The sequence below is a fragment of the Microcoleus sp. Pol14D4 genome (assembly GCF_036701245.1).
Taxonomy (GTDB): Bacteria; Cyanobacteriota; Cyanobacteriia; order Cyanobacteriales; family Microcoleaceae; genus Microcoleus.
Map to the genome: position 1 here is coordinate 1 of NZ_JAUBQM010000009.1, position 57,671 is coordinate 57,671.

Annotated in this window: 43 protein-coding genes, 1 tRNA gene and 1 pseudogene (1 of these 45 running past the window's edge); 21 read left to right on the top strand and 24 right to left on the bottom strand. The window is 47.0% G+C overall.

From position 1 onward, the window contains the following. Window positions 1–319: 319 nt before the first annotated feature. The 4 genes and pseudogenes from QUA33_RS28185 to QUA33_RS06180 form a co-directional block, all read right to left on the bottom strand. A pseudogene (locus QUA33_RS28185) lies at window positions 320–466 on the bottom strand (winged helix-turn-helix domain-containing protein); the annotation flags it as partial. 68 nt (window positions 467–534) lie between these two features. Next, window positions 535–717 carry a hypothetical protein gene (locus QUA33_RS06170; RefSeq protein WP_333147339.1) on the bottom strand — a complete coding sequence of 61 codons (183 nt, stop codon included), beginning with the start codon at window positions 715–717 and terminating at the stop codon, window positions 535–537. Between the two features lie 415 nt (window positions 718–1,132). After that, on the bottom strand, window positions 1,133–2,851 hold the full coding sequence (locus QUA33_RS06175; RefSeq protein ID WP_333147341.1) for an ATP-binding protein: 1,719 nt from the start codon (window positions 2,849–2,851) through the stop codon (window positions 1,133–1,135). Window positions 2,852–2,868: 17 nt separating this feature from the next. Beyond that, window positions 2,869–3,285, bottom strand: a complete 417-nt coding sequence (locus QUA33_RS06180; RefSeq protein WP_333147343.1) for a hypothetical protein — start codon at window positions 3,283–3,285, stop codon at window positions 2,869–2,871. Window positions 3,286–3,458: 173 nt separating this feature from the next. Between QUA33_RS06180 and QUA33_RS06185 the strand changes: the two genes are divergently transcribed. The 3 genes from QUA33_RS06185 to QUA33_RS06195 all read left to right on the top strand — a co-directional run bounded on the left by QUA33_RS06185 (window position 3,459) and on the right by QUA33_RS06195 (window position 5,967). Beyond that, on the top strand, window positions 3,459–4,505 hold the full coding sequence (locus QUA33_RS06185; protein WP_333147344.1) for a M42 family peptidase: 1,047 nt from the start codon (window positions 3,459–3,461) through the stop codon (window positions 4,503–4,505). Between the two features lie 87 nt (window positions 4,506–4,592). Further along, window positions 4,593–4,665, top strand: a tRNA-Glu gene (locus QUA33_RS06190). Between the two features lie 270 nt (window positions 4,666–4,935). Then, entirely contained in the window at window positions 4,936–5,967 is a 1,032-nt protein-coding gene (locus QUA33_RS06195) for a hypothetical protein (RefSeq protein WP_333147346.1), read from the top strand. 156 nt (window positions 5,968–6,123) lie between these two features. On the opposite strand, the gene QUA33_RS06200 is transcribed toward QUA33_RS06195, so the two are convergent. From QUA33_RS06200 to QUA33_RS06225, 6 genes are all read right to left on the bottom strand, one after another. Beyond that, window positions 6,124–7,272 carry a beta-glucosidase gene (locus QUA33_RS06200; protein WP_333147348.1) on the bottom strand — a complete coding sequence of 383 codons (1,149 nt, stop codon included), beginning with the start codon at window positions 7,270–7,272 and terminating at the stop codon, window positions 6,124–6,126. A 158-nt stretch (window positions 7,273–7,430) separates the two neighbouring features. Then, window positions 7,431–9,314 (bottom strand): glycoside hydrolase family 2 TIM barrel-domain containing protein, encoded by a 1,884-nt coding sequence (locus QUA33_RS06205; protein ID WP_333147350.1) that lies wholly within the window; start codon window positions 9,312–9,314, stop codon window positions 7,431–7,433. Window positions 9,315–9,527: 213 nt separating this feature from the next. After that, window positions 9,528–9,884, bottom strand: coding sequence for an STAS domain-containing protein (locus QUA33_RS06210; RefSeq protein WP_333147352.1), 357 nt, complete (start codon window positions 9,882–9,884; stop codon window positions 9,528–9,530). A gap of 104 nt (window positions 9,885–9,988) precedes the next feature. Beyond that, the gene (gene glf / locus QUA33_RS06215) at window positions 9,989–11,239 is read right to left on the bottom strand and encodes a UDP-galactopyranose mutase (RefSeq protein WP_333097045.1); all 1,251 of its coding nucleotides are present in this window, start codon (window positions 11,237–11,239) and stop codon (window positions 9,989–9,991) included. Window positions 11,240–11,368: 129 nt separating this feature from the next. Next, a complete protein-coding gene (locus QUA33_RS06220; RefSeq protein ID WP_333147354.1) occupies window positions 11,369–12,670 on the bottom strand; it encodes a glycosyltransferase family 1 protein in 1,302 nt (433 codons plus the stop codon). A gap of 858 nt (window positions 12,671–13,528) precedes the next feature. Beyond that, on the bottom strand, window positions 13,529–14,566 hold the full coding sequence (locus QUA33_RS06225; protein WP_333147356.1) for an aldo/keto reductase: 1,038 nt from the start codon (window positions 14,564–14,566) through the stop codon (window positions 13,529–13,531). 420 nt (window positions 14,567–14,986) lie between these two features. Between QUA33_RS06225 and QUA33_RS06230 the strand changes: the two genes are divergently transcribed. Beyond that, the gene (locus QUA33_RS06230; RefSeq protein WP_333035415.1) at window positions 14,987–15,388 is read left to right on the top strand and encodes a fasciclin domain-containing protein; all 402 of its coding nucleotides are present in this window, start codon (window positions 14,987–14,989) and stop codon (window positions 15,386–15,388) included. 575 nt (window positions 15,389–15,963) lie between these two features. Here QUA33_RS06230 and QUA33_RS06235 read toward each other — a convergent pair. Beyond that, a complete protein-coding gene (locus tag QUA33_RS06235) occupies window positions 15,964–16,587 on the bottom strand; it encodes a Uma2 family endonuclease (protein ID WP_333147358.1) in 624 nt (207 codons plus the stop codon). A 144-nt stretch (window positions 16,588–16,731) separates the two neighbouring features. Here QUA33_RS06235 and QUA33_RS06240 point away from each other — a divergent pair, with 144 nt between their 5' ends. From QUA33_RS06240 to QUA33_RS06250, 3 genes are all read left to right on the top strand, one after another. Further along, window positions 16,732–17,307 carry an HD domain-containing protein gene (locus tag QUA33_RS06240; RefSeq protein ID WP_333147360.1) on the top strand — a complete coding sequence of 192 codons (576 nt, stop codon included), beginning with the start codon at window positions 16,732–16,734 and terminating at the stop codon, window positions 17,305–17,307. Between the two features lie 48 nt (window positions 17,308–17,355). Further along, complete coding sequence (locus QUA33_RS06245; RefSeq protein ID WP_333147362.1) at window positions 17,356–18,489, top strand: ABC transporter ATP-binding protein; 1,134 nt, start codon at window positions 17,356–17,358, stop codon at window positions 18,487–18,489. Between the two features lie 345 nt (window positions 18,490–18,834). After that, window positions 18,835–19,239 carry a hypothetical protein gene (locus tag QUA33_RS06250; protein ID WP_333097036.1) on the top strand — a complete coding sequence of 135 codons (405 nt, stop codon included), beginning with the start codon at window positions 18,835–18,837 and terminating at the stop codon, window positions 19,237–19,239. A gap of 63 nt (window positions 19,240–19,302) precedes the next feature. Here QUA33_RS06250 and QUA33_RS06255 read toward each other — a convergent pair whose 3' ends face one another. The 3 genes from QUA33_RS06255 to rbfA form a co-directional block, all read right to left on the bottom strand. Continuing rightward, window positions 19,303–19,536 carry a DUF4327 family protein gene (locus QUA33_RS06255; protein ID WP_333035426.1) on the bottom strand — a complete coding sequence of 78 codons (234 nt, stop codon included), beginning with the start codon at window positions 19,534–19,536 and terminating at the stop codon, window positions 19,303–19,305. Window positions 19,537–19,898: 362 nt separating this feature from the next. Then, complete coding sequence (locus tag QUA33_RS06260) at window positions 19,899–21,542, bottom strand: glycoside hydrolase family 3 N-terminal domain-containing protein (RefSeq protein ID WP_333147364.1); 1,644 nt, start codon at window positions 21,540–21,542, stop codon at window positions 19,899–19,901. Between the two features lie 82 nt (window positions 21,543–21,624). Further along, a complete protein-coding gene (gene rbfA / locus QUA33_RS06265) occupies window positions 21,625–22,065 on the bottom strand; it encodes a 30S ribosome-binding factor RbfA (protein ID WP_333147366.1) in 441 nt (146 codons plus the stop codon). Between the two features lie 133 nt (window positions 22,066–22,198). On the opposite strand from rbfA, the gene QUA33_RS06270 reads away from it, so the two are divergent. Continuing rightward, a complete protein-coding gene (locus tag QUA33_RS06270; protein WP_333147368.1) occupies window positions 22,199–22,468 on the top strand; it encodes a hypothetical protein in 270 nt (89 codons plus the stop codon). A gap of 117 nt (window positions 22,469–22,585) precedes the next feature. Then, window positions 22,586–22,825, top strand: a complete 240-nt coding sequence (sipA, locus tag QUA33_RS06275; RefSeq protein ID WP_333058291.1) for a regulatory protein SipA — start codon at window positions 22,586–22,588, stop codon at window positions 22,823–22,825. Window positions 22,826–23,032: 207 nt separating this feature from the next. Here the strand turns inward: sipA and QUA33_RS06280 are convergent, their stop codons facing one another. Continuing rightward, a complete protein-coding gene (locus QUA33_RS06280; RefSeq protein WP_333147370.1) occupies window positions 23,033–26,395 on the bottom strand; it encodes an EAL domain-containing protein in 3,363 nt (1,120 codons plus the stop codon). Between the two features lie 531 nt (window positions 26,396–26,926). On the opposite strand from QUA33_RS06280, the gene QUA33_RS06285 reads away from it, so the two are divergent. Beyond that, the gene (locus tag QUA33_RS06285; protein WP_333147372.1) at window positions 26,927–27,367 is read left to right on the top strand and encodes a pentapeptide repeat-containing protein; all 441 of its coding nucleotides are present in this window, start codon (window positions 26,927–26,929) and stop codon (window positions 27,365–27,367) included. Between the two features lie 254 nt (window positions 27,368–27,621). Here QUA33_RS06285 and crtH read toward each other — a convergent pair whose 3' ends face one another. Together crtH and QUA33_RS06295 are read right to left on the bottom strand one after the other, a co-directional pair. Next, complete coding sequence (gene crtH, locus QUA33_RS06290; RefSeq protein WP_333147374.1) at window positions 27,622–29,166, bottom strand: carotenoid isomerase; 1,545 nt, start codon at window positions 29,164–29,166, stop codon at window positions 27,622–27,624. A 259-nt stretch (window positions 29,167–29,425) separates the two neighbouring features. Next, window positions 29,426–29,611: a hypothetical protein gene (locus QUA33_RS06295; protein WP_333147376.1), complete on the bottom strand. Its 186-nt coding sequence runs from the start codon at window positions 29,609–29,611 to the stop codon at window positions 29,426–29,428. A gap of 25 nt (window positions 29,612–29,636) precedes the next feature. Here QUA33_RS06295 and upp point away from each other — a divergent pair, with 25 nt between their 5' ends. The 3 genes from upp (at window position 29,637) to QUA33_RS06310 (ending at window position 31,390) form a co-directional block, all read left to right on the top strand. Beyond that, entirely contained in the window at window positions 29,637–30,287 is a 651-nt protein-coding gene (gene upp / locus QUA33_RS06300) for a uracil phosphoribosyltransferase (RefSeq protein ID WP_333097023.1), read from the top strand. 282 nt (window positions 30,288–30,569) lie between these two features. Continuing rightward, the gene (locus tag QUA33_RS06305; protein ID WP_333067921.1) at window positions 30,570–31,037 is read left to right on the top strand and encodes a TMEM165/GDT1 family protein; all 468 of its coding nucleotides are present in this window, start codon (window positions 30,570–30,572) and stop codon (window positions 31,035–31,037) included. 59 nt (window positions 31,038–31,096) lie between these two features. After that, on the top strand, window positions 31,097–31,390 hold the full coding sequence (locus tag QUA33_RS06310) for a TMEM165/GDT1 family protein (protein ID WP_333147378.1): 294 nt from the start codon (window positions 31,097–31,099) through the stop codon (window positions 31,388–31,390). Between the two features lie 436 nt (window positions 31,391–31,826). On the opposite strand, the gene QUA33_RS06315 is transcribed toward QUA33_RS06310, so the two are convergent. Beyond that, window positions 31,827–32,333 carry a hypothetical protein gene (locus QUA33_RS06315; RefSeq protein WP_333147380.1) on the bottom strand — a complete coding sequence of 169 codons (507 nt, stop codon included), beginning with the start codon at window positions 32,331–32,333 and terminating at the stop codon, window positions 31,827–31,829. Window positions 32,334–32,653: 320 nt separating this feature from the next. Between QUA33_RS06315 and QUA33_RS06320 the strand changes: the two genes are divergently transcribed. Both QUA33_RS06320 and QUA33_RS06325 read left to right on the top strand, forming a co-directional pair. Then, window positions 32,654–33,907, top strand: coding sequence for an MFS transporter (locus tag QUA33_RS06320; protein ID WP_333147383.1), 1,254 nt, complete (start codon window positions 32,654–32,656; stop codon window positions 33,905–33,907). A 224-nt stretch (window positions 33,908–34,131) separates the two neighbouring features. Next, window positions 34,132–36,255, top strand: a complete 2,124-nt coding sequence (locus tag QUA33_RS06325) for an iron uptake porin (RefSeq protein ID WP_333147385.1) — start codon at window positions 34,132–34,134, stop codon at window positions 36,253–36,255. A gap of 126 nt (window positions 36,256–36,381) precedes the next feature. Here QUA33_RS06325 and hisIE read toward each other — a convergent pair whose 3' ends face one another. Continuing rightward, on the bottom strand, window positions 36,382–37,032 hold the full coding sequence (hisIE, locus tag QUA33_RS06330) for a bifunctional phosphoribosyl-AMP cyclohydrolase/phosphoribosyl-ATP diphosphatase HisIE (protein WP_333147387.1): 651 nt from the start codon (window positions 37,030–37,032) through the stop codon (window positions 36,382–36,384). Between the two features lie 354 nt (window positions 37,033–37,386). Between hisIE and hemL the strand changes: the two genes are divergently transcribed. Next, a complete protein-coding gene (gene hemL, locus QUA33_RS06335) occupies window positions 37,387–38,685 on the top strand; it encodes a glutamate-1-semialdehyde 2,1-aminomutase (protein WP_333147389.1) in 1,299 nt (432 codons plus the stop codon). Between the two features lie 236 nt (window positions 38,686–38,921). Here hemL and QUA33_RS06340 read toward each other — a convergent pair whose 3' ends face one another. Together QUA33_RS06340 and QUA33_RS06345 are read right to left on the bottom strand one after the other, a co-directional pair. Then, window positions 38,922–39,323 carry a biopolymer transporter ExbD gene (locus QUA33_RS06340; RefSeq protein ID WP_333097014.1) on the bottom strand — a complete coding sequence of 134 codons (402 nt, stop codon included), beginning with the start codon at window positions 39,321–39,323 and terminating at the stop codon, window positions 38,922–38,924. Further along, window positions 39,307–39,966, bottom strand: coding sequence for a MotA/TolQ/ExbB proton channel family protein (locus QUA33_RS06345; RefSeq protein WP_333097012.1), 660 nt, complete (start codon window positions 39,964–39,966; stop codon window positions 39,307–39,309). Before QUA33_RS06345 ends, QUA33_RS06340 begins: the two co-directional genes overlap by 17 nt. A gap of 754 nt (window positions 39,967–40,720) precedes the next feature. Here QUA33_RS06345 and QUA33_RS06350 point away from each other — a divergent pair. The 3 genes from QUA33_RS06350 to QUA33_RS06360 all read left to right on the top strand — a co-directional run bounded on the left by QUA33_RS06350 (window position 40,721) and on the right by QUA33_RS06360 (window position 45,825). Then, on the top strand, window positions 40,721–42,205 hold the full coding sequence (locus QUA33_RS06350) for a TonB family protein (RefSeq protein WP_333147391.1): 1,485 nt from the start codon (window positions 40,721–40,723) through the stop codon (window positions 42,203–42,205). 102 nt (window positions 42,206–42,307) lie between these two features. Further along, window positions 42,308–43,381 (top strand): hypothetical protein, encoded by a 1,074-nt coding sequence (locus QUA33_RS06355; RefSeq protein WP_333147392.1) that lies wholly within the window; start codon window positions 42,308–42,310, stop codon window positions 43,379–43,381. Window positions 43,382–43,785: 404 nt separating this feature from the next. After that, complete coding sequence (locus QUA33_RS06360) at window positions 43,786–45,825, top strand: acylase (RefSeq protein ID WP_333147394.1); 2,040 nt, start codon at window positions 43,786–43,788, stop codon at window positions 45,823–45,825. Window positions 45,826–45,975: 150 nt separating this feature from the next. On the opposite strand, the gene QUA33_RS06365 is transcribed toward QUA33_RS06360, so the two are convergent. The 3 genes from QUA33_RS06365 to QUA33_RS06375 form a co-directional block, all read right to left on the bottom strand. Continuing rightward, window positions 45,976–47,262: an MFS transporter gene (locus tag QUA33_RS06365; RefSeq protein ID WP_333147396.1), complete on the bottom strand. Its 1,287-nt coding sequence runs from the start codon at window positions 47,260–47,262 to the stop codon at window positions 45,976–45,978. Between the two features lie 233 nt (window positions 47,263–47,495). Beyond that, window positions 47,496–48,641 carry a PepSY-associated TM helix domain-containing protein gene (locus tag QUA33_RS06370; protein ID WP_333147398.1) on the bottom strand — a complete coding sequence of 382 codons (1,146 nt, stop codon included), beginning with the start codon at window positions 48,639–48,641 and terminating at the stop codon, window positions 47,496–47,498. A 204-nt stretch (window positions 48,642–48,845) separates the two neighbouring features. Next, on the bottom strand, window positions 48,846–51,635 hold the full coding sequence (locus QUA33_RS06375; protein ID WP_333147399.1) for a TonB-dependent receptor domain-containing protein: 2,790 nt from the start codon (window positions 51,633–51,635) through the stop codon (window positions 48,846–48,848). A 126-nt stretch (window positions 51,636–51,761) separates the two neighbouring features. On the opposite strand from QUA33_RS06375, the gene QUA33_RS06380 reads away from it, so the two are divergent. Together QUA33_RS06380 and QUA33_RS06385 are read left to right on the top strand one after the other, a co-directional pair. Then, on the top strand, window positions 51,762–51,941 hold the full coding sequence (locus tag QUA33_RS06380; RefSeq protein ID WP_333147400.1) for a hypothetical protein: 180 nt from the start codon (window positions 51,762–51,764) through the stop codon (window positions 51,939–51,941). 497 nt (window positions 51,942–52,438) lie between these two features. Continuing rightward, window positions 52,439–57,671: the 5' portion of an amino acid adenylation domain-containing protein gene (locus QUA33_RS06385; protein ID WP_333147402.1), read on the top strand. Its footprint extends 3,353 nt past the window's final position; 5,233 of the gene's 8,586 nt are visible here — the first part of the coding sequence; its start codon is at window positions 52,439–52,441; the stop codon falls past the right edge of the window.

Here is a 57,671-nt window from a genome sequence, read left to right on the forward strand (position 1 = left end):
CTGCCTATCTTTTTTTACCACAAGTTGGCTCAATCCTTACTAACTATGGGTTTGGGGCGGGTTGTCACCCCCCCAGATTTATTTTTACCAACTCCCAATTCTCTAGCAAAATCTTCTAAAACTAAGTTGAAAAGCTTGATGTTAACTTTTGGCAGAATCCAAAAGTAGGTTTCTCCCGTTGACGGGTATACAAAACCATATAACCATAGCCATTGATAGCGCCAATTTACCTTGGCTATGGGTCGCTCCCCATACCCTACCCAGACTCGCCGAATTATTGGCTTTAATCCCAGACGATGCTCATCCATTCCCCACACTTTTACTGCTGCCAATGGATGCTAATGTTGAATTCGTTTAGCTTGCCCTCGCAGTTTTTTTTCCAAGCTTCTTGGACTTCAAGGTCAGCAAGGTCGTGTTTCGATCTGGGTATCCGTAAGCGAAACTCCAACGAACGTAGATAGTCCCAACCCCTTTGTACGCGCTCCTGGACGCTAAGCGTAAATTACTCATCCACTCAGCAACTTTACGACTGTTTCATAATCCTGCATCAGCAGTGGGAGTTCGTAAAGTTTGCTTCATTTGTGCTTGTTCCACCACAGAGAGTAAAGGTTGAGTACCCGGATGTTGATGACGTTTGTCTTTCAACCCATTAGCACCTAATTGATTGTAGCGGCGAACGTTCGCGATATATAGAGTTACGGCAGTAACCCGCGACATCCGCGACATCTTCGGTAACTCGTCGAGTTGCTAAGAGCCAAATTATTTGGTAGCGTGTCCGTTCAATTGGGTCTGACGCTTGACGATAAAGTTTAGACAACGGGCGAGGAGGTTTGATGAGGCTCTAACTTGAGGCGTTTAGGCCTGACTTGTCCTCGTAGCACTCTTGATGCTCTTTGAATATATCATTCCGGTGCAACCGGAATTGATATTAGAGAATATAGCACTCATGCAGGCTCTACTCGACAACTACTCACAGTGCTTCCTATCCTAAATACACTAGACCTGCTACCTGAATCAAGTTAACAGAGGTTTGTGCTAGAGACAACACCCACAAGCTTGATTTGCCTTGTCCCCTAGCAGACAAGAAGCCCATTATTCTCAAACGCAACATTTGTTCTTGAACACCTGGGTTTTAGCACCTGCTTGTACGTCCGGTGAGGCTGGCCACCACCGCCACTAACTCAGCAGCATCTACGGGTTTGGTCAAATGCATCTGAAAACCTGCTAATAGTGCCTGCTGACGATCGTCATTCCGGGCATAAGCCGTCAGGGCGATCGCGGGTAGCCTACCGCCCCGCTGCGCTTCAAGCTGACGCAACTTGCGGATCAGGGAGTAGCCATCCTCATCCGGCATCCCAATATCGCTCACTAAAACATCGGGCTTGCGATCGGTTGCGGTTTCGATAATGGTCAAGGCCTCCTTGACCGAAGCCACGGCCATGACCTCAGCACCATACTTTCCGAGAATTGTGCTCAGCAACTCTAGCGCGTCAGCCTCGTCCTCTACCACTAAGATTTGTAAGCCTTCAAGGGTCGGCGAGGTCTGAAACCTCCCATTCGCTTCGACGAGCGAGTTTAATGGCTCTGGAGCGGTGGGTGGTAGATGGATAATCATCACAGGCAGTTTGACTGTAAAGGTCGTCCCCTGTCCTATCCCTGGACTTACTACCGTTACAGTCCCGCCGTGTAATTCAACTAATTGACGCACAATGGCTAACCCTAAACCTAACCCCCCATAACTCCGAGTAGTCGTGCTGTCGTGCTGGCTGAAGCGATCGAAGACCAACGGTAGAAAGTCGGAGCTGATGCCTGCTCCAGTGTCGCTGACAGTAATTTCAACATGGGAATTAACTCGCTGCAAAAGAATCTGGACTCGCCCGTCTTTAGGAGTAAATTTGACGGCGTTAGAAAGTAGATTCCACACAACTTGCTGCAACCTATCGGCATCACCCAAGAGCGGACCAGCTTCAGAATCGAGTACGCTTTGCAGGCGAATTGACTTTGCCTCAGCCGCCAATTGTACAGACTCAATAGCCGATTCAATCACCGGCACGAGGTTGACAGGACGGACTCGGAGGCGCAGTTTACCTGTGATGATGCGAGAAACATCGAGGATGTCTTCGATGAGCTGGGCTTGAGACTTCGCGTTTCGCTCGATCGTCTCCAAAGCCCGCGCCACCTTATCCTCACTCAGATTTTTCTGCCTTAACATCGTTGACCACCCTAAGATCGCGTTGAGAGGGGTTCTGAGTTCATGAGAAAGAATCGAGAGAAACTCATCCTTGGCACGGTTAGCTGCCTCTGCCTCTGCCCGAATTATTTGTTCACGCCTCAATAATTCGTCTTTGGTGCGATTAGACGCTTCGAGTTGGGAAGTGCGTTCCTGCACCCGTTGCTCTAGCTCCACATTAATCGCCTGGATACGGCGGCGACTCTCTTCTAGTTCCTGGTTTGTAAGGGCAAGTTGAGCTGGACTCGGCGTATCGAGTGCCACTGGAATTAAGGGAATAAGTAAAAAGGTGAAGGTATACAAAGACCAAGCACCAGTGACAGCTTTGATCAGTCCTGAAACCCAATAAATGGGGTGCCAAAGTGTCACTATTTCCATCAGGTGGGTCGTGCCACATAAGGCAAAGATAAAAAAGAAACCCACCAGCAGTATCACCGTGTGGGCAGGCAGATCCTTACGCTCATTCGTAAAATAAACAATGGCAACCGCCACCGAGAAATAAGCGAGGGTAGTCAAGGCATCTGACATTAAGTGCAGCCAGACTAACCCCGGTTTCCAGAGGTAACAATGCCCGTGAGGAATGAAATTATTAGAAAAGAAGGTGCTCAAGAGGTCAGGCATATTAGTTTACGGCACTGTCAAGTTAATTTAGGGGGTGTCATCAATTCAACCAAATGACCGCAGCAGCCAGAAGAATCGCACGCCGGAAAGTTCACCGCCCTAGGGTGACAGCGCGTCGCGATTGCCTGATACTGCTTGAGCTTGGGGAAAAAGTTCTCAATCAAATGACGGGCTTTGTACAATTGAGCATCGTAAGTTTCTAGGGTCTTGCAATTGCGGCGAGGTGAAATCACGGTGGTCTTCCCCTCGGCCTTGAGGCGGTCAATCACACGCTGATCTGGATCATAGCCCTTGTTAGCCAGCAGTGTATCCGCTACCAGTAACGGCTGCCGTTGGTCGCCTCCTGCTGGCGTCACCAGTTTGTCGGGGCGTGAGGTGAAACCCCAACGGATTGCCCAACGCATCCACGCGATCGCATGATTTTTGTTACTCAATCGCCCTTTGCTGCCTCCAATTGCTTCATTCCTACACTCCTCAAAAAGCTCAGCAGAAAGATGTTTCTTTCAAGTGGGAAAATGCCTGAATTAAAACTAAGTGTACCGCCGGGAAATAGTGGGTAAATGTGCTTTAATATGTCAAAATTCGCTCCTAAAAACGAAAATAAAAAATGTTAGAGTTCGATCGCCTGTTCCAAACAATCGAAGAATTAGTAATGCTGCACTCACCCAGCGGTGCGGAATCGGAAATTAACCAGCGGTTGATGGAAAAATTCGCCGCCCTGGGAGTGAATGCTTGGGTCGATCGCGCGGACAATGCGATCGCCCTAATTAAGGGCCGCAATCCCGAAAAGTCGATCGCCATTACCGCCCACAAAGACGAAATTGGCGCCCTAGTTAAAACAATAGGCGAGGGGGGCCGCGTGGAAGTCCGCAGATTGGGCGGCTCGTTTCCTTGGATTTACGGCGAAGGCGTGGTGGATTTGCTCGGAGACAAGCAAACAATTAGCGGCATTCTCAGCTTCGGTTCCCGCCATGTTTCTCACGAATCTCCTCAGAAAGCTCAGCAGGAAGATGTTTCTTTAAAGTGGGAAAATGCCTGGATCGAAACTAAGTGTACTGCTGAGGAATTAGCCGAGGCCGGAATTCGACCGGGCACGCGGATGGTGGTGGGAAAGCACCGCAAGCGCCCGCTGCGGTTGAAGGATTGGATCGCCAGCTACACTCTGGACAACAAGGCTTCAGTGGCGATTTTGCTGGCTCTGGCGGAATGTTTGAAAGAGCCTGCGGTGAATGTTTATTTGGTAGCGTCGGCGAAGGAGGAGGTTGGGGCGATCGGAGCTTTGTATTTCACGCAGCGCCAGCCGTTGGACGCGCTGATCGCTTTGGAAATTTGCCCTCTGGCACCGGAATACCCGATTCTTGACAGCGAAAACCCGGTTTTGCTGGTTCAGGACGGCTACGGAGTCTACGATGAAGGATTGAACGCCCAATTGCGCGCAGCAGCCGCAGCAGCCGATGTAGAGGTGCAGTTGGCGGTAATTAGCGGTTTTGGGAGCGATGCTTCGATCGCGATGAAGTTCGGCCACGTAGCCCGCGCCGCTTGTTTGGCTTTCCCCACCCAGAACACCCACGGCTTTGAAATTGCTCATCTCGGGGCGATCGGCAATTGCGCCGCCATCCTCAAAGCCTACTGTGACGTGCTTTGGGACGAGTAGAAAAAAAAGTTTCGCAAAGTAGTTGACAGATTGGGAAAGATTAGTTAAGGTAATAAAGGTGCGGAACACAAGCAAACGCAACGACGCGCCCCCATCGTCTAGAGGCCTAGGACACATCCCTTTCACGGATGCGACGGGGATTCGAATTCCCCTGGGGGTATTGAAAATTTAAGTCTGATATCAAAGTGATATCTAGTATGTGGGGTGGGCATCTTGCCCGCCCTTATTGCTATTAGGACTTACGCACGGATAGCCAGAAACCGGGTTTTTGCCCAGAAGAGGCGTGACAGCCCCCAGCAACAGAAAAAACAGGCTTTATTTAGTTTGGTTTCTGGTGCATCGTTGAGCGATTTACCCCGGATTATTGAGCGGATACATAGGCTCAATATAGTTGAACACTTAGACAGCTAATAGCAGCAAAGGGAGTGCGATGTACATACCTGTTACTTTCGACCACAGCGGCATCCAGAGGAACGAAGCAATAGAAATAAAAGTTAGAAACTTTAAAGACTTAAACTTACAGGAAAGACATATTGAAGAGTTCTTACGCAAAAACATTAATTTGCTCTTTGGGGATGACCAAACTCTTCTAATTGTAGGCCAACAAGTTCGTAATGCGAGTAACGGGATTAGCGACCTGACTGCCATTGATGCAGATGGCAATATTGTTCTAATCGAGATTAAACGCGACGTACAAGACATCAAAGCCAGAAAAGAACCTTTTGAATCTCAAGCTATCAGGTATGCCGCGAGTTATGCCAAAATTTCTACACCTGAATCCCTTGTAGAGTTGGTCTATAGTTCGTATATCGATATCCACAAAGATGAGTATGAATTAGGTGATTTGACTCCTAGTGAAAAAGCGAGACGAGAGTTAAATAAATTCTTGTCAAGCAATGACGCACTCAAAACCTTTAACAAAAAACAACGAATAATACTTATAGCCTCATCCTTTGATGAGCAAACCCTTTCTGCTGTTGCTTGGTTGATTGCAAATGGGGTAGACGCGAGCTGTCTTAAGATCACTCCTGTTTTTATAGGAGAGCAAGGTTTTTTGAGGATTGAGAAACTTTTGCCTCCGCCACAACTGGATGATTTTTACGTGGGTTTAGCCGGAGAATGTTCTACAATCAAGGAAGAAATTATATCCACTGATTCGGGCTTTAATAGAACTTGGCTACCTCGAATGGACCAGTTGTTTGAGTGGGAATTAATCAAAGCTGGGGATAGCATTGAAATTAAAGAGTTTGAAAGCTCGGAAGCTATAATAATTGATGATACATTCGTCAGATTTAATGGGGAAGAAATCTCCTATAATAATTGGGGAAAGAAAGTTACTGGTTGGTCTTCTATAAGTATTTATGAATGGGCAGTGCTTAGTTCGACTAATAGAACCTTACATGAACTAAGGAAGGAAAAAATGGCAGAGTTGGAAGCCAAAGGCAGTCCATGGGAAGAATGAGAGCAGCGGTTGTAGAGCTATTTGCTTTCTTAAAGCAGCTCAAGGCTTTTTTCGGATATTGCAGTCGATAGAACGGACACGAGATCAGACTATTAATTAGATTAACAGCTTAAGGTGCGCCGCAGCGCACCCTAAAGAATTAGATCGCCCCGATTGTCAATCCTGCAACTTCAGCAACGGTTCAATCTGCTGCCTTTGAAACTGCAATTCATCCGCCAAAGGCTGATAAATTTCTCGATCGCCCGATTCATTGCAATAATCCCACAAACCATTGTAACAGTGCCTGTCGTCGTCCCAACCCGGATGGTTGACAATCGGATACAAGCAGATTCCCTCTATCGGAACTCCTGCTTTCATCGCCGCCACTACCTCAGTACACACATAATTAAACCAGACCGGTCTAAACTCGTCTTCAGTGCCTGTTTCTGCTATAAATAAGGGCCGACGGTAGCGCTCAAACACTTCTTGCAGCAGTTCGCGAAACGGCCGATACAGCGGATCGGTGTATTTCATCGGGTCTTCATTGTGAATCCACTGATTGCGATCGTAATAATTCACCCCAATAATATCGAGATATTTTTCCTTGCCGCCGAGTTCCGGTCGAAAACGTCCAGCCAACATATCCCAAGCTTGATATTGAGATAAGCGATAACCTTCCGCCGCGTCCCGATCCTCCGGTTTGTCAGGGTCAGCAATAATGTTAATTGTGGGATCGATTTGAACGATGCGAGTGCGGGGATTGACTTCCCAAACTGATTCTATCGCTGCGATCGCAGCTTTGACTAACTGGATTTTGAGCTCGTCTCCCCGCCCTTTTGCAAACGGATTGATGTAGGCGACATCGCCGCCGGCCCAAGCAATAAATGAAATCTCATTGACAGGTGTTACAAAAGGTGTTTGGTCTGTTTCCTCAGTTAGCACTTCCATAAAAGCGCGCACCATGCTTGCAAACCTGGACACAAATTCGGGACTGAAAATATCAATATCATCAGGCCAGCCGTAGTGAAACAAATCCCAAATTACCTGCATTTTCATGTCGCGGGCGGCGCGGATGATTGGGAGGGAACTGGAAAAATCGTATTTTCCGGGCGACTGTTCAATTAAGTGCCAGCGGAGGCCTTCGCGGACTGTGTAAATGCCTTGTTCCTGCAAGCGTTGGTAGTCGGCTGCTGCAAATTTATCGTGACCGGTGGCGGCTGTGACATCGAGGCGTTTTCCAGATTGCACTCTGTGGGTGGAACATTCAAATCCGCCCATGAAAAAACTTTGAAACATCAATCGAATGGGTAATGGGTCATTGGGCATTGGGCATTGGGCATTAGGCATTGGGCATGGGCCATGGGGCATTGGGCATTAGGAATTTAGAAATTGGTAATTGTTAACTAATAACTAATAACTAATAACTAATAACTAATAACCGATCCCCCATGCCCCATGCCCCATGGCCCATGCCCCATGCCCGATTAGCACTGAGTAATAGCTTGCGGCTGTGAACTTTCTTCGGGTATATCCCAGCCGAGAGTTGCCGCCGCGATCGCCTCTAGGGGAAACTTGGGAGTGCGATCGGCATACAGCAAACCGTTAGCTTCTTGGAAAGTATCGGTTAACTGCGTGTAACAAAATCCGCTGAACATTTCCACTCGGTTTACCACCTTCAACAGCGCGCTGTAGCGCCTTTGCAGTTCCTGCGTGTCGGACGCGCGCACGTAGCCCCAAACCCTGAAAAAATCGGGGTTTTCGCGACCGGCGCAGGCGATGCCACCGAATTCGGTCAGCATCATCGGCTGTCCTTGGTGCGGGTGGCCGTCGAGGGTGAGGACTCGCCCGCCGGGACGCCCGCGATCGAACAAATCGGCTAGCTGGACTTCTGGCCCGTAGCGCTTGGCTAGGGTTTGCGGATTGTTGTCGTAGTCGTGAATCGCCAGGATGTCGGTATCGATGCTTTCCCAACCATCGTTACCGATGACGGGGCGAGTCGAATCGAGGGTTTTTGTCAAGAAATACAGCGCTTGCACGTAGTTGCGGTGGGCTGCAGCTTCGACTAAATTTGGAACTCCCCAAGATTCGTTGAACGGCACCCAGACTACAATACAGGGGTGGCTGCCGTCGCGCTCGATGACTTCCGTCCACTCCCGCGTCAGCCTTTGTACGGCTTTGGGTGTGAAGCGGTAGGCGCTGGGCATTTCTTCCCAAACTAAGAGCCCCAGCACGTCAGCCCAGTACAAAAATCGCGGGTCTTCGATTTTTTGGTGCTTGCGGACGCCGTTGAAACCCATTGCTTTGACTAATTCGACATCGTGTCGCAAAGCTTCGTCGGAAGGGGCAGTCATCATGGTGTCTGGCCAGTAACCTTGGTCGAGCACCAGTCGCAAATAGTAGGGGCGGCCGTTGAGCATGAAGCGATCGCGCTGGATGCTGACAGTCCGCATGGCGGTGTAGGATTTAATCTCGTCGAGTAGTTTGCCGTCGGCCCACAACTGCACTTGAGCGTTAATTAGCGTCGGCTTTTCGGGACTCCACAGCAGTTCGTTGCGGTAGTCGTCGATACCAGGGTCTGAGAGGGCGATGCGGCGGTGGATTTCGCCGTTGATAACTTCGTAGGTGTCGTTGACTAGCAGCAAACAGCCGATCGACAGTTTAACTTTAATCTGGATTCCCGACTGGCGATCGCCCGCGACAAAGGCTTCAAAACCAATTTCCCAGCGTTCAAACTGCGGAGTCCAGCGGATGCGCTCGATATAAGTGTGAGGCACCAATTCTACCCAAACTGTCTGCCAAATACCGGTCGTGCGCGGATACCAAATACTGTGAGGCTCTATTTGCCAGTCTTGCTTGCCGCGCGGTTGCTCCAAATCTTGCGGGTCGTCGTGGGCCCAGACTGTCACCCGCTGCGGCCCGTTGAGATTCACAACTGCTGTAATGTCTGCGGTGAAAGGAGTGTGTCCGCCTTCGTGTTCGATGACAAACTGACCGTTTACCCAGACGCGGGCGCGGTAGTCTACGGCCCCAAAGTGGAGGAGAACTCTGCCTTCTGTGTGGGGTATGTCAAATTCGCGTTCATACCAGCAGTTGGCGTGAAAATTCGTGTCGCCGATCCCGCTTTTTGCCGATTCTGGAGCAAACGGCACTTCTATAGTGTGAGTCCACTCAGAAATATCGATCGGCTGCACGCAGTGGCCCGCGTCATCATAAGCAAATCTCCACTGACCATTGAGACAAATCCAGTTGCTCCGGCGCAGTTGGGGGCGCGGATAACCTGTTTTCCGTCCTTGAACAGTCACCTTACTATCAAGAGTTGCAGACTCTTCTATTTCGCAATTTTCTAGTTCTCTACCTAACCAACTCATCGGCACATCTACCCAAAGTTATATTTATAGGTTAGCTACAATTACCCTCACTTTGACAAGTTTTTTGCTGATTAATTTGCAAAAGTTCTGCCCATTAAAACAGCCTCATCTGAAGACTCTCTTGTGCTGAAGTCATTAGTCAGGAGAAGGAACAATAAACCAGGAATAAAAAACCAGGAAGATTTTTCCTATCTCCCCTCTGTCCCTCTGCCTCTAGCTAGCAACACTTTGCAAACCTCCTAACGGTTCAGTTTGCTCACTTGTGAGATAAAATTCTTCCGCAAACGGCAAACAATGAAATATTTGCTGTAATCCCGTGAGTTCAAATAGAATTCTAACTTGTTCGCTCATGGCAGATATCAAAAGGATACATTCGCTGTCTCTAACTAATTTCACGATCGCGACTACAGCCATTAACTCGGAATTTTTCAGGAAATTTATTTGTGAGAAATCCAGCATAAGAATTTTACCACCGCTTTCTATTAGACGCTGTATTTCTTTTTGAAACTGAGCAAATTGAGAATTCTCCAAAACCTCATGAGACAAAACAATTTTAACTAGAACGTTCATTTTTACCTCAATTCTTGTTTGAATTATTAAATAACTTTTGATGAAAACCGAGTAAGGTGCTCCGGAGGCACCTTACCTTTTTACCAGTAACTCGCAACTTCCAGCTACTTGGTAGAAGATTTGCCGTTGCCGTTGCCGGTGCCATTGCCGTTGTTGACAACAGCGACTTCTAGAGAAGCTGCGGCGGCTGGGCGAGGGGCAACTCCATTGGAGGAGCTGACATTAGAGGCAGAAGCGTTAACATTTTCTACCAATTCAATCACCGGCTTGGTAGTAATTTGTGTGTAGGTTGTCAAAGCTTGAGCGACCACTTGATCCATGTTGTAATACCTGTAAGTCGCCAGCCTTCCCACGAAAGAAACTCCCGGAGTTGCATCAGCCAAAGCCTTATATTTCTTGTAAATTTCGGCATTTTCTGGACGTGGAACCGGGTAGTAAGGGTCTCCCTCAGCTTGGGGATATTCGTAGACAATGCTAGTTTTTAGATGCTCTTGTCCGGTCAGATATTTAAACTCGGTGCAGCGAGTATATAAATGCTCGTTCGGGTAATTTACCACCGGTGCTTCTTGGTGTACAGGTACGTTCAGCGTTTCGTGCTTAAATTCCAAGGAACGGTAAGGCAGTTTGCCGTAGCAATAATTGAAATAGGAATCGACAGGCCCGGTGTAAATCATTTCTCCGTAAGGAATAAAACCCTCAATCTCCCGGTAGTCGGTATTCAGCATCACTTTGATGTTTGGGTGAGAAAGCATCTTTTCAAACATCCGAGTGTAGCCGTGCAGGGGCATTGCTTGATAGGTATCGGTAAAATAGCGATCGTCCCGGTTAATCCGAGTGGGAACGCGGGCAATCACTGACTTGTCGAGTTCCGAGGGGTCCATTCCCCACTGTTTGCGGGTGTAGTTGCGGAAGAATTTCTCGTAAAGTTCGCGACCGACTTTGCTGACAACGACATCTTCGGAAGTGCGAATGTAATCTTTTGGTTCTGCTACTTTCGCGAAGAAATCTTCTACTTCAAATGAAGTGAGATTCAGTCCGTAAAGTTTGTTTACGGTGTTGAGATTGATGGGAATTGGCAGCAGTTGACCGTCAACGCTGGCGAGGACGCGGTGTTCGTAGGGCCGCCACTCAGTGAACCGCGAAAGATACTCGAAAACTTGGCGCGAATTGGTGTGAAAAATGTGGGGGCCGTATTTGTGTACGAGGATGCCGTGATTGTCGTAGTGATCGTATGCGTTGCCGCCGATGTGGTTGCGGGTATCAATTATCAGGACAGTTTTTCCGGCCTCATTTGCTAGTCTTTCGGCAATGACGCTACCTGCAAATCCGGCTCCGACGATTAAATAGTCAAACATTGAAATACCTCTGATTGTGGGTAAGGGTAAGGGTAAGGAATAATTGGTAATTGGACATAAAGCGAGGAGAGTTGAGTGTTAATTTTTGAATCCGTAAAGTCTAACTGTTTAACTTCAACCTCAACATTCCTAACTTACAACTTTCATCCTGCCTTCAGCTTTCTGCCTTTTATCATCGATCGCACTTTCTATCAACCCCAGCATTTCACCCCAGGTGTTGTCCCAAGAATTGTCTGCTAAAAAGGCGTCTACTTCGTTCAGCCACTTGGTGCGAACATCTGAACTTTCGCTGAGGATTTCTTCAGCACAAGCAACGAATTCTGAAGAATTGCTAGCAATCCGAACCAAGCCGTTTTCTCCGTAGGGCCGCACCACGTCGCGGATAGGAGTAGAAATCACCGGTTTGCCAGCAGCGAGGTATTCTGGAGTTTTCGTGGGACTAATAAACTTAGTCGATTCGTTAATCGCAAAAGGCAGCATGGCGATATCCCATCCGCCAAGATACGCTGGCAATTCTTGATAAGATTTGCCACCAAGATAGTGGATATTTGGGTGAGTTGGCAGAGTTGCCGGATCGATTTTCACCACCGGGCCAATGATGACTAAATGCCAGTCCGGCCTTGCTTGGGCCATGCCCGCTAGGAGTTCGAGATCCATTCGTTCGTCTATGACGCCATAAAATCCCAAACGCGGGTGAGGAATGTCTTTTTGATCCGCCGGTTCTTCTGAAAGATTCCTGGCTGTCGCAAAGTGTTCTTTTTCGATGCTGCTGGGGAAGGGGTGAATGTTTGGGTGCTGGTGCTGTTTGGCTTCGTAAAGGTTGTGTCCCCCGGTAAATACTACGCTGGCGCGCTTTAATAGTTGGTTTTCGTTGGCTTTTAAATCGGGGTGTGCGCCTTTGAATGCTGACAGTTCATCCATGCAATCGTAGACTACAGCTAGCGGCTGTAAGTGGCTTGTGAAACTGACAGCCATTGGTGTGTAATACCAGAGGATGTACTGGCTAATTTCCGCCGATCGAAACAAATCATCTAGCATGGCTTGCTGAGCAGTTTGTGCTGTTGCTTCGCTGATTCCTTCGCTCAGGTGCGGTACTATTACCCAGACTCCGCTTTCGTGGATGCTGACATCAAGCCACCAATCTGTAGCCGCGCTAAACACCGGTTCTTCTACAAAAAATACGCGACGAGTTTTGGCACAGCGACTCAAGAGATGTTGCGGACGCTGATAGACAAAATTCCACCGCAGATGAGAGAGGCAAACTAAATCTGGTGTATCTACAGCCTCAGTTGTTGATAAGTTGGCGCGCAATGCGGGCGACGCAGCGAATTGAGAGGGCGATTTGGCTGGATCTATAGAGGTAAATCGGATCTCCCATGCTCGCTCTTTATTGCTATAATTATTGTTTACTGAGTTTTGTGGGGGCGACATATTAGCCTCTGGAATTTGTCAAGGAAAATTTGTCCGTTAAAAGTTGTCAAAAAGTTGTCAATAGGATATATTTCTCAGCAGTGCCTTACTGAAAGTCGCAAGCATAAATCTGAGAAGTTTTATTGACGAGCAAGCGCCGCATTTAGTGAGCCAAACAAAGAAACTGTTTAGCTGCGGAAAAAACAGGCTTATCTGCTTTTTTCAAAATTGAAACAAAATTGAAACTTAGAGATAAGTTAATATTGTTAGACTTGCCATTGTTGTTAAATGTAACCCAGTTTTTCGGTCTTAACTTCTATCTGAAGGATGACTTTTATCTCAGGAGACACCTAGCTTGCACGCTGGGTTCAAAAGCCGTTAAAATGCCGATCGACCTTGTAAAATGACTCTTAACTGGCAGCTACGGGGTGAAAAAAGAGCGAGTTTTATTGCTTTATTTGGAGATGATAGAAAATTTGCCATCAAGTCTATGTTGCTTTTTGATTTGACAAACCTTGCTTTTTTTTAACTCATCCGATAGCTAATTTGGTAAATTTGTATCCTAATATACCAAAGGACGCCAGAGATTTCTAACTTCCGATAGATTAACAATTAACACTTTATGCAGTGGGGTTAAACTGACACAATATCACCTATCTCAACAATATCAAAGAAAACAGGTAATCGCAAGGATAAACCTAAGATTTTACGCGAGTCTGTGGCAAGAAACCAAGGTGACGACATTTACGCTGTGGGTGTCAGTTTAACCTCGCCCCCACAGCACAAATGCCAATCATCCCTCTAAGGGCGGGTTCGCCGGTATCTGCCATCAAACGCAAAATATCAACGTAAACCCGCGACTAGAAAATGGCAGCAACTTTACAGTCGGCGGCTGTCAATCTTGGCGATTCCACCTCCAAAGGCAAAATCTTGCACCGTCGAACTCTTTAAGAAATCGTGAGGAAAACCCAATTCAATTGCACTTACTTTGTCTAACTGCTGCATTTGTTCGGGAGTTAATTTAAACTCCAAACAAGCGAGATTTTCCTGAAGTTGTGAGAGTTTACGCGAACCTACAATCGGAATAACTTCGACTGGCTGTTGGATCAGCCAATTTAGGGCTACTTGAGAAGCAGGTTTGCCAATTTCGGCTGCTATTTTGCTAACTTCGTCAGCAATTTTTAGGTCTCGTTCGTTAATTTTTCCCGATTCAGGTGAATTCAGCCGTTTAGCTTCGCTGGCTGTTTCTGAAGTGTTGTATTTTCCTGTCAGCAAACCGGCTGCTAAAGGGCTCCAAGCGGTGACGCCAATATCAAAGGCTTTTGCCATAGGGATCAAGTCCCGTTCTGGAGTTCGCTCTTTTAAAGAATACTCGATTTGCAAACCGATAAATGGTGTCCAGCCGCGCAGATTGGCGATCGTATTTGCTTGAGAAATAATCCAAGCCGGCGTATCCGAAATTCCGATATAAAGAACTTTGCCGGCGCGTATCAAATCGTCAAAAGCGCGCATCACTTCTTCGACTGGTGTAGTAAAATCCCAAGCGTGCAGCCACAGCAAATCTATGTATTCAACTTGCAATCGCTTCAAACTTGCTTCTACTGCTTGCACCATATTTTTGCGGTGGTTGCCAAAACCGTTGATTTCGCCATTCTTCATGTTGAGGCTATACTTAGTGGCAATTACCCATTTTTCGCGATCGCCTGCGATCAACTCACCGACATATTTTTCGCTAGTACCGTTGGTGTAGAGATTCGCGGTATCAATGAAATTGCCGCCCGCTTCTGCAAAGGCGTCGAACATTTTCCGGCTTTCGTCGTAGGAGCTCCCCCAACCCCACTCTTCCCCAAAAGTCATGGTTCCTAGGCAGATTTCGGAAACGCGAAGTCCGCTGTGACCTAGTAGTTTGTATCTCATGTCACCCTTCCGCTAGTTAATGGTTGTTAACAGTTTAGATCGGGATTTCACAAACTGTTGCGATCTGTCTGGGTGTTGGGTTTTACGGGGCCTTATCGCTGTGCTGAAGGTTGAATGTTTTGCCAAGTTAATCAAAATGTCGTAGCAGGGGCGATGCAGTCTCCCCCCTGCGTTTAGTTTAAAAAGCGTGCAGGGGCGATCGTCTTACTAATGTATTTAGGATTACATGAATAAATTAAAATACACTAAAACGGAAAAACAAATATCTATCTTTAGATAGGTATTCAGGAAAAGAGTTGAATAAAAAATGCTATATTCAATAATCAGAAAACCAGACAGAACCAGAGAAAAAATTAATGTAGCTAAATTAACTTTTTAGCGTTATAGTGATTTATAGATTACAAAAACTAGGTGACTCACTTGGCTGATATCGTTGATACCGCCGTTTCGGCTGGATCTTTTACAACCCTAGTTGCTGCTGTCAAAGCTGCGGGTTTAGTAGATACTCTCAAAGGCGCTGGCCCCTTCACAGTTTTTGCGCCTACTGACGAAGCTTTTGCTAAGCTTCCCGCAGGTACTGTAGAAGCACTGCTTAAGGACATTCCTAAGCTCACAAAAATCTTGACTTATCATGTCGTTTCTGGCAAAGTTATGGCCGCTGATGTGGTCAAGCTGAAATCTGCCAAGACAGTGGAAGGTTCAGAAGTTAAAATTGATGCTTCCAATGGCGTCAAAATCAATGATTCTACCGTTACAGCAGCCGATGTTGCTGCTGATAATGGCGTCATCCACATTATTGATTCAGTCTTGCTTCCTGCGTAAGCAAAGATTTAGATAGCACAATACTATCTTGAGGGCGGTGGCTGTTGTTAGCCACCGCCCTTTTTTAATTGATAGTTGAGATTTAAATATTTTACGCAGCTCGATAATTAAAACTATCGCTCTTTTGTCTGTCCAGGCGGAGGAAAAGTGCAAATCAGGATCGTCTTCAATTACAGGAATGACTCCCAGAAACCGATTCATAAAAGGAATTAAGCGATTGAAGCCCACATAAAGCTCACGAAGAAGAAATACTTTGAGCCAAAATTGCATTAGTTTAGAAGCCCCTCTCCTGTTGTACAATTAAACGTAGATTGTTTAGCAAATTTTTCCACCCCCTCTTTAAAATCCCGAAAAAAGTCTTTGACGTTGATTGGAAAAAGCGGAACTTTATATATCGAGCGCGTTCCAATGTATCAATACTTATTTCGTTACCTGTAGTTTGAGCTATTTTAAACTCGATTTAAACCCTGCCACATACTCATTAAACCAAGTCTTAACATACAAAAAATTACCTTGAATTTAAGTTTTAAATTTGAATTTAATGGTTTTAATAATAAATTAGGTGAACACATTACTCAAGCCAACAATTCACTGACGGCTACGCTAAAACCTGCAAGCACACTTTGAGTGTTAACCACTTCATCCGCATTAAACAACCGCCAGCGTTGCCCTGCATTCACAAATACTAATCTCGCTTCAGGAAATAGCAACCAAACTTCTAAACATCCCGATTCCAAATATTCCTGAGCTTTGGCAAATAACTCTTCGCCGCTATCTTCGGGGGAAGCAACTTCCGCTATCAAAGGAAAACTTTGGGAAAATGCTGTAAAATTGCCTGATTCTGGCAGCAGTTCAGGAGTAATATAAGCAACATCGGGACGGCGGCCCCGCTTGCTAGTGCGGCAAAGGATTTCTGTAAGCACTTCTCCTCCCTGGCCGCTGGAGTCTTTATAATTTCCCCAGAAACGGGCTAATTTAGATTGAGCTAGACTGTGCTTGAATGTCATTCCTGTTTTCTCCACTAAGTTGCCGTCAACCCATTCCATTCTATAAGCAGGTCTGACTAAAAAATCTTCAAGAGATATGACTTTTTTAGGCTCAGATTCGTGGGAAATTTCTGGTGTATTTTCTAATTTAGGATGTGATTCTAACTCTGAGTTTTTGTCTGCATTTTCGGGTATAATTATAGTAGCTGTCATGCTCGCAACCTCTGTTTAACTATTATAAGTTTACAAGCGATCGCTCTCGATCGCATTCGATGACATGATTGAAATTGGTAGATTTTGTTTTTTCAACTTAGCCCGACAATTTATATATCATAGCAATTCAGAAAGGTGACTTTCATGATTCTCTCAAACCGTTTTTCTGAAGCCCTCACCTATGCAGCAGAATTGCACGCTACCCAACTTCGCAAAGGTTCGGGCGTTCCCTACATTGCCCATTTGTTGGGCACTGCTAGTATAGCTTTAGAATATGGGGCAAATGAAGATGAGGCGATCGCGGCTTTGCTTCACGATGCGATCGAAGATCGAGGCGGCGCCACCACCCGCGAAGCCATCCGCCGCCGCTTTGGGGATACTGTCACAGCGATTGTAGACGGCTGTACCGAAAGTGACGAGACGCCGAAACCCCCTTGGCGTCAGCGAAAACAAGCCTATATCGATCGCATTTCTACAGCTTCTGGCTCAGTGAGATTAGTCTCGGCTGCTGATAAACTTTATAATGTCCGATCGATCCTGAAAGATTCCCGTCAATTAGGAGATACTGTTTGGGAACCCTTCAAAGGCGGCAAAGACGGTTCTCTCTGGTATTATAATTCTTTAGTAAAAGCGTTTTGCCAAGCTGAATCAACCCCCATCGTTGAAGAATTAGCCCGCACAGTTTTAGAATTAAACAAACTTTCCGAAGACAAAAGGTAAAAATCACTAACAAATAACTAACAACCAATAACTACTAACAAATAACCAATGGCAAATGTTCGCTTAGAAAATATTACCCGACGCTACCAAAACGTCACCGCGATCGAAAACATCAGCTTCAAAATCCCGGACGGGGAATTTTGGGTATTAGTCGGGCCATCCGGCTGCGGGAAATCCACAATTATGCGGACAATTGCAGGTTTAGAAACCGCAACTTCCGGAAATCTTTACATCGGAGATAATTTAGTTAACAACATTCCGGCGAGACAGCGGGATGTAGCAATGGTGTTTCAAAATTACGCGCTTTATCCGCACATGACTGTCGCAGAAAACTTGGCATTTGGATTGCGGATGCGGAATGTTGACCCGAATAAAATTCAAGAACGAGTCGAAACAGTAGCCCGATCGCTCTCGATCGACCACCTTCTCAAGCGTAAGCCCAAACAGCTATCAGGCGGGCAGCAGCAGCGTGTAGCACTCGGAAGGGCGATCGCCCGCGAACCGAAAGTATTTCTTTTAGATGAACCGCTTTCTAACCTTGATGCTCAACTGCGAGATGACACTAGAGCAGAACTCAAACAACTGCATCAACGGCTGGGAATTACCACAATTTACGTCACCCACGACCAAGTGGAAGCGATGACTTTAGCTGATAAGATTGTGGTCTTAAATGGGGGAAAGATTCAACAAATTGGAGACCCGCAAAGCATTTATGCCAAACCAGCTAACCGCATGGTGGCAACATTTTTAGGCAATCCCCCCATGAACATTTTGCCTGTAATATATACTAACGAATCTTTTCAAATAGGAAATCAACATTTAGCCTGTCCGCCCTCGATTCAGAAAAAATTGCACGCGAGAGAAGGACAAGGGTTTGATTTGGGCATCCGTCCAGAAAATATAGAAATATTTACCCCACAAACCGCAGAAGAAGATGATTTGAAAACAGATGTTTGGGCATTAGAAAAAGTCCCTCTTGATGTAGAAGTAAAAGTAGTGGAACCTCTGGGGCGAGAAACTTTAATTCGGGCGAGTTTGCCGTTGTTGAGCGCTGAAACTACTGTACAGTTACAAATACCTGCGAGTGTTCGCTTGCGATCGGGCGATCGACTGACGGTACAGCTTGACTTCGATCGACTATTTATATTTGACCCATCCACAGGTGAGGCGCTGTATCCTTAACTGGATGGAACAGGACTTACCCACGGGGGCCGAGCAACCAGCTTTTTTTAGTCACACTGCCTAAGTCCTGTTTAATCTGAAATATCAAATAGACTGAGCCTTCCAGTCGGAAAGTCTGGATTGGCAGTTACAAAAGTTTACACTTGACATTTATTAATTTCCGAAGTAATGATACGATTAGTATTGGCACAATGGCAAAACGTCCCCAAAAGCTGATATTTCCTGAATCGGGGCGATCGCTACCCTGAAGGCAAGTATCTTCTCCCTAAGAAGCGGCTTTACGCCCCGACTTGGGAGCAACTAGCGAAGCAAAAACTCAGAAAAACGTTCTAGCGGCATTTTTAGATGAATCCCGACAACCTGCCTCAAATGCTGCAAACAGGATTTCACCTAACTTTAGGTGCAACTTCCTTTTTAATTGAGACATTGCAAGATCCTCTGAAGCGGGAAGAAAATCTTGACAAACTGAAGTCAGATTTTGGCCAGCTAGCCGATGAGCTGCTGGAAAAAGGAGAAGCGACTGAGCGAGAAGCCCGGAATTTTGTAGATACTATTTTCTCTCAACCGGGCGATCGGGAGAATGCAGACAGTGAGCCTGTCTCGTCCAAGCAATCAGATGCAGCGACTGATGCTCCTCCCGATTCGGTTGTACAGCCTAACGTAAAGCTAGAGATTCAAGAATTAACTGCACACATGGCAGCGCTGAGGGCCGAGTTGGAAAATTTGCGCGCCGAAAATTCCCAGTATTAAAGAATCAAGAGTCTTTAACACAGCCGAAGTTTACTTGCCAACTTAATTTAAGAGAACCCAACTTTAGTCATTGTCCCATTTTTCAGAACCGATCAGGTCGGCGATGCGATCGCGCAGCAAGAAGTCGCATTTTTCTAATTCGCACTCTACACAAGCCCATTCCCGAGGAGGAATGAATTGGCACAGGGTGTAGATCGGCTGTTGGCGGCTGAGAACACCCTCATGCACGAGCTGACGCGCTTCATCTTGGATCACATCTAAAGAGTATTGGATTTGGGGAATAGTGGAGTGAATCATAATGCGCCCTCAATGTTTTACTAAAAAATTTTATGGCCCTGGTAATAATATAGTCCAAACTTACGAATATGGAAGTTAAATTTTGTCCGTATCCAGCTATACAATTCACTGCTGTAAATAAAAATAAATTATACGAATCATCAGTAAGTGATGGGATCTGTCTTAGGATATTGATAAAAAGCGCATTTTCCTGACTAGCAAGCGGATCTGCTGGAAAGCTCAATTCAGAACTTAGGAACCCGCATCGGATTCCCGGTTTCTGGATGCTTTGCCACCAACGGCAACATTTCTTGCGAGAAACCGGGTTGATGAATTTAAGTCTTGACGGAAACAGCAAAGGAAAGATTTAGGAGTCCGGCAACTCAAACATTAGCAGTTCCGTCAATGCCGAAGAGCACTTCTAGAACGAGAGATTGCGCTGCCGGCATTTGCCCAAAACAAAATACATAAGGAATACTCGGAGGCAAGTGTGGCAAAAATTGCTCTAAAACGTAGGGACTGCCGTAAATTAACACAGCTTGCAGTTCTCCCGTTTTTAATAATTTCTTAAACCAATCTTGAGCAGCTTCGGTCAAACCAGCACTGCCTCGGAAGCAATTGCCGCGAATGAAAATTTGCAGCAGTGTCGGAGAAACATACTCTGCACTTGTATTTTCAGCGATCGCAACTGTGCGATCGTCAATTAGTTGCAATTCGTAACCAAACTGTTCGGGAATGGCGATGGCCGGAGTGTGGTTGCCCAAAAACTCGCACCCCAAAACATCATCTACAACAATCAAATTCCGCAAAAGCTGGTTTTCTGGGGCTTTTGGAACCTGTAAAGGTAGATTGCCACCAAATTTCAAAGAATCTCGCAAAATATCGACAGCAGTTGCCCTTGCCTGGGGATTTGCCAGCAAACTTAAGTCGATCGACTCCATGGATTGTAAATTCTTGCTCCCCCCCTTAGCAAGAGGAGGTTGGAGGGGGTCAGAAATCAACATACCCACCTTTATTTTCGCTTTCCAAATACGCTTGACAGACTCCTTGATTTGTGATATAGAAAGCCGCCCTTGAGTGACAGCTTCGCAGACAGCGAGAATCGCCCCTTCCGGGTCAAGCGGCATCAGCAAAACATCCGCACCAGCCTCAGCAGCCAAAACAGCAGCTTCATTAGCGCCGTATTTATTGGCGATCGCACCCATCACCAAAGCATCCGTCACAATCAAACCTTCAAATCCCAACTCTTCTCGCAGCTTTCCGATCAAAATTTTGCGAGAAAGAGTAGCAGGAAAATCCGCATCCCAAGCCGGAATCAGCAAGTGAGCACTCATCACAGCATCGACCCCAGCAGCCATCGCCTCGACAAAAGAAGGTAACTCAACCTGGGCTAATCTCGCTGGCGAATGTGGCAAAACTGGCAATTCCAAGTGAGAATCAACCGCCGTGTCGCCGTGGCCGGGAAAATGCTTAGCTGTGGTCAAAACCGGGTGATCACCTGCGCCTCGAATAAAAGCAGCGGCTAATTTGCCGACAATTTCCGGTGTCTCGCCAAAAGCGCGGACATTAATCACAGGATTGTCGGGATTGTTGTTAACATCAACCACCGGTGCGAGAATCCAATTTAGACCGATCGCCCTAGCTTCGATCGCAGTGACAGCGCCCATTTGTTCAGCATATCGATCGGCTTTACCTGCATCGTGTCGCGCCACTTCAGCAATCGCCATCGGCGGCCCGAACCAAGTCGCCCCCGCGAACCGCTGGCCGACACCTTCCTCAATATCAGCCGCCAGCAGTAGCGGAAACTTGGCCCAAGACTGCAATTGGTGCGATCGAACTGCCAACTCCGCAGCACTTCCCCCGACCAAAATCACCCCGCCGACGCCCAACTTTTCCAGATAATAGCGGAGTTTGCTAGCAGTTGGTTCCCATTCGGGATAGCGAATTTGGTGGTCGAACAAGCAGCCAGAAGCGCGCACCACGAACATCTGGGCCACCAGTTCTGGTAAGGAAAGATTGTCAATCATGGGAAATTAGGAATTGTGGACTGTTGACTGTGGACTGTTGACTGTGGACTGTTGACTGTGGACTGTTGACTACCTTCAGACACTAATCGTCGTCTGCTTCTAAATCATCATCATCATCATCATTTTCATTGCCTTCGGCCAATTCTTCGTCATCAAACATACCTGGTTTGCGATCGGCAGAAAGCTGATTCAGCAGTATCAACATTTTATCGCCCCGTTCCAAAGAACGGTCTTCGAGAAAAATCACTTCCGGCGTCCGGCGCAGTTGCAATCGTTGGCCCAACTGACTGCGGACGTAGCTAGTAGCAGATTTCAAACCCTCCATAGTCTCGGCCTTCGCCTCATCAGTACCGTAGATGCTGACAAAAATTTTTGTATGCTGAAGGTCTCCCGAAACAATTACATCGGTAACGCTAACCATACCGGCACCTACCCGGTCGTCCTTGATTCCATTCAGCAACATCAGGCTGACTTCCCGTTTAATCATTGAAGCTACACGCTCAATGCGACGACTTGTAGCCATAACACCTACTCCTCTAGTTTCCTAATCAGCCATTTTCATCCCGATTGACAATTGTAGCGCGATCGGTCAGGGGTGTTACGGGCGATCGTCCGAGTTAGGGATGAGATACAGCTTAGAGGAAAAAAATGTTTGATTGCCTATAGGTGAATATATAGCTAATATAGAGAGGTACAGTGAAAGACAGCTTATAGGACAAAAAATGTTTGATTGGATTGTCAAAACCGTAGCCGATGCTTCAGGGGTAACTAACCAGCTAAAGATAGCTGAATGGGCAAGATTGAACAGAACCAACCCTTTCGATATGGGAGCCAAAAACTACCAACGATGTCTTCATGACTTAGGGTTAGGTGGAAAATATTATGAACTTGAATATAACGAAGATGGAACCCTAAAATATCAATAATTTTGCCGATAATTCCCTTAATTACGCTTCATAGTTCTCCATTTTATTATCATCCCTAATTAATCAATCAAACAGAAACATTCCTTTATCGCTGTGTTTCTTTAGAAAATAAAACTCATGGAAAAAGAATTTACAATCGGTCAAAAAGTCCGAGTTGTGGCGATGCCGCCTTACGTCAAAACTGCCGAACCGATGCCGATGCTGCGGCCTGCGAATTTAATTGCTATCGGCGCTGAAGGCGTTGTGATCGATCGGCGTCCCGGCAATTATTGGGGAATTCGTTTTGAAAAAGGTGCTTTTCTGTTAGACAGCCAGTACATTGAAGCAGCGGAAACAATTGTAGAAGGTAATGGGTAATAGAAAAGGGGGAATGGGGAAGTGAGATCGCAACTTAACATCTCCTTTTTCCTTGTTCCCTCAACATCCCTTCCTTAAATCCGTTAAATCTCATATGTTGCACCATTCTCCATTACGCCTTTTATGAACAGGCAAGATGCCTGTTGCTGACAATGGTGCACGATATCGGTTACATCCCATTGTTTGCTCGTTGCCGAACTTCCTTCTTCAACAAGCTAGCTTAGCCTCAAAAGCCAAAGAATTAACAGGAAACTCCCCCAAAAATTCCTCTAAAATAGGAGAGGTGAAGTTACAAGGTTGAGGCTTGCCCAAATGATAACCTTGAGCGTAATCTACCCCAAGTTCATTGAGTTTATCCATAATTGTTTGATTTTCAACATACTCGGCAATAGTTTTAATTCCCATGACGTGAGCGATTTTGGTAATAGCTTCCACCATTGCGACATCAATAGGATTATCGACAATATGCTTAATAAAATTGCCGTCTATTTTGAGATAATCAACTGGCAAACTTTTCAGGTAAGCAAAGGAAGACATCCCGCTGCCGAAGTCGTCCAAGGCAAACTGGCAGCCTAGTTCCTTAAGTTGCCAAATCAAGCTGGCGGCCTTACTGAGATTACCAATGGCAACGGTTTCGGTAATTTCAAAACAAATTATTTGCGGCGGTATTTGATGGATAGAAAACTGTTCTTGAATAAACTCGATAAACTTTTCTTCGTTGAGGCTGTCCCCAGAAAGGTTGATTGAATAAAGGTTGGGATATTTGCCAAATGACGATTGCAGCTCAGAAAGAGAGCAAGCAGGGAAGGTAACTATTTTATCGCTGCCTACCCCAGGGTTTTGGACTAACAAATTTGCCGTGAAAATTTTAGATAAATTGCTAAATAAAGTGCGAATTACCCAACGGTCGATCGCGTGCATCAAGTTGTAGCGTTCGGCCGCCGGAATAAACGCCATCGGCGACACCAACTCACCAGTTTCCAACTGGAGGCGCAAGAGGATTTCGCAGTGGGTGCCGGTGGTTGGAGAGTTGAGCAAAGGCACGATCGGCTGAGAGTACAAGCAAAAGCGATTCTCTTCTAAAGCTTGATGAATTTGCACCACCCACTCGGTTTCGCCGTGCTGTTTGATTAATTCTCGATCGCCGGCTTGATAAACCTGTACCCGGTTGCGACCTTTATTTTTAGCAGCGTAGCAGGCCATATCGACCGCGCTCAAAATCGCAGATGTCGAGGCTGTTTTGGGATTGATTGCTACCAAACCGATACTGACGCCGATCGAAAAAGTTTTGTCCTGCCACGCAAAGCGGAATGCCTGAATGCTTCGCAGCAGCGTTTCAGCAACGTTCAATCCTCGTTCGACGGGACAGTTGTACAGGAGTACGGCAAATTCATCGCCACCCAGACGTGCCAAAATATCTGTTTTGCGGATATTGCTTTTAAATAGCTGGCTGACTTGGCGCAGCAGTTCGTCCCCAGCAGCATGACCGCAGGTGTCGTTAACTATTTTGAAGCGATCGAGATCCAGGTAAAGCATCACGTGTTCTTGCCCGTAACCTTGAGCGCCGTGTAGGGCGTGCTCTAGCTGGTACTCAAATTCCCGGCGGTTGACTAATTGCGTCAGGGGGTCATGAGTTGCCTGCCAGGTGAGTTGCCGCGCTTGAGTTCGCACTTGCGTGACATCTCGAAACACAACGACGGCCCCGACAATTTCGCCGCTGCTAGCGTGGATGGGGGCGACGCAGTGGTCGATCGCAAATTCGGTGTTGTTGCGGTCAATCAGCAAGCTGTTGTGTCCTTGGTCAACAATCCGACCTTCGCACAAAGCGATTTCGGCGATATTTTCGGTCGGCCGCCTGGTAGTTTCGTCAACTATTCTCAGCACGCTGGCGAGGGGCAAACCCTTAGCTTCCGAGGTAGACCAACCCGTGAGTTGTTCGGCAACTGGATTAAGTGTGGAAATGCAGCCGTCGGCGTCAGTAGTGATTACGCCATCGCCGATCGATTGTAGTGTTACCTGAGCGAGTTCTTTTTCTTCAAAAAATGCTTGTTCCATGCGCTTGCGATCGGTAATATCTCGCTGCACCGACACCCAGTGGGTAACGTTCCCGGAGGTGTCGGCAATGGGTACGCTGTTGAGTTCCACCCAATATGTTGAACCGTCTTTGCGGTAGTTAATCAATTCTAGGCGTAGGGGTTCTTGGCGAGAGAAAGTACGGCGAATTTTATCGACTTGGGTGGGGTCGCTTTCTGGGCCGCGCAAGCAACTGGGGGTTTGTCCGATGATTTCTTCGGGTAGGTAGCCCGTCATTTGGGTAAAAGCTTCGTTGGCATAGATGATGGTGGGGTCGGAGATATCGCTGTCTCCCGCATCCATAATCACGATTGCGTCGTTAGCGTTCACTACAGCAGATTCTAAAAGGTGGAGTCTGGCCTCTGCCCGCACGCGGGTAGCAATTTCGCTTTCTAGTCTGGCATTAGTCAAGCTGAGGGATGCGATCGCTTTTTCCAATTCCTTAGTTCTTTCTGCCACTGAATCGTGCAGAACATCAATCGCCCCGGACATTTCCATCGGGTCAAGTACGCGCAGTATGTTGGTTTGAGTAACTATTCCCAGGAGTTCTCCCTGTTCCCCCGTTACTACCAACCTGCGGACTAAACGCTCGTGCATTTCCTGATGAGCTACCCACAGCGAGTCTTCTTGCTTGAGGCTAAATAAGGGGGTACTCATCACAGTTTGGGCGATCGTTTTCGACAAATCTATATCTAAAGCTTGAAATTCCACAATATCCCGTTCTGTGACGATACCTACTGGAATGGGGAACGGTAAATTAATCGATAATTCTGTTGATTCGGTAATTACTACGCAGCTAACGCGGTGCTCGGCCATCAACTCAGCTAAACTCCTAACTGACGCGGAGCGAGGTGCTTGAATGACTTGTGCGGTCATTACTTCTTTCACGCGGCGCATTTTTAAGATATTTGCCGGTTTCAGCATGGCTTGGCGAATGCTTTCCGGGGTAATTACTCCTAAGAGTTGACCTTCGCTATCCAATACTGGCAAATGCTTAATTCTTCTTTGCCCCAGCAGAATTAGGGCGCTGAAAATATCTTGAGTCTCGGATTTTGTCAGAGTTGCTGCAGGCTGCTTCATCACTTCTGCGATAGTGACACCTTTTAAGTTTTGGCCCGAGGCAATCAAATCGACAAGATCCCTTTCGGTGAAAATTCCTTGCAATTGAGAATGTGAACCAGAGTGCGAGGATAATTTTTCTAGGGATTTTTCCACGACAAAGACGCAGATACCTGTCGCGTCTCTGAATGCACTTGAGGTGGGGGAATTTGCGATGTCTGTTAGTGGCTGATAGATATCGGTTGGTGGAATGGCTGCGTTTAGAGAGCAACTTCCGCGCCGTTGGCCCATCAGGGTAATTACTTCTGCTAGTGGGGTATCGGGGGCAACGGTCAAGGGGTAGGGGTCTATTACTTGAGCTAACGTTGGCAGATACTTGGAGGAATCGTTTTTGAGCATATTTAATTGAGTTTTGCGATCGCGTGGACTCTGCGACATTCCAAAAAAGTGCTGGTTTCCAAGCACTAGGTGGATTTTTACGGGGCTGCTGAGACCTAATTAAAATTTATTGTTAAAAATGCAGCCGAGCTTGGGCTGGGGATCAAGCCAGTGACTGCTTTTCCTCTACCTATAAAGTTATAAGCTTATCTTTATTTTAAATTAATTTTTCAGTCTCGTGACACTTTTATTAAAAACAAGGTATTTTATGTGAACTTTTTGCGATAAGATCATCCCTAAAATCCTCCCTCGTATTGCGAATCATCTCCATCTTCAGAAAGACGCATCGGTTGGCTATATTAACTAACCTAGAAGAGGTTACTACAAAAGTGCACTGTATGAAGTTCGGCAGTGTTAAGTTTTGCGAAATTATGTTTTGCTAGCTGGTCGAAACCATCTAGGTGTTGTTGAGGGCAATCGATATCACAGCCCATCTGTGAATTAGATCGCAACTTGCGAAAACAACCGTGGTAAGATTGTAGATATCAACACAAGAAGTTAAATACAGAGTCTGGTGAGGAAAAAAGGATTATGAAACGCAATCTATTAGCCGCTACTTTTTTAATTACTCCCCTACTGTTGGCTGGGCCTGCTCGCGCTGAAAATCCCGTTCACGTCAAACAGTTACTGTCAACTGGGCAATGTTTTAAGTGCGACTTGTCAGGAGCAGATTTAACGGGAGCCCATTTAATTGGTGCTGATTTGAGAGAAGCAAATTTACGAGGAGCAAACCTATATAAGGCCAACCTCGAAGGTGCTGACCTAACGGGTGCTAACTTGACGGCTGCTAACTTAACCGCAGTTTTCCTGACTAATGCCAGTTTAAATGACGCAGACCTCGATCGGGCGAATCTGACTGCAGCCATCATTAACACCGCTGACGTATCCGGCGCATCAATGGAAGATATGACCATAACTGATGCCAAAATCTACAATACCCAAATCGGCGTCGGCGGTAGCTACGACCAGTGAACTCAGTAAAAGAATGAAAACTGCCAATTTTCAGTTTAAAACCCGGTTTTTCCCCAAAAACCGGGTTTTTAGTTTTTGTGTAGGGTGGCCAGGAACCTCGCATTTTCTCTCGTCTTTCAAACGAACCGTCTGACGCACCCTACTAAGAAGTACGACACAATTAATTACACAAAACTATGGGCTACAAGCCTTGTCTAGTAAAAAACTAGCCAAAAATCAGTGTGTAATTAATTCTGTCTAACCACTTACTAGCCCTAAAAACCCAAATCAACCGCAATGCGGTGCGCGCAAGCAAACCCAGAAAACGCCACCGCATTTAAACCCTGTCCGGGAAACGTACTGTCACCCACACAATACAAACCAGGCATAGAAGTTCGATTAAACGGCATTCCCAGCAAACCCATTAACTTTTGTCGCGGAATCGGCCCGTAAGTTCCGTCTTCGCGCCCCAAAAAGCGTCGGTGAGAACGCGCTGTCCCCACTTCCATATAATCCAAACCGGCATCTAAACCGGGAAAAATCTTTTCTAATCTTTCAATAATTCTCCCTGCAGCCTCTTCTTTTTTATCCTCATATTCCTGCTGCGAAAGTCCTTCCCACTGTTCTATCCAACTCGAAGTAAAAGCGTGAACTATGTGATATCCTGCAGGAGCTAAATCTGCGTCAAGCACGGTTGGAATTGACACCAAAACAGTTCCCTCTGGCGCTTCCATTTTATCCCACTCTTCTAACAAAATGTGGTGGCAGGCGCTACCAGCAGGGATTACGCTTGCTTCTACTCCCAAATGCAAACTCAAAAAACTGGGGGCTTTTTGATAGCGCTGCTGCCATTTCTTCTCGCTAGCGGGCATCTCTTCTGCGGGCAGCAATTTCTCAAAAGTATCCCAGCGCGTGGCGTTAGAAACAATCCGCTTGGCCCGGTAAACTTCGCCGGTGGCTAACTCGACTCCGACAGCGCGGCCGTTTTCTGTAATAATTTTTTTTGCTTTAGCTTTGTATTGAATTTGCCCGCCGCATTTTTCTAATCCTTCTACTAATTTTTGGGCGATTTGACCGACTCCGCCTTTGGGATAATTGATGCCACCGTAATGTCTGTCGGAAAATACCATTCCGGCGTTAATCATTGGCGTCAAGTCTGCAGGTACTACAGACCAGTAGTAGCATTCCATGTCGATAAATTTCAGCAAAGTAGGGTCTTTTATGTAGCGCCGCGCAATGTCGCCAGTATTTTGAGGCAGATATTTTACTAATCCCAAACAGGCTAAAGGATTCTGAAAAAAGACTCGGACGAGATATCCGGGTTCTTCTAGAGATAGCAATTCCATCCCGTTGAGGCAGTTGAAGACGTTCCAGCATTCACCGTAAAATTTGTGGATTCCTTCGCGTTCGTGAGGGAACCTGTCTGTTAATTCTTGCAAGTATTTATCATAAGCCTGGGGAACTTCAAGTTCTAAGCCGCTGGGTAAGTGATAGTGAAGCTGTACGGGGTCGGGAATCGTTTCTAGAGTGACGTTGACTGCTTTCAGGGCGCGGGTGAGGAGGTTGGTGGTGCCGCGCTGTCCGAAACCAAAAATCATGGAGGCCCCGACATCAAATCTGTAGCCTTCTCGATCGAAATATCCAGCGCTACCCCCCGGAATTGTATAGCTTTCGAGCACTAAAACTTTGGCTTTCTTAGCGGCTAGCTGGGTGGCGGTCACGAGTCCGCCAATGCCGGAACCGATGACAATTACATCAAACTCTTGCTGTGTAGGGCGGGAGTTGGGAGAAAATAACTGGGATTGGGTAGGAGCTGACATTCGGTTAAAAATCTTAATATTTCTATGATTTTACAGTCGATCGCTCCCGAAGCAAGAAGTTCGGCAACGGATTATGTAGCGGATGTAAGGGATGCCAGGGAGACCGAAGTTCGGCAATGCCCCATGCCCAATATCCAATGCCTGATGCCCGATGCCCCTGCTTTCCAAAAAAAAATGCGGGAACAGTCTACCATTGCCGACTGCCCCCGTCTGCCGATCCTTTGAGAGGAGAACACTAAAAATCACTATAAGCTTATTGCTAATTTATGTCAATACTATTAGAAAAATATTTCAATAAGCTGATGGAGGTCGATCGGCGAATGGGTTCTAACTCAATCTCTGGCTTGTATGCGCCCTCAAGGATGTGATAAGTTGCACAGAGCGATCGATCGCCCGTTAGGGAAGCCCTTGAAGAAGATCGACCGCACCGCATAAAATCCTTCAAACCTAGCAATCTCCCCAATTTCCTAATGTCCCTGCAACTGCGCGTTTACGTTCCTCCACATCCATTAATTAAACACTGGCTGGCTGTTGCCCGCGACGCCGCCACCCCATCGGTACTTTTTCGTTCTGCGATGACAGAATTGGGAAGGTGGCTGGCTTACGAGGCGATTAGAGAATGGCTCCCGACAGTGGAAACCACAGTGCAGACACCTTTGGCAGAATGTCCGGCGGCTTTTATCAACCCGGAAGCTCCGTTAGTTGTGGTACCGATTTTGCGGGCGGGTTTGGCTCTGCTCGAAGGAATTCAGACGGTTGTACCGCTGGCTTCGGTTTACCACCTAGGCATGGCAAGAAATGAGGAGACGCTGCAACCGACTTGTTATTTGAACAAATTGCCGGCGCAGTTTAACCCGGCAACGCGGGTGATAATTAGCGAGCCGATGCTGGCGACTGGCGGGACGATTATAGCGACAATGCAGGAATTGACGAAGCGGGGAATTGACCCAAGCTTGATTCGGATTATCTCTGTGGTGGCTGCTCCTCCGGCTTTGAAGAGGCTGAGTGCAGAGTACCCGAGTTTGATGATTTACACGGCCACGATCGACGAAATAGTCAATGAACAGGGCTTTATTGTACCTGGTTTGGGAGATGCGGGCGATCGAACTTACGGCACATGAACCAGTCAGTCAGTCAATTTTAGATTTTAGATTTTAGATTTTAGATTGACTCGACAGATAAGTCTGGGGGCTTGTAGGCGTCAGCCAATTTTAGATTTTAGATTGACTCGACAGATCGATCTGGGGGCTTGTATCCCTTTTTGGGTGCGGTGAGTTGTTCCAGGAATCAGTTGCTCAAATCAGTGGCAAAAAAGATGACCCTGGTTTGGTAAAAGCAGGCACAGAGAAAGTTAGAATCAAAAGTACAAGTCAAAAATAAATAGCTTTTAGCACTCATTGCCTGTGAAACTTGATTCTGTTCCGCCAAGCTTGTCTGCTTCTGACTCAGTAAACCTCAATTATGATTTGCCACAACAGGTACAACTACAAATAAAAGAGGTTACTGAGATTTGTGCTGCTTTAACCCCGGAGCCCGCTGAACTCTCAGTGACTCTAAATCCCGATATTTGTCAGGAACAAAAGAAACTGAAGCCGAAGCACTGGGCAATTTTTGCTTCGACTTTTGCAACTATTTTTTTAGCTGAAATTGGAGACAAAACTCAGCTCGCAATTTTGCTGATGACGGCTGAATCTCGAAATCCTTGGATCGTTTTTGCGGGTGCGGGTTCGGCTTTGATAGCAACCAGTTTGCTGGGGGTGTTGCTGGGAAGGTGGCTGGCTAGTCGGATTGCTCCGAGAACTTTGGAGAGAGCAGCCGGAGTGATTTTACTGGCGATTTCGGCGGTTCTGCTGTGGGAAGTGCTGGGTTAATTGTTTGCCTGTCGGTAAGTCGTAGATTTCTACAATAGCTAACTAAGAACAAAAAAAACATGGACTGGCAACTTTTGGGAATCAGTTTTATTACAGTGTTTTTGTCAGAATTGGGAGACAAAAGTCAATTAGCTGCGATCGCCCTGGGCAGCAGTTGTAACTCGCCGCGGGCTGTATTTTTTGGTACGGCGTCGGCGCTGCTGCTGGCGAGTTTGATCGGGGTGGCGATCGGCTTCAGCACGGCAGAGGTGTTGCCGGAACGACTGGTAAAGGGGCTCGCGGCGATCGGATTTGCGGTGATGGGCTTGCGCCTGCTGTGGCCAAAAGCAAATTTACCCGAAGCATCCGAGTAGGGCGTGCCGTCAGTGGATTTTAGATTTTAGATTTTAGATTTTAGATTTTCTCCACAGATGAATCTGGGAGTTTGAACAAGAGTCTAAAATTTTGATCTCTCCACCACAGGAGTCGTTCGCAAGTATCCGTTTCTGGGCGGGTCAGCAAACTTGACAGTATAGTTATATCAAATCTGTTAGCATCGGAATTATTCCTATCTCTTTTCTCGACCTCTGCGTGAATCAGTGTCAATCCCTTGTCATCTGCGGCCCTAGAAATTCTCTTTTTTTAACCGCAGATACAAGCAGATAAACACAGATTAACGCCGATGAATATCAAATCCGGTGTTTACGATCGCGTTAAAATTTAAAAAATTAGCGGGGGGCGTGAATTCACGCCCCCCGCCGCTGCAGGTTGAGTTTTTTTTCTCAACTCAACATCTGAGCATTGTGTGGATTAAACTTGGTTTTGGTAGCACCAGCCCAGCAGCGTACCGGCGACAGCCAACTTCAGCGCTTCCAATGCAAAATAGCCTTGGTGCAGTAGATTCATCCCGGCGGGCACTTCTGCTGCGGAATCGAACAGATTTAGCTGCATTCCCAAGCCGCTCATTTGGGGTGTCAGGGCGTAGGTGTCAATCAGGGCGATCGCTAGAAGTACCAATGATAATAAAATTGCTGTGCGGCTGCGCTTGCCGAACTCACTGACTAAATTGCTCAAAACCATCAAACCCGTTGCCACCAGGCCTGAACAGATTAACTCAACGCGGTTGAATCCCCAGAACATTAAATTTCCGGCTGTTGCAAACTCGGGAGATGTCATCATGCCAGATACGTAGAGACTGGGCATAATTACTAAATCCAAAATCAGGCTACCGCTGAGCCAGAAAATTAGGGCCACCATGACAATTGCTTGCCATCGCGGTTTGATTGATTCCACTCTTGATGTTGTAATAGCTGTCATATAATTAGACCCTCTAAAATTTTCTTCTGCCTTTTCTAGAGTTTAACTAACTTTTTTCTAAAATTCTGTTAAGTATTTTTAAATTAATGGTAACTTTTGTGTAACATACCCTGAAGAATTGTTAAGCTCACTTATGTTTGTCATCACATCGGTTAACTAATACTAATTCGGAAAAAGTACGGAATAAATTAATAATTACTCACAAGACTTATGCACTGCGACCAAAGACACCTGTTTTTGACTCTGATTAAACACGGTAACGTATTTTTTATAAAAAACCACGTTTCTGCGTCCAGAAATAACTCCTAATTTAACTGTATATGCCTAAATTTCAATTATCCTCTTGGTTGCCCCGTCTCCCCCCTCAAGTCTGGATTCTTGCCGCCGGCAGATTCCTCTCCCAAAGCGGCACCGGTTTTACTTTATTTTACGCCCCGATATTTTTTGTCGATGGCGTCGGTTTATCTGCTACTGCTGTTGGGATTGGTTTGGGTAGCGGTTCAGTTTCGGGAATATTCGGCAGAATTTTGGGCGGTTCTTTTTGTGATTCTAAATTTTGGGGAAGGCGGCGAACTTTACTGCTGGCGGCAGTTATTTCGGCGGCGGCTTCTTTTGTACTGGCGGCGACTAATGATTTCGTTGGCTTAATTGCGGGCAATTTACTGATGGGTTTGGGTGTGGGTTTGTATTGGCCTCCAACCGAGACGATGGTGGCGGATTTAACGGAGGGCGAACAGCGACAGGAGGCTTTTGCTTTGACGCGGCTTGCTGATAATTTGGGTTTGCAAGTTGGGATTATTTTGGGCGGTTTGTTGATTGAGGTAACGGGGAATTATCGATCGCTCTTTATTATTGATGGTATCTCGTTTTTAGTGCTGTTTGCGGTGGTGGCTATCGCGATCGCCGAAACCTACAAACCAGCTAATCCAGCGGATAGAGGCAAAAAAAATCGGGAAAATGGTTGGATGGTGGCGCTGAGCGATCGAAGTCTTCTAGTTTATGCTTTAGTAAATACTCTGTTCACGTTATATATTTCCCAAATCCAAACCACAATGCCGCTGTACTTTAGCAAGTTTGTCGCGGTGGGGACATCGGGAAAAGGCTTTTCAACAGGTACAATTACCGTTTTATTTGCTTTTAGCACGTTTTTAACTGTGGCTTTGCAACTGCCCGTTGTTAAAGCTTTGAGGCCGTTTTCTTGTGCGAAAGCTTTGATGATTTCGGCGCTGCTTTGGGGAATGGGATTTATCGCGATCGGCTTGACGGGAATGGCTGCAACTGGCAATCTATTGTTAGCTGTTTTAGGCTTGAGTTTTTTGTCGGTGGCGACTGTTGCTTATACGCCTTTTGCTTCGGCTTTGGTTGTGGATTTAGCGCCGGATTCTTTACGCGGCGTTTATTTAGCGGTTAATTCTCAGTGTTGGGCGATCGGCTATTTAATCGGGCCGCCGCTGGGCGGTTTGGCTTTGGATAGAGGTAAATGGGCGGCGGATAATTTTTGGTTGGGTTTGGCTTTGAGTGTGATTGTGGCTGTGGTTATTTTGCAAAAGCTCGATCGAATGTTGAAAAAATAATTGCTAAAATACAACTTTTGTGATACTCTAATCCACCCGATAGATAAATAACTCGCAAAAAATGCCTAGCGGTCTTAAGCTCTTATAGCAGGCGGTTGTTTTACTTATTTTATTAGACCTATAAAAAATATTAACTCAAAACTTTGTGGTTAGCTATACCAAATAGTTTTACAATTCCTAGAAAGCTAATAGCAATTTTACAATCAAATTTGTGAGGAGTTCTAGTGAAAGCACATCTACTATTTAGTGCTGGCGCAGTAGGTTTACTGTATATACTTGCCAGTTCTTTACCGTTGGCAGCCATGCCTCCCGCCGAAAAAAAGACATTAGGTACTGAAGAGTTAAAAGAGTCAGAGGCTAAAATTAGCCTCAATACAACTGTTGAAAATCAGGTCAAAGCCCCTGAAACATCCGAGTTAAAATTAGTTGAGGGGCTGCAAGTTGACAACACCGTCTCAACAACCAATCAACTCGCCAATCTCCCCCAAGAAGCTGCCAACCTGAATCTGCCCGAAACAGAAGCATTAACCGCAGAAAATCCCGGGGGAAACTCATTAAACTTAGCCGAAAAACCAGCAAACCCAGCCCCAGCCGAAGTCACAGAACAAGTATCTGTTGCCCCTTCCCAAAACTCGCAGACACCAGCAGAAGCCACAGAAAAAACATCTGTTATTCCCACCCCTAACCCTGCGCCAGTAATTGCCCAAACAGAAAATTCTACTTCCGAAAAGTTAGCTGAAATCGAAAACAGCACTTCCTTAGAACCCGCGGCAACCAACAGCGAAACTTCTGAATCCAGCGAACTCCAGCAAGTAACATCTGTATCTCAACTCTCCGACGTGCGCCCGACGGACTGGGCATTTCAAGCCCTGCAATCTTTAGTCGAAAGATACGGCTGCATAGCGGGATATCCTGACGGCACATTCCGAGGCAATCGGGCAATGACTCGCTACGAATTTGCCGCCGGTTTAAACGCTTGCTTGGATAAAGTTACTGAGCTAATTAAATCAGGTACAACCAACTTAGCAACCAAGGAAGACTTAGCCGCATTGCAAAGATTGCAAGAAGAATTTGCAGCAGAATTAGCCACTTTGCGGGGTCGAGTCGATGCTTTAGAAGCTCGTACTTCCGAACTAGAAGCCAATCAATTTTCGACAACAACTAAACTCAGCGGCGAAGCAATTTTTAGCGTTGCCGACACTACCAAAAACAATCGCAGGGAGACTGAAACAGCCTTAAACTACCGACTGCGCTTGAATCTGCTGACCAGTTTTACAGGCAAAGATACGCTGATAACTGGCTTGCAAGCTTACAACATTCGCAGCTTCGGGCCTAATTTAGGTTTGTCAACAGGGGCATTTAGCGGTTTGTCTGATAGTCAAGCAAAACTGAGTTTTGAACCGCAATTTCCCGGAATTAATCCTCAGACTCTATCTAGCATTGACGCCAATGCTGTTGAACTTTACAAGCTGCTTTACGTCTTTCCAGTTTCTAACAGCATCACTTTATTTGCCGGCCCGAAAGCTGAAACTTCTGATGCTTTTCAAGCCATCACTCCTTTCGCTGGAGAAGGGCAAGAAGCCGTCTCTAGATTTGCAGGCTACAACCCTGTTGTCCGCGTATCCGGTGGCACTTCTGGCAGCGGTTTGGCATCGGCAGGTGGGTTTATTTGGAACCTTTCCAAAAAAGTCAATCTTACAGCTTTGTACGGCAGTGTAAATGCTGCTTTGCCCAACGATTTAGGCTTTCCAGCTACTCCGTTGGGTGCGGGTTTATTTAATGGCAGTACCGTTGCTGCGGCACAGTTAACGATTAAACCAACTAGCAGCATTGACATTGGTTTGAATTACGCTTACAGCCGCCACCAATTGAATATTCTTGCCACAGGATTATCTGATGCGGATTTGGGTTCAATTTTGGGAAGAGATAGACAACCTGTTAGCGGCGGGGTGAGGATGAATTCGTTTGGCGGTACTGCAACTTGGCGGCTTTCTCCGAAATTAGCTGTTTCTACCTATGGAGGTTGGATAATTGCTGACGCTGAAAGAAGCAATGCTTCTACAACTTTCAACAGTTGGATGGTAGGTTTGCATTTCCGAGATTTGTTCGCACAGGGCAATAATGCAGGTATTCTGTTTGGACAGCCACTGGATCGCGATTCGGTAAGTGGCGGTGCTCGCTTTCAGCAAAACAAAGCAACTCCTTACCATTTAGAAGCTTATTACCGCTTCAAAGTCAACGATAATATCAGCATTACACCCGGAGCTTTTGTGCTGTTCAATCCTGAAGGAACTAAGGATAATGACACAGTAGGAGTGGGTGTCCTCCGCACAACTTTTACTTTCTAAAGGGAGTCGCGACACTATTATCCGTTTGTAGTAAGGACTTCAGTCCTCGATCTTTTTGTAGTAAGGACTTCAGTCCTTTATGATAAATTTAGGCAACTTAAGGACTAAAGTCTTTACTACAAAGGATTATTTTCGTCGATCGCCCAATTTGCGGTAAACCGCCCTCAAATCAACTTGATGGTGAGCTAAAGCAACCAAAGCGTGATAAAATAGATCGGCTACTTCTCCAGCGATCGCCTCTTTGTCGTCATCTTTACAAGCCATTACAACTTCCGCCGATTCTTCGCCAATTTTCTTGAGAATCTTGTTGTCGCCACCCTCGAACAACTTGCAAGTATAAGAACTTTCGTTAGGATTGTCGCGGCGATCGCAAATTACGGCAAATAATTGAGATAACATATCCCCTGGCGGCGGTGAAATTTCCCCATCAACTTGGTGGAAACAACTTCTTTCTCCTGTGTGACAAGCAATATCTCCGACTTGTTCGACAGTGATTAGCAAAGTATCACTATCGCAGTCGTAACGCAGCCCTTGGACATTTTGAACGTGTCCCGAAGTCGCGCCTTTTGGCCATAATTCAGCGCGCGATCGACTCCAGAACCAAGTTTGCCCGGTAGAGAGCGTTTTTTGCAGCGACTCCCGGTTCATCCAGGCCATCATTAACACCGTACCGTCCAAATAATCTTGGACGATCGCAGGAACTAAACCGCGATCGTCGTAACGAATCTTTTCAATTGGGATCGATCGGCTCAAACTCGATAAATCAGTAGCAGACATAATTTTCTTTGAAAGTTGTAATATACATTAACGCTTTCTTGTCGGATATTTTTTTTATTAACCGCAGAGAACGCAGAGGACGCAGAGGAAGAGAAGAGAGGAGATTGAGGAAGTGATGGACAAATTGTCAAGAACTATTTTACAAAATATTACACTTTATGGCGATTCCCTACGGGATAGCTTCGCTTCACGGTGCTAGTGCGACAAAGCCTAAAAAACCCAAGCTAGTATTGCTACTCATTGGTTTGTACCCTAAAATCTACTAGAATAGTTTCCTTGAATCGACCTAACCTTTATGTTGAACTGGCTATAAAATTATTCTACCAACAACAGACGTTCACTAAGGAGAAAACATTGGTTTCCACAACCTTGAAAACTACCAAATCAGAAGAAATTTTCGCTGCAGCCCAGAAGTTGATGCCAGGTGGCGTCAGTTCCCCCGTCCGCGCCTTCAAATCCGTAGGCGGACAGCCCATCGTCTTTGACAGGGTAAAAGGAGCCTACATTTGGGATGTTGACGAAAACCAATACATCGACTACGTAGGAACTTGGGGCCCGGCTATCTGCGGCCACGCGCACCCGGAAGTCATCAAAGCCTTGCACGAATCTTTAGAAAAAGGTACGAGTTTCGGCGCACCGTCGCTGTTGGAAAACGTGCTCGCCGAAATGGTCATCGATGCCGTTCCCAGCATTGAAATGGTGCGATTTGTCAACTCCGGCACCGAAGCCTGTATGGCCGTTTTGCGGCTGATGCGAGCTTTCACTGGACGCGATAAACTGATTAAATTTGAAGGCTGCTATCACGGGCACGCCGATATGTTCTTGGTAAAAGCCGGTTCCGGCGTCGCAACTCTGGGCCTTCCCGACTCACCGGGCGTCCCGAAATCCGCTACTGCTAATACCCTCAACGCTCCCTACAATGACTTAGAAGCAGTCAAAGCTTTATTTGCCGAAAATCCCGGCGAGATAGCAGGTGTAATTCTCGAACCAGTGGTGGGGAATGCCGGTTTTATTACCCCGGATGCAGGTTTTCTCGAAGGTTTGCGGGAAATTACTAAAGATAACGGTGCTTTGTTAGTTTTTGATGAAGTAATGACTGGTTTCCGCATCGCCTACGGCGGAGCTCAGGAAAGATTCGGTGTCACCCCGGATTTGACTACTTTGGGTAAAGTTATCGGTGGCGGTTTGCCGGTGGGAGCTTACGGGGGAAGGCGGGATATTATGGGGATGGTTGCTCCTGCTGGCCCAATGTATCAAGCGGGTACGCTGTCGGGAAATCCTTTGGCGATGACTGCTGGGATTAAGACTTTGGAATTGCTGCAAAAACCCGGCACTTACGAACAGTTGGATAAGATTACCAAAAAACTGTCTGATGGATTGCTAAAAATTGCTAAGGAAGCCGGACACGCGGTTTGGGGCGGGCAAATTAGCGGGATGTTTGGCTTGTTTTTTGCGGCTGGCCCGGTTCACAATTACGAGGATGCGAAGAAGTCGGATTTGACGAAGTTCAGCCGCTTTCACCGGGGAATGTTGGAGCACGGCATTTATCTGGCTCCTTCGCAGTTTGAGGCTGGATTTACTTCTTTGGCTCATACTGACGAAGATGTCGATCGAACTTTGGCAGCAGCGCGCGAAGTGATGGCAAGTATTTAACGTGTGTAGTAAGGATGTTCGTTCTTAAAACTCAGGAATAAATAATTAAAGTCCTTGCTGTTTATTGACAGTAAGGACTTTAATTTTTAACTGCTTTATCAAATAAAGTCCTGAATTGTACTGACTATTCAGGACTAGCTCTCAATCAGGTTTACAGTTTTTTTTACTAGATCGGCACAGGGTAATTTCAGTTTAAAGGCGTGAGGAAATTACAAATTAGTAATTATAGAATCTCTCTACTTTGCGGTAGCAATCCCTAACTTAGCTCCCTTAATTCGGCGTAATCTATCCATAACTTCCACCACATTTCCGTGATTGACGCTTTTATCCGCATTCAACACAATTAAGGAACTCTGATTTGACCCCATCACCTGTCGCACCGTACTCTCAATCTGGTCTAAGTTGACTAACTTTTTATCAACCATTAATTTTCCTTGAGCATCAATAGTGACGGTAATTTTAGCAGGCGAGTCCTGAACTTGAGAGGTTGATGCTTTCGGTAAATTTACGGGCAGACCCTCGGATTTGGATAAAGACATAGAGGAAACAATTAGAAATGTCAATATGGCGAAGACCACATCAATCATTGGCACGATGTTAATTTGGGGAATATTATCAGGTTCATCGGGTAGGCGCATAATTAGATTCTCTTAGTAGTTGTTCGTAGCGGTGACGGTACAATAGCTCTAACTGGCCGGAGGCTTCCTGAATAAAAGCTATCTGCTGTAAGTAAAACCCGCGAAACATATTGGCAAATAAGAGTGTAAAGATTGCCACCACTAACCCTATTGCTGTAGAGACGAGGGCTTCACTAATCCCAGAAGTAACGCCTGCAGCATTGGTGCCCGTGGCATCCCCCAGTTTGAGCGAGGAAAAGGTGGTAATTAACCCCAAAACTGTTCCGAGCAACCCAAATAGTGGGGAAAGGCTGATAATGGTGTCAAATATTGTATTGAATCGCTTCAGGATAGGGATTTCTGCCTGAGCGCCACTCTCTAGGGCCAAACGAAATTCTTCGATGTTGGGCGAGTCTAATTCTAAAGCTTCTAAAAAAATCCGGGCTAGGGGCAAATCGCCGTTTACTTGTAACTTTTTGATGGCGGAATCGGGATGTTGACTGTAGACCTGTAGCACTTCTCGCACAACTCGCCGCTGCCGCCGATTTACCCTAAACCAAAAGGCAAGACGCTCTATGATCAGGGCGACTGCTGCGATAGACGAGGCAAATAGCGGCCAAGCAACAATGCCTGCGGCCTTAAAAATGTAAATGAGACTATCCATTGGTTTGTACTCTCGCTAGCTCTGTTGAAAGATCGCAAGCTGCCTAATGCTGCAATTAGCCCGATGATCTAAGGCTGGTAAAGTTTCTGCGTCAAGTCGGCACAAGTGATTTAGACGGAGAATTGTTTCACTCAAGCACGATCGCACTACCTGTATGTGACTATCTTCGTCTTTACCCAAAATTCTTCTACTGCGATCGCGACCGAGAACGCGACCGATTTTTCTGCCAGTCCTTTTTTGCTAAAGATTTGCGTTAGAACTTGACAAAAACCTTCAATAACTTAAAAGATTCTCAACTAGGTTTCCACAAAATTCAGCCTTTGTCAAGCCATCGTCCACTCTTTAAAATAAATATTTATTATTAAAAATATATTACTATATTAAGTCTACTTATATTTAAGTATTCTCTGAAAAGCTTGAAAATTTTGAAATTTGTTGGTAGAGTCCGGGCTAAAGTATTGTATTTAAGGCATTGTGGAAGGTTGCCCTGCCACAATGAGAACATTAACAGCACCTACGAGAGCGACGTAGGCGCACCCAAAGGAAATGCTGATTGGTAGCGTCTACTCGCTATATCAAAATAAAATAATGAAAATTAATTGCAAGAGTCTTGAAAAGGGTGACAGTCTTCTTATAGGATGGGTAGGTTCATAATTGATAGCAAGCTCAACCGGAAGTGGGTAGCTTGTTTCGGGTTATGTGGGGGAGCCAGCGAGGACGTTGCCAACCCATCCATCAAGGAGATTGATAAGGCATGAGTTTTTCAAATATTTCGGCGACGCACAGACAACAACAAGAAGAAGCACTCAAAAAAGTTCTGGCGATCAGTCTGTTAGGCTCAGCCTTACTGCACGGTGTCGCCCTACCGTTGAGCCTCAAGTTGGTTAAACCTGCTGAATTTGCAGAGGATCCCATTGAAGTTGTTGTGCTTGATGAGCCCAAAGTAGAAGAAACCCAGCCAGAGCCAGTTATTCCAGAAAAGGTATCTCCCCCACCTGAGACCTTCAAACCAGAACCGCCACCAGAGCCAACTCCCGCAGAGGAGCCACCCGTAGCAGCAACGCCACCACCGATTCCAGAGGAGCCACCCGTAGCGGTAACGCCACCGCCGATTCCAGAGGAGCCACCCGCAGCGGTAACGCCACCGCCGATTCCAGAGGAGCCACCCGCAGCGGTAACGCCACCACCAGAGATTAAGAAAGAGCCACCCGTAGCGGAAACTCCGCCACCAACTCCAGTGGAGCCTTCCCCTCTACCTAAACAAAATTTAAATTCCCCAGAAACTCCTAAAACGCCGATCGCCAACGAACCCGAAACCCCCTCCCCCGCTCCTCCAAAAAGCGAACCACCCGTTCCTGACTCCCGCCCCAAGGGCGCTGGGAATCCCCGAGACTTTACACAAGATGCTGGAAATCCTAACTCCTCAGACAGCCCTGAAAAAAATAACCCGCTCTCGTCGCCATCTGCTTCGGCGGGTAGCGGAGAGCCTTCCTCAGAGCCATTAAATCCTTCTTCCGGACCCATACAGCGATCGCCCGGGGCTGGGTCGCCAGTCACAGCTACTAGGCCAGGAGGCGGTGGCAATTCTGGAAATGCGATCGGGGATCTGACAAACCCATCCTCCTCTGAAAGCCCCGGAGGAAGTGGATCGAACTCGCCATCCGGTGCTAGCGAAAATGGCGACATACCTTCCTCAGAGCCATTTGCTGCTGGTTCGGGGCGAGCGCCCCGAGCACCTGCGGCTGGGTCGCCAGTCACGGCCACCAGGCCAGGAGGCGGCGGCAATTCTAGAAATGCGATCGGAGATGTAGGAAACCTCCCCTCCTCTGGTAGCCCCGGAGGAAGTGCGTCGAACTCATCACCCGGTGGAGGTGGAAATGGCGGGGGGGGTTCGTCACAGCCATTGGGCAGCGGTTCCGGGCCAATGCCAAAACCGACAAATCCAGGAAGAGGGAGGAGTCCTTCGGGCCCTTCCGGCCGGCTTCCCGACACTTGCATTAGCTGCGGTAGACCTGAATATCCGAGCGCAGCCCGAGAAGAAGGGCGGCAAGGCGAAGTGGAAGTCGTGTTTGACATTGACCCCAACGGTAAGCCATTCAACATCAAGATCTCGACTCCTAGCAAATACAACGACTTGAATCGCGCAGTGATTAAAGCAGTAGAAAAATGGAAACTTGCCTCATCAGAGAGTGGCATTAAAGGAGAAAGAGCATCCATTACCTTCCAGCTTGATGACTAGGGATTTTTTTGAGACTCTAGCAATTTGGCTGGGAATTCTCTAGCACCGTCAAAGGAATAGCAAAGTTAAAAGTTGAATTTTTTGTGAATTATGAATTTGGGAATGTCGTCAGCAATATTAAGTAAACTTCCGCGAGTTGGACTCGCTCTCTTACTTGGTTCCAACTTGGGAATGGCTGTGTTGTTTGCCAACCCACACAGCGCAATGGCAGGAGTAATTACTTTACCCGATGGCGGACGTTGCGAGGGAGAATTGAGTGAAGGAAAACTCAGCGGCCCCGGCACCTGTCAATATGCCAATGGCGATCGCTACGAAGGCTCTTTTCTCAACGGCAAACCTCACGGCCAAGGCATCTATACCTTTAAAGAAGAAGGTCGATACCAAGGAGAATTTGCCTTGGGTGAATTCAACGGTCAAGGTGTCCGCGAATTTGCTAACGGCAACCGCTACGAAGGTACTTTTAAAAACGGTGAGTTCGACGGTACAGGAACTTTTACGTCAACTAACGGCATTCGTTACGAAGGCTCTTTTACCAATGGTTATCCCAGCGGTCGAGGGGCTTTTACGTTTAGTAATGGCACTCGTTGCGAAGGAGATATTAAAGAAGGAAAAGTAAACGGCAAAGGGGTCTGTCAATATGCTAATAAGAACCGCTACGAAGGAGAGTTGCTGAATAACTTGCCTCACGGGCAGGGAATTTATACCTTTGCTGAAGGAGGCCGTTATGAGGGGCAATTTAGTGAAGGGCAGTTTCACGGTAAAGGGGTTCGCGAATATCCGAACGGCAACCGCTATGAAGGAGAGTTTGTCAAGGGCAACACTCAAGGTCAGGGGTTGTTTACTTTTAAAGAAGGGGGACGTTATCAAGGGTCGTTTGACAATGGAGAATTTAGTGGTGAAGGTGTCCGTGAGTTCGCCAATGGAAATAGCTATAAAGGCACTTTTGTCAAGGGTAAGATGAGCGGGAAAGGAGTTTACGTTTTCAAGAATGGCGATCGCTGCGAAGGCGAATTCAGCGATGGTCAGTTCAACGGCAAAGGTACCTGCATTTACGCCAATGGCGATCGCTATCAAGGTGAATTCCTCAACGGGCAAAAACACGGTCAAGGTTCTTATCTATATGCAGATGGAACGAAAGTTGAGGGAACTTGGCAACAGGGGCAGCTTAAAAAATAAGCCTATAACCTATCTCGCCCTACTTGCTTACCCCCCTCCTCACCAATGACATTATGCGCTTTACAGCCGACACACCGGCGTTTTATAGCGCTTTTCAATTTGGTGAGCGTAGGTGAGGCTTTTCAATACCAGATCCGATTTACATAGGGTCTTTTTTCGGATTTTCTGGATTTCTCAAAGAGGTGTTATTTTTTTAACCGCAGATGGACGTAGATAGGTTAGCTTTTTGGGCATCGGATTTGGTATAGTTTTCTCTCTTTCTATAAAATGGCTTTAAATCCTCGGCGTTTTGTTCGTGCAGCTTATTGAAAATGCCGTTATGTCTCATCAGTTTAACCCTAGCCAATTAAATTCCAGTGTTTCTACCACTAAAAAAACAAACCCGACGGATTGTCTCGTTATTAATGAGTTTTATTTTAGTTTTGCTCCTCAATAATGGGACTCGATCCGCGCCTGAAATCGGCAATCAAATTCTTTGGGATACCTATGGAATTCCACACATTTACGGAGAGAATACTAAAAGCCTTTTCTACGCTTTCGGGTGGGCGCAGATGCAAAGTCACGGTAATCTGATTTTGCGTCTTTACGGGCAAGCTCGCGGGCAAGCTGCCGAATTTTGGGGCGAAGATTATCTGGAATCCGATCGCTGGGTGCAAACTATGGGAATTCCTAATCGCGCCAATTCGTGGTATGAATCACAAAATCCCATTTTTCGCAACTATATCGATGCTTTTGTTGGCGGAATGAATGCCTATGCAAAAGAACACCCAGAGGCGCTCACTGAAGAATTAAAGGTAGCATTGCCCCTCAAACCGGTAGATGTATTGGCACACGCGCAACGCGTCATCAATTTTACTTTTGTAGTCGATCCAGAACGCGTTGAAGATCTCGCTGAAAATGACACCCCCAAAGGCTCTAATGGTTGGGCGATCGCTCCTTCGCATTCTCAAAGCGGCAATGCCATGCTATTGGCAAATCCTCACCTTCCTTGGTCGGATTTATATTTATGGTACGAAGCACAACTGGTTGCCCCAGAAATTAACGCTTACGGAGCGACTCTTGTCGGATTTCCAGTATTAACGATCGCCTTTAATGACAACTTGGGATGGACTCATACTGTCAACACTCACGATGGCTGGGATGCCTACGAATTGTCTCTCGCTAACGATGGCTATCGCTTCGATGGCGAAGTCCGAAAATTTGACAGAGAAGAGAAGGTTTTAAAAGTCAAAGAAAAGAATGGGAATTTGCGATCGGAATCTCTTGTAGTGCGGCGTTCGGTTCACGGGCCGATTGTCACAGAAAAACAGGGCAAAGCGATCGCCCTGCGCGTTGTCGGACTCGATAAACCAGCAGCCCTCCAGCAGTGGTGGGATATGGCCCGCTCCAAGAATTTTTCTGAATTTGAAACCGCTTTAAAGCGCTTGGAAATTCCCATGTTTACTGTCATGTATGCCGATCGTCAGGGCCATATCATGCACTTGTTTAACGGTCAAGTCCCTATACGCAAAAAAGGAGATTTTAAATATTGGTCAGGCACGATTCCAGGCAATACTTCAGAGACTTTGTGGAGTAAAAATCATCCCTATGGGGATTTGCCGCGCGTTGTCGATCCGCCCAGCGGTTGGTTGCAAAATACCAACGATCCCCCCTGGACGACGACGTTTCCCAGCGCGATCGCACCGGATAATTATCCCGCCTACATGGCACCGCGCGGCCCGATGGATTTGCGATCGCAGCGATCGGCAAAAATGCTCTTAGAAGATGAAAAAATCTCTTTCGATGAATTGATGCAATACAAACATTCCACTCAGGTAGAACTCGCCGATCGCCTTCTCGATGATTTAATTCCCGCCGCACGGCAAGGCAGTGCTCAAGCGCGCCGCGCTGCGGAAGTTCTCGCCACTTGGGATCGCAAAGTCGATGCTGACAGTCGCGGTGCGGTGCTGTTTGCTTTTTGGAAAAAAGCGATGGATGCCGATCGGTTATTCGCTAAACCTTGGACCGAAGAGGCGCCGCTAACGACGCCAGACGGGTTGGCAAATCCTGCGGAGGCGGTGCGGGTGCTGGAAGCGACAGCAACCAAAGTTGAGGTAACTTATGGCGCGTTAGATGTGGCATGGGGAGAAGTCTTCCGATTGCCTGGGGAGGCAAATCTGCCTGCAAATGGAGCTGACGGTGCTTTGGGTGTATTTCGCTCAGTATGGTTCGCTCCTGGGAAAGACAATCGCTTTCAAGCGGTGGCGGGCGATTCTTTTGTCGCTGCGATTGAGTTCTCGAATCCTGTGAAAGCGATGGCGCTAAACAGTTACGGCAACGCCACTCAACCTGGTTCCCCCCACGCAGGCGATCAGTTGCAGCTATTTGCTCGCAAGGAATTGCGCCCTGTATGGCGATCGCGATCGGAAATTGAAGCTCACCTGAGTTCGCGCCAGAAACTATAGCAGAAGGAAGTTCGGCAACGGATTCTGTAACGGATGTAACGGATGTCAGCAAGTTCGGCAACGGATTTTGTAACGAATGTAACGAATGTAACGGATGTAACGGATGTCAGGAAGAGGGAAGAAGTTAAAAGACCTCTTTCTTTTTCCGCTTTAGCCATCGCGCAGCAGTCGGGAAGCATACCCACCGACTGCTACGAGCAATAAGCCCAGCGCGCAGATAGCGTATAACAAAGCCATGCCAGCACCGGCACCTGTCCCGATAATTGGGCCAAAAATAGCTGCTAAAAAACCGGACGGTTGCATGGCGGGTTCAAAGACGCGATCGGCAAGTGGCCCTGCGATCAATAAACCGATCGCTGACGCCAATTGCACGATAACTGCTCTGGTAGCAAAAACACGGCCCTGTACTTCTGGTGCGACTTTCGCCAACCACATCGCCTCGTTGGAACTGCCGAGGATGGGGAAATTGAAAGACGAACAAAATTGAGCGGGAATCCAAATAGAAAGCGCCTGGCCGAAAGCAAAGACTATCTTACTCAAGCCCGCGCCTGCCATGCCGAGCAGGAAGCCCTGGATTCGGCGTTTGGGCCCGCCCCAAATACTGATCAGCGATGCTCCTAAAACGCCGCCTGCGCCGGCGGCTGAAAGGATAGTACCTAGGATTCTGGCATTATTCCCGGTGCGTGCCAGAATCATCGGTGAGTAGAGCGCCGCGCCGATGTCGTGAGCGAACCAGAATAGCGAAACGGACACCAGCAAGGCAAGCAGGCTGGGACGCTCGACGATGTAGCGGAATCCGAAGCTGAGTTCTTGCAATAGGTGAAAGCGAGCCTGCTGGCGATTGGAGGCGATATTGCTCCGCAACGCTGGCGCGATCGCGGGCTGGGGTATTTTGACAGATACTAGCGTGGCGATCGCTATTGTAAAAGTTGCCAGGTCGATCGTAAAAATCCCGCCGGGCCCGATCGCAGAATAGAGAATCCCCGCCAGCGTCGGAGCAATAATACTCGCACCGTAACTTGCCAAAAAACTTAAACTGCTAGCGCGGCTGTAATGCTTTTCTGGCATCATTGTAGCGATGGCTGCTGAGTAAGCTAACTGCTGAATTTGGTCAAAAATTCCGTTAATCGCAGCCGCTACATATATATGCCATATTTGCAGGTTTTGGCTGATATAAAGTAAGAGGATAGTGAGCGTTAACAAAGCTGAAACTGCATCACCGATTCCCATCAAAAATTTTCGATTCCAGCGATCGACGAGAATGCCAGCAACCGGAGCGAGAAAGATGCGCGGCAATTGAGTAAAAAACATCAACAAAGCCAAAGCTGTGGCTTGACTGGTGGACTCCCAAATCCAAATAGTCAGCGCAAACGCGGACATAGCGCTGCCAATCATCGAAGCCGTTTGTCCGAGCCATAGTTGAAGAAATTTTTGCATTAAATAGGCGATCGATAGGATTTAAAATTCATAGAATCGGGGTTTTTAGGCAGGATAATGACCGAAATCATCCAGGATATAAGCCCCCGGATTCATTCCTTCGCAGACTCAGGACCCAGAAATAAAAAACGTGTATCCGAGAAACTTGCCCCCCGAATTTATCCGTGGGGTCAATGCTTCAATCTAAAATCTAAAATCGATTGACACCCGCATCAAACCGCTCGCAGCTCTCATTAAAACCAAGGCCATTGCTGGCTAAGGGGAGATAATTCTTCATATTGCTGTCTCGCCTCCTTGCGGTAAAATTTCGCTAAATGCCGCTGCCGCGACATCATTACACCCGTAACAAACAGTACAATTGCTGCTAATCCTGCGATCGCGTGTGCCAGCCGCAAGTAAATTCCGCCATAGCTGCCAATATGTAGCGGATAAAGCGAGTTGAGAATTCGATTTGCTACAGAAGCTGAATTTACACTGTCAGCCTGCAATATTTCGCCACTGTATTGGTCGAGATAAATGGTGCTAATCCCGTTTGGGTGCGGGTCATCGGGAAATTTTTTCCGTACCTTAAAAGTTTCTTCAGGTGTCAAAGGCAGAGAAATAAAAGTGGTTTTAGCTTCTGTCCAAACGGTATTAGCTTGCTGTAATATTTCGTCAAGGTTTTGCCTCGAACTGCTAGATTGGGGATGAGAAGTCAATGCTGGCTGCGGCTTTTCATTTGTTAGCCAATACAAAGCCGCTTCAACCGGCGTGTAAAAAATTATCGCTGTCCCTGTAGCAGAGATTAGTATGAGGAAAGCGACCGATACAATGCCAGAAACGTTATGTAAATCAAATACAGTCCGCTGCCAGTGAGCTTGCCAATTAATAGAAAATCCGCGAGCCAAATTGCGCCAACCACTCCACAATACCAAACCCGTAAAAGTTAGTCCTAGCATTACTAAACCGCAAGTACCGACAACAAGATGACCGAATTGTCCTCCCGCTAATTCCGCGTGTAACGTCAAAACAAAACCTGTAAAAGTTTGTTTTCCTAGCCGCGTACCCGTAATTTCTCCGCTGTAAGGATTGACATAAACGCTAACTATTTCGTCACTCTTTGACAGCATCCAAACTTGGCACACTTCCTTCGCTGAGCGCGGCAGCAAGATACTAAGAGCTTGATTTTGCGGATAAGCTTTTTCGACAATTTGCAGGACATTTTCCAGCGGTATCTGTTCGGATTGAGGAATGACTTGCAGGAGTTGGGGATTGAAGAGTCGCTCGATTTCGGGGCTGAAAACCAGCAAGCAGCCGGTTAAAGCAATTACTGCTAGAAATATTCCTACCACCAACCCCAAATACAAGTGCAGTTTGAATGCGAGTTTACGGAAATTCATCTCGAAATTTTCCTCGAAACCGTTAACTTTTCTCATTAAGGTAAAACCGATAGTCCGACCGGGTTTCAACCCCTGGCGAACTGGCGGACTAGCGGGTGGCCGCGAGGAGTGGCAGACTAACAGCTTAAATTGACACCAATGGGTTCTTGGAGTGTCCCTACGAGGGATATTGAATCTACCTCATAAAACTGCAATCTGCTGTAATTACCAGTTAAGGCGGTAATTAACACTGAGAGTCAAACCTCTGCCTGCATAATTAGAGCTGTCCGCGCCAAATCCAGCTAAGTATTGCGACAGCACGGGAAAATATTGATTATTCAATAAATTCTCCACTTTGACTTGTAGCAGCCCTTTTCCCAGTTGAATTGTGCTGATGTAATCCACTGTGAGATAGCTGCTAATTGGACCGCCATCTGAGCCGTCTTTAAAGGCTCGATCGCGATTTCCAGAATATAAAAACTGTAACCGATTGTTCCATCCCTGCAAAGTTTCGTTTTGGAGATAAGCTGTTAGCTTGAGCGGTGGAATTCGGCTGCTATCGAGCGCGATGTAACGGCCATTTTCGTCATACTCGCCTTGAATATAAGTAGCCGTCCCGCCGAGTGACCATGCTCGTGCAGGTTGCCAATCCACAGTACCTTCTAAGCCGTAAATGCGTTCTGGGGCGCGGATTAGTTCCAGGCGACCCGTGTTGCCAACCGGTTGAAAATTAACTCCTAGATCTGAGGTATTGTAAAAAGCGGCAAGCGACATTTGTACGGATTGCCACCCTCCTCGAATGCCAATTTCGTAGTTGTTGACTTTTTGCGGTTGAGTTACTTCTAACGAAGATTCTATTCCGACAAAATTGTCGGGGGGTTCGCGGAGGATGCGGCCGAAATCTGGAACTGAAAAACCTTGAGAAAAGTTGCCAAATACGTTGAAGTTGTCATTGAGTTTATAGACAGCCCCTGTATTAAATAGGGTGGCGTTAAATTTGCGATCGCCTCCTTGGATCTGGCGATCGTTAAAAGTGGTATAATCATTGACTTCTAACCCGATACGTTCGTGACGTATCCCGCCACTTAGAATGACGATATCGTCAATATTCCATTCCAATTGACCGAAAAGGCCAAGGCTGTTGTAAGTGTAAGGAGGAACGAAAGGACGCTCGGAGATTTTCCGGTAAACCCGGCCGCCACTTGCGTCAAATCTCTCCGTGTCGTACAAGTCGAAACGCTGTCTGCTATCTTCAGTAACATAGTCAGAACCCCAAGTTAATCGAAGATTTTCGGCGCGGGATAAAGGAGTGGTAATCGCCAATCTACCTCCTATCTGTTCGTTCTCGGCTCGCGAACGAGTAACGCCGAGAAATGGCCCAAAGAACTCGGACGTGCGGTAATCTGAAGGAACGCCTACATTGGAATTCGTTCGATAGTAGATTTGACTTTGAAGGCTGCTGCCAAAAAGGTTTTGGTTGGTGTAACTTAGGTTGAGCTGTGTACTTTTATTTCCCGGTGTTTCCCCGTCAATATCCAAATTTCCGGTTCGGATGGCGCGGGCTTTTTGCCGTCCTTCCCGGTCGTCAACCCTAAAGTCTGGAATCACATTGGGATCTTGGGTTTCCCGATAGTGATTGACAGTTAGTTGCAGCCGCTGTTCGCTGTCCAAATCTACCCCGACTTTGCCCATCACGTTGAAGAGCGTGCTGCTATCTCCGCCGAGTTCAAAAAAGGGAATACGATCGCCTTTGGCATCGTAAAAAGCTCCACTTCTAGAGAGCGAGACAGTGCCCGTCAGATCGAAATTGCCGGTTCGGCCAGAAATCGTCTGCTGAGCGTTAAAGCCTAGAGCATCATCTGTGTTTGTTAAAGCGCTACTGACTCCCACTTCAGTAACAGCAGTTAGCCTTTCCTCAGTTGGCCGGCGAGTAATAATATTAATCACGCCACCCGTAGCCTGAGCGCCGTAGATTGCAGTAGACCCCCGCACTACTTCAATGCGTTCGATCGCACTGGGGTCTATGTTTCTAAATTCTCTGCCAAAAGATTGAAGATTAGTCGTTTGTGGCACGCCGTCAATCAGAACGGAAACGTCGCGACCCCGCAAAGTTTGTCCATAAGTGGCCGTACTTTGAGTCGGGGGCGCGAAACCGGGAACCTGATTTGCCAAAGCTTCCCCGGTATTTCTCGATGACCCAATCTGCTGCTGAATTTCTTGTGAGTCTACCACCGTTATAGAGCGCGGCACGTTCGTAACTCTTTCTGCAGTTCGCGTTGCAGTGACGACGATTTCAATCGGGTTTCTCCCCACCTCTGGCGTTGCGGGTGGCTGTATCGGTGTTCCTGGTGGCTGTGCTGTAGGCGGTAAGGGTTCTCCGGGTGTTCCTGGCGGCTGTGCTGTAGGCGGTAAGGGTTCTCCGGGTGTTCCTGGCGGCTGTGCTGTAGGCGGTAAGGGTTCTCCGGGTATCCCTGGTGGCTGCGCTGTAGGTGGCAAAGGTTCTGCCGGTATCTCTACCTGCTGCCCTGTCGATGGCAAGGGTGCTGCGGGTGTCCCCGGCCGCTGTGTTGTAGGAGCCGGTGCAGGCGGGCGAGCAGTCATCTCCGAAGTGGGTTTTAAGCTGAGAATCAGACCCGCAGCACCCGGAATCACCCGTGCCACTGGTTGGCCCCTTTCGCCAATGACTTTGATTCGGATGCTGTTGTTATCTAAAGGAGTAACGGTGACAGAAGCAATTCCCGCCGCCGGCTTGTCTTGACGAAACTCATTTCCCCCCGGCAATCGCAGTTGAGCGGTGATGACATCAGCTTGTAAAGTTTCGCCAAAGCTGGCGCTGAAAACTTGTAGGGGCCTTCCATCTTCAGTGTCTAGGATAATTTCAATGCCTTCTGACGTGGGATTGAGGCGAACGCCTGTCACCTGCGCGATGTTGGAAGCGCACGCCGGCTGAGCGACTAACGCCGACACGACTCCTGCCAGCCCAAGGCTGCTTAGTAATTTCTGCGATCTATTCATTACTCTTTAATCAACAATTAATCGAACTTCGGATATGTGGTTTGCGTTGCTTGCACAACATGATTTGTGGCAGCGTTGCTGCTGTTCTCTGGCTCCTAAAACTGACCTGCGGAAGATACGACCCAGTTGTCGGGAGCAGTTCGAGCCGATTCTCCCGTCGCTAGTGGCCTTTGTCTGGGAATGCAGGAGGCGCGTGAGGGCGATCGCCTCAGTCCGGTGGCGCTCTCGACGATCGCCCGCGGTTGGCACCTTCCTCGGTTAAAGGAAGTAGTCGCTGGGGTCTTAATGAGAAAGTGCCTTAATTAGATAACAGAGCACTTGCATCTGTCAAGAGTTAACTAATGAAAACTAATTGCATTTCAATATAGGGGGTTAAACCCCTCACTCTAGTGAGACGCCACTTGATTATTATGGTTTTTTGTCAGGGCTAGACAAACTACCGCCTAAAATGCTATGGCAAAAGTTAGAAAAGATTCTCATATAGGGAATGAGAGGAGTCAATAAATCTCTCAACAGCTCTTGACAATAAATATCATCTAGCATAGGATGCTTAAAGTCGATAGCCGTAAAGCCCCTGAAGCTGATATCGAAGCTGGCTCGGACTGAAATCGCCCCGGAGCCATTGCCGAACAGCCCGATCGACAAAAAACGTGAAAACAAGCGCTAATACCCGGATTGAAGACTCAAACGCGCTGATGGGAGACTCGTAACGCCCGACAACTGTTCACAGAACGTCTATGTGGAAAGAATTTGGCGGAACTGGTTGGCGTACTGCAAACAAGATTTATAGGTAAAAAGAATCGATGAGCGACGCAAGCATTAAGGGAGACCAACTCACCGAAAGTTCTACGAATTTAGTAGAACTCCTGCAAAACAGAGCATTACACCAACCAGAGCAGAAATATACATTTCTGTCAGACGGAAAAGCTGAAACCGCCAGTTTGACTTATCGAGAGTTAGACGCGATCGCCCGATCGCACGCCGTGCGACTTCAGACATTGGGAGTCACTGGCGAACGAGCCTTACTGCTTTTCCCGCCTGGATTGGACTATCTCGCCGCCTTTTTTGGATGCTTGTACGCCAAAGCGATCGCGGTTCCCCTCTATCCGCCGAAACTGAAACGGAATTTAGCGAAAATTAGCGCGATCGCCCTAGATGCAGGAGCAACAGTTGCGATCGCTCCCGCGCGACACCTGGAAAATTTAGAGCAGCTATGCGAACAAGCGCCGGAACTCAAAGGGCTGCGCTGGCTGACAGCAGAGATTCTTGCCGGTGACGGCGAAAAGTGGCAGCAGCCACCCATCCATCCCGACGAAGTGGCTTATCTTCAGTACACTTCAGGCTCAACCTCCACCCCCAAAGGCGTAATGGTGAGCCACGCCAACGTTTTGTACAACATCGAATACATTGACCGAGGCTTTGACCACGATGCCGAAAGCGTTGCGGTAACGTGGCTCCCCCACTTTCACGACATGGGGTTAATTGACGGATTGCTCAAACCTTTGTATCTGGGAATTCCCTCTTACTTCATGCCACCAGCGGCGTTTATTCAGAACCCGATGTGCTGGTTGGAAGCGATTTCGCGATACAAAGCTACCCACAGCGGCGGACCAAATTTTGCTTACGACTTGTGTGCTAGCAAAATCAGCAAAATCTTGGGCGATGGCGAAAAAATGCTCGATTTGAGTAGTTGGCGCGTGGCATATAACGGCGCAGAACCCATCCACAAAGAAACCCTAGAGCGATTTACCAAAGCTTTTGAGCCCTGCGGTTTTCAGGCAGATGCGTTTTGTCCTGCTTACGGAATGGCAGAAACTACGCTAAAAATTGCCACGGTTCGCAGTGGGGAAACACCGACTTTCTTACCTGTTGACGCTGGGGCGCTGGAAAATAATCGCATTGTAGAAGTTTTGGAAGGCGAGGGGGGTGCAAGAACTTTAGTCGGCTGCGGTTTCCCTGAATTTGGCACTAAAGTTGCGATCGTCAATCCCGAAACTCTGACACAATGCCAGCCGCACGAAGTCGGAGAAATTTGGGTAGCTGGCGAAACAGTTGCGCGAGGCTATTGGAATCGCCCAGAAGAGACAGAAAAAACCTTTCAAGCATATCTTTCAGATACCACGGAAGGGCCATTTTTGCGAACTGGAGATTTAGGCTTTTTACGCGATCGAGAACTGTTTATTACGGGGCGACTCAAAGATTTGATTATCATCCGAGGCCGCAATCTTTACCCCCAAGATATAGAAAGAACGGCAGAACGCAGCCATCCCAGTTTGCGGCTAGGGGCGATCGCGGCATTCTCGGTGGAAGTCGCAGGCGAAGAACAGCTCGTTATCGTGCAAGAATTACAATCTCGCAAAGCGCCGGATCATGCCGAGGAAATTATCAGCGCCATCCGCGAACGCATTGCTCGAGAATATGAAGTGCAAGTTTATGGAGTAGTGCTGATTAAGCCCGGAAGCATTCCCAAAACGACCAGCGGTAAAATTCAACGTCGCGCCGCCTGTGCTGACTTTCTAGCTGACAATTTGGAAGTGGTCGCCAGTAGCGTTTTAGAGATATCTGATGTTGTTGAAATAGAGAATCGCCTGACGCGAGAAATGCTGCTATCAGCAGAGTTAGAAGAACGGCAGGCACAGTTAGAAACCTATTTGCGACAGCAGGTAGCCAGGGTGCTGAAAGTCAGCCTTTCCCAAATCCAATCGACACAGGCTTTTAGTAATTTGGGTTTCGATTCATTGGCGGTGTTTGAATTAAAAAATCAGATTGAAACCGATCTAAAAATAGCTTTATCAATAGAAGACTTATTCCAGAAACTAAGCCTTGCTCAACTGGCAGCAAAAATTTTAGAAAAATTGCCAGAAGCGCCGAAAACTGCGTCTATCCAGCCAGTTTCTCGCCTGCAAAACATCCCCCTGTCTTTTGCCCAAGAGCGCTTGTGGTTCTTCGACCAATTGGAGCCGGGAAACCCCTTCTACAACCTCTGCGGTGCGGTTCGGTTGACGGGGCAACTTAATGCAGAAGCACTCAGGCAAAGTATTGAGAAAATTATCGAGCGGCACGAAATTTTGAGAACTGCGTTTGCTGGTGGGGAAAAAGAACAGATACAAGTTATTTTTGAGTCAAAAAGTTTCCCATTACCGCTGATAGATTTGAGCCGTTGCTCCCCGGAGGAATGTGAAAAAGAAGCGCAAAAACTGTCGGCAGAAGCAGCGCGATCGCCCTTTAATTTAACTCAACCAAATCTGCTTCATGCCAAACTTCTGCGTCTATCACCAACAGAACATACCCTGCTTTTATCCGCCCACCATATCATTTTTGATGGTTGGTCTCTGGGCGTATTTTTACGGGAACTAGCGGCATTTTATGAAGGCTTTTATAATAATAATTTAGCCTCGCTTCCACCGCTGCCAATTCAGTATGCCGACTTTGCAACTTGGCAGCGCCAACAAATGCAGGGAGAAATATTAGAAACTCAACTTACTTACTGGAAGCAGCAGTTAAGTGGCAGCGCAGCGGTTCTAAATTTACCAACCGACTTTGCTCGTCCCGCTGTTCAAAGTTACAAGGGAGGTCGGCAATTGTTTGAATTGCCAGAACACTTAACCGAGGCAATTAGGCAATTGAGTCGCAGCGAAAAAACTACTCCCTTTATGACATTGCTGGCAGCATTCAATACACTGCTTTACCGCTACACGGGGCAAGAAGATATCCTCGTCGGTTCACCAATTGCCAGCCGCAACAGCAGCGAAACCGAATCATTAATTGGATTTTTTGTCAATACTTTAGTCCTGCGATCTGACTTAACCGGAAATCCAACTTTTCGAGAGTTGCTGAATCGAGTGCGAGAGGTTGCATTAGGTGCTTACGCGCATCAAGATGTACCGTTTGAGAAGTTGGTAGAAGAATTGCAGCCGAATCGAGATTTAAGTCACTCGCCTTTATTTCAGGTGATGTTTGCCTTTCAAAATGCCTCCGAATTCGCCTTAGAATTGCCAGGTTTAAGCCTGAACTGCCAACAGATTCACAGCGGCACAGCAAATTTCGATTTAACCCTGGAATTAGAAGCCACAGCAACAGGTATTAGAGGGTGGTTTGAATACAGCTTAGACTTATTTGAATCGGCTACAATCGCGCGAATGGCGAGGCACTTTCAGAACTTATTAGAAGGCATCGTTGCCAATTCTTCCGCACGAGTGTCAGATTTGCCCATGCTTGCAGAAGCAGAACGCCAGCAACTTCTATTTGAGTGGAATAATACTGGGGTAAATTACTTCCAAAATGAGTGCGTTCACCGTTTGTTTGAAGCGCAAGTGGCGAAAACACCTGATGCTGTTGCGGTGCGATTTGAATGCCAAAGTTTGACCTACCGAGAACTGAACGATCGCGCGAATCAACTTGCCCATTATTTGCACTCCTTCGGCGTAAAACCAGATGCGATAGTCGGCGTTTATATGGCGCGATCGCTCGATGCGATTGTCGGAATTTTAGGCGTATTAAAAGCAGGCGGCGCTTATTTGCCCCTAGACCCCATCTATGCTAAAGAACGCCTCGCCTTCATGTTAGAAGACGCTGGAGCTAGGGTATTGCTAACGCAAGCAGAATTAAAAGCAGAAACGCCAGCCCAAAATAATATTTCTGTGATTTGCTTAGATGCAGACTGGCAGACGATCGCTCAACAAAATAAGTCAAACCCTGATAGCGCCGTTGGGCCAGAAAACCTCGCTTACATCATCTATACATCCGGGTCTACCGGCAAGCCAAAGGGAGTGATGGTGCAGCATCAATCTTTGGCAAATTATACCCAGGCTGCCAGTGTCGAATACGGCATTAAAGCAGGCGATCGCGTTCTTCAATTTGCTTCCCTCAGCTTCGACGCCAGCGCCGAAGAAATCTATCCCTGTTTAACGCAAGGTGCCACCTTGGTACTGCGCGGAAATTCCATGTTAGACAGCATTTCTTCCTTCCTGCAAAAATGCCGGGAATGGCAAATCACCGTCTTAGATTTGCCGACAGCTTACTGGCGCGAATTAACTGCCAGACTCAGCGCCGAAAAAGCAGAATTTCCCCCCTCAGTGCGCTTGACAATTATTGGCGGAGAAACCGCACTTTCAGCATCCCTGAATCAGTGGCAAAAGTGCGTTTCAGAAAAAGTACGACTTGTCAATACTTACGGCCCCACAGAAACAACAATTGTCGCCACGTGGTGCGACTTTCTCTCTTCTTCTCTCCCCTCTGCGCCCTCTGCGCCCTCTGCGGTTAAAAACTCCCCAAAAACCTTGCCGATTGGTCGTCCAATTCCAAATGCCCGCACCTATGTACTCGATGCTAACTTGCAACCCGTTCCCATCGGAATTCCCGGCGAATTATATATCGGAGGTGCCGGCATTTCCAGAGGATATATCAACCGTTCGGATCTGAATCGAGAAAAATTTATTCCCGATATTTTTAGCAACCTGCAAGGCGATCGCCTTTACAAAACAGGCGATTTAGTCCGCTATCTTCCCGACGGGAATTTAGAATTTATCGATCGCACAGATCGCCAAGTGAAAATTCGCGGTTTCCGCATAGAGTTAGGAGAAATCGAATCCACACTCAGCCAACATCCAGACGTGCAAGAAGCAGTCATTCTGGCGCATGAGGAAGATTCAGGCAGTAAGCGCTTAGTTGCTTACCTCGTTTTAAACTCAGCAGTCGCGGGCGGGCACGGAGGCACCGCCCCTACGCACTCTGCACTGATTAAAAATCTGCGCTCTTTTCTCCGGGAACAACTGCCAGATTATATGGTTCCTGCCAGTTTCATGTTTTTAGAAGCGATGCCATTAACGCCAAACGGCAAGGTAGATTTTAAGGCACTTCCCGCACCGGAAACCAACAACTCAAACGCCGATTTTATCGCACCTCAAACTTTAGAAGAACAAGTATTAGCGGAGATTTGGGCGGAGGTTCTGGGTTTAAAACAGGTGGGAATCAATGACAATTTCTTCGAGTTGGGAGGTCACTCTTTGCTGGCAACTCAACTGATTGCCAAGGTGC

Excerpts from the sequence above, each read along its gene's own strand:
- QUA33_RS06285 (WP_333147372.1), top strand. The coding sequence starts at position 26,927 with ATGAAACGCAATCTATTAGCCGCTACTTTTTTAATTACTCCCCTACTG.
- QUA33_RS06345 (WP_333097012.1), bottom strand. The coding sequence starts at position 39,966 with ATGGATAGTCTCATTTACATTTTTAAGGCCGCAGGCATTGTTGCTTGG.
- glf (WP_333097045.1), bottom strand. The coding sequence starts at position 11,239 with ATGTTTGACTATTTAATCGTCGGAGCCGGATTTGCAGGTAGCGTCATT.
- QUA33_RS06205 (WP_333147350.1), bottom strand. The coding sequence starts at position 9,314 with ATGAGTTGGTTAGGTAGAGAACTAGAAAATTGCGAAATAGAAGAGTCT.
- QUA33_RS06245 (WP_333147362.1), top strand. The coding sequence starts at position 17,356 with ATGGCAAATGTTCGCTTAGAAAATATTACCCGACGCTACCAAAACGTC.
- QUA33_RS06350 (WP_333147391.1), top strand. The coding sequence starts at position 40,721 with ATGAGTTTTTCAAATATTTCGGCGACGCACAGACAACAACAAGAAGAA.
- hisIE (WP_333147387.1), bottom strand. The coding sequence starts at position 37,032 with ATGTCTGCTACTGATTTATCGAGTTTGAGCCGATCGATCCCAATTGAA.
- QUA33_RS06315 (WP_333147380.1), bottom strand. The coding sequence starts at position 32,333 with ATGACAGCTATTACAACATCAAGAGTGGAATCAATCAAACCGCGATGG.
- QUA33_RS06320 (WP_333147383.1), top strand. The coding sequence starts at position 32,654 with ATGCCTAAATTTCAATTATCCTCTTGGTTGCCCCGTCTCCCCCCTCAA.
- QUA33_RS06200 (WP_333147348.1), bottom strand. The coding sequence starts at position 7,272 with ATGCCCAATGACCCATTACCCATTCGATTGATGTTTCAAAGTTTTTTC.
- QUA33_RS06355 (WP_333147392.1), top strand. The coding sequence starts at position 42,308 with ATGTCGTCAGCAATATTAAGTAAACTTCCGCGAGTTGGACTCGCTCTC.
- QUA33_RS06225 (WP_333147356.1), bottom strand. The coding sequence starts at position 14,566 with ATGAGATACAAACTACTAGGTCACAGCGGACTTCGCGTTTCCGAAATC.
- QUA33_RS06175 (WP_333147341.1), bottom strand. The coding sequence starts at position 2,851 with ATGCCTGACCTCTTGAGCACCTTCTTTTCTAATAATTTCATTCCTCAC.
- QUA33_RS06280 (WP_333147370.1), bottom strand. The coding sequence starts at position 26,395 with ATGTCGCAGAGTCCACGCGATCGCAAAACTCAATTAAATATGCTCAAA.
- QUA33_RS06185 (WP_333147344.1), top strand. The coding sequence starts at position 3,459 with ATGTTAGAGTTCGATCGCCTGTTCCAAACAATCGAAGAATTAGTAATG.
- QUA33_RS06360 (WP_333147394.1), top strand. The coding sequence starts at position 43,786 with ATGAGTTTTATTTTAGTTTTGCTCCTCAATAATGGGACTCGATCCGCG.
- QUA33_RS06220 (WP_333147354.1), bottom strand. The coding sequence starts at position 12,670 with ATGTCGCCCCCACAAAACTCAGTAAACAATAATTATAGCAATAAAGAG.
- sipA (WP_333058291.1), top strand. The coding sequence starts at position 22,586 with ATGGAAAAAGAATTTACAATCGGTCAAAAAGTCCGAGTTGTGGCGATG.
- QUA33_RS06250 (WP_333097036.1), top strand. The coding sequence starts at position 18,835 with ATGAATCCCGACAACCTGCCTCAAATGCTGCAAACAGGATTTCACCTA.
- crtH (WP_333147374.1), bottom strand. The coding sequence starts at position 29,166 with ATGTCAGCTCCTACCCAATCCCAGTTATTTTCTCCCAACTCCCGCCCT.
- QUA33_RS06310 (WP_333147378.1), top strand. The coding sequence starts at position 31,097 with ATGGACTGGCAACTTTTGGGAATCAGTTTTATTACAGTGTTTTTGTCA.
- rbfA (WP_333147366.1), bottom strand. The coding sequence starts at position 22,065 with ATGGCTACAAGTCGTCGCATTGAGCGTGTAGCTTCAATGATTAAACGG.
- QUA33_RS06370 (WP_333147398.1), bottom strand. The coding sequence starts at position 48,641 with ATGAATTTCCGTAAACTCGCATTCAAACTGCACTTGTATTTGGGGTTG.
- QUA33_RS06210 (WP_333147352.1), bottom strand. The coding sequence starts at position 9,884 with ATGAACGTTCTAGTTAAAATTGTTTTGTCTCATGAGGTTTTGGAGAAT.
- QUA33_RS06240 (WP_333147360.1), top strand. The coding sequence starts at position 16,732 with ATGATTCTCTCAAACCGTTTTTCTGAAGCCCTCACCTATGCAGCAGAA.
- QUA33_RS06195 (WP_333147346.1), top strand. The coding sequence starts at position 4,936 with ATGTACATACCTGTTACTTTCGACCACAGCGGCATCCAGAGGAACGAA.
- QUA33_RS06340 (WP_333097014.1), bottom strand. The coding sequence starts at position 39,323 with ATGCGCCTACCCGATGAACCTGATAATATTCCCCAAATTAACATCGTG.
- QUA33_RS06255 (WP_333035426.1), bottom strand. The coding sequence starts at position 19,536 with ATGATTCACTCCACTATTCCCCAAATCCAATACTCTTTAGATGTGATC.
- QUA33_RS06260 (WP_333147364.1), bottom strand. The coding sequence starts at position 21,542 with ATGATTGACAATCTTTCCTTACCAGAACTGGTGGCCCAGATGTTCGTG.
- upp (WP_333097023.1), top strand. The coding sequence starts at position 29,637 with ATGTCCCTGCAACTGCGCGTTTACGTTCCTCCACATCCATTAATTAAA.
- QUA33_RS06170 (WP_333147339.1), bottom strand. The coding sequence starts at position 717 with ATGTCGCGGGTTACTGCCGTAACTCTATATATCGCGAACGTTCGCCGC.
- QUA33_RS06235 (WP_333147358.1), bottom strand. The coding sequence starts at position 16,587 with ATGACAGCTACTATAATTATACCCGAAAATGCAGACAAAAACTCAGAG.
- QUA33_RS06365 (WP_333147396.1), bottom strand. The coding sequence starts at position 47,262 with ATGCAAAAATTTCTTCAACTATGGCTCGGACAAACGGCTTCGATGATT.
- QUA33_RS06375 (WP_333147399.1), bottom strand. The coding sequence starts at position 51,635 with ATGAATAGATCGCAGAAATTACTAAGCAGCCTTGGGCTGGCAGGAGTC.